Annotated in this window: 49 protein-coding genes and 4 tRNA genes (1 of these 53 running past the window's edge); 34 read left to right on the top strand and 19 right to left on the bottom strand. The window is 64.4% G+C overall.

Going from position 1 to position 56945, the window contains the following annotated elements; translation table 11 throughout:
- Positions 1-135, top strand: the end of a protein-coding gene (gene upp / locus K7I12_RS11155) for a uracil phosphoribosyltransferase (protein ID WP_031383809.1). It extends 495 nt beyond the left edge of the window; 135 of the gene's 630 nt are visible here — the last part of the coding sequence; its start codon lies off the left edge, out of view; it ends in the stop codon at positions 133-135.
- 66 nt (positions 136-201) lie between these two features.
- Here the strand turns inward: upp and K7I12_RS11150 are convergent, their stop codons facing one another.
- Positions 202-780: a cupin domain-containing protein gene (locus K7I12_RS11150; protein WP_031383808.1), complete on the bottom strand. Its 579-nt coding sequence runs from the start codon at positions 778-780 to the stop codon at positions 202-204.
- 181 nt (positions 781-961) lie between these two features.
- On the opposite strand from K7I12_RS11150, the gene mobA reads away from it, so the two are divergent.
- The 7 genes from mobA to K7I12_RS11115 all read left to right on the top strand — a co-directional run bounded on the left by mobA (position 962) and on the right by K7I12_RS11115 (position 6294).
- Complete coding sequence (mobA, locus tag K7I12_RS11145) at positions 962-1537, top strand: molybdenum cofactor guanylyltransferase MobA (protein ID WP_031383807.1); 576 nt, start codon at positions 962-964, stop codon at positions 1535-1537.
- 69 nt (positions 1538-1606) lie between these two features.
- The gene (gene mobB, locus K7I12_RS11140; RefSeq protein ID WP_231664149.1) at positions 1607-2293 is read left to right on the top strand and encodes a molybdopterin-guanine dinucleotide biosynthesis protein B; all 687 of its coding nucleotides are present in this window, start codon (positions 1607-1609) and stop codon (positions 2291-2293) included.
- Complete coding sequence (moeA, locus tag K7I12_RS11135; protein ID WP_231664147.1) at positions 2290-3537, top strand: molybdopterin molybdotransferase MoeA; 1248 nt, start codon at positions 2290-2292, stop codon at positions 3535-3537. The genes mobB and moeA overlap by 4 nt, the downstream gene beginning before the upstream one ends.
- Entirely contained in the window at positions 3534-4385 is an 852-nt protein-coding gene (gene moaC / locus K7I12_RS11130) for a cyclic pyranopterin monophosphate synthase MoaC (protein ID WP_231664145.1), read from the top strand. The genes moeA and moaC overlap by 4 nt, the downstream gene beginning before the upstream one ends.
- A gap of 1 nt (position 4386) precedes the next feature.
- A complete protein-coding gene (gene moaE / locus K7I12_RS11125) occupies positions 4387-4833 on the top strand; it encodes a molybdopterin synthase catalytic subunit MoaE (protein WP_031383803.1) in 447 nt (148 codons plus the stop codon).
- Positions 4833-5825 (top strand): GTP 3',8-cyclase MoaA, encoded by a 993-nt coding sequence (moaA, locus tag K7I12_RS11120; protein WP_031383802.1) that lies wholly within the window; start codon positions 4833-4835, stop codon positions 5823-5825. Before moaE ends, moaA begins: the two co-directional genes overlap by 1 nt.
- A gap of 175 nt (positions 5826-6000) precedes the next feature.
- Positions 6001-6294, top strand: a complete 294-nt coding sequence (locus K7I12_RS11115) for an H-NS family histone-like protein (RefSeq protein WP_031383801.1) — start codon at positions 6001-6003, stop codon at positions 6292-6294.
- 128 nt (positions 6295-6422) lie between these two features.
- Here K7I12_RS11115 and K7I12_RS11110 read toward each other — a convergent pair whose 3' ends face one another.
- Positions 6423-8009, bottom strand: a complete 1587-nt coding sequence (locus tag K7I12_RS11110; RefSeq protein WP_231664144.1) for a ribonuclease J — start codon at positions 8007-8009, stop codon at positions 6423-6425.
- A 218-nt stretch (positions 8010-8227) separates the two neighbouring features.
- Between K7I12_RS11110 and purU the strand changes: the two genes are divergently transcribed.
- Complete coding sequence (gene purU, locus K7I12_RS11105) at positions 8228-9082, top strand: formyltetrahydrofolate deformylase (protein WP_031383799.1); 855 nt, start codon at positions 8228-8230, stop codon at positions 9080-9082.
- 12 nt (positions 9083-9094) lie between these two features.
- On the opposite strand, the gene dinB is transcribed toward purU, so the two are convergent.
- Positions 9095-10144 carry a DNA polymerase IV gene (gene dinB, locus K7I12_RS11100; RefSeq protein WP_231664143.1) on the bottom strand — a complete coding sequence of 350 codons (1050 nt, stop codon included), beginning with the start codon at positions 10142-10144 and terminating at the stop codon, positions 9095-9097.
- Between the two features lie 40 nt (positions 10145-10184).
- Positions 10185-10847 carry a transcriptional repressor LexA gene (lexA, locus tag K7I12_RS11095; RefSeq protein WP_231664142.1) on the bottom strand — a complete coding sequence of 221 codons (663 nt, stop codon included), beginning with the start codon at positions 10845-10847 and terminating at the stop codon, positions 10185-10187.
- Positions 10848-11045: 198 nt separating this feature from the next.
- On the opposite strand from lexA, the gene K7I12_RS11090 reads away from it, so the two are divergent.
- The 4 genes from K7I12_RS11090 (at position 11046) to K7I12_RS11075 (ending at position 14064) form a co-directional block, all read left to right on the top strand.
- Entirely contained in the window at positions 11046-11705 is a 660-nt protein-coding gene (locus K7I12_RS11090; RefSeq protein ID WP_231664141.1) for a TetR/AcrR family transcriptional regulator, read from the top strand.
- 2 nt (positions 11706-11707) lie between these two features.
- Complete coding sequence (locus K7I12_RS11085) at positions 11708-12226, top strand: L,D-transpeptidase (RefSeq protein ID WP_231664140.1); 519 nt, start codon at positions 11708-11710, stop codon at positions 12224-12226.
- Between the two features lie 69 nt (positions 12227-12295).
- The gene (nagZ, locus tag K7I12_RS11080; protein WP_231664139.1) at positions 12296-13333 is read left to right on the top strand and encodes a beta-N-acetylhexosaminidase; all 1038 of its coding nucleotides are present in this window, start codon (positions 12296-12298) and stop codon (positions 13331-13333) included.
- A gap of 152 nt (positions 13334-13485) precedes the next feature.
- On the top strand, positions 13486-14064 hold the full coding sequence (locus K7I12_RS11075; RefSeq protein WP_031383793.1) for a hypoxanthine-guanine phosphoribosyltransferase: 579 nt from the start codon (positions 13486-13488) through the stop codon (positions 14062-14064).
- A gap of 102 nt (positions 14065-14166) precedes the next feature.
- Here K7I12_RS11075 and K7I12_RS11070 read toward each other — a convergent pair whose 3' ends face one another.
- Both K7I12_RS11070 and K7I12_RS11065 read right to left on the bottom strand, forming a co-directional pair.
- On the bottom strand, positions 14167-15894 hold the full coding sequence (locus tag K7I12_RS11070) for an AMP-binding protein (RefSeq protein ID WP_031383792.1): 1728 nt from the start codon (positions 15892-15894) through the stop codon (positions 14167-14169).
- Between the two features lie 67 nt (positions 15895-15961).
- Complete coding sequence (locus K7I12_RS11065; protein ID WP_051907448.1) at positions 15962-16402, bottom strand: MerR family transcriptional regulator; 441 nt, start codon at positions 16400-16402, stop codon at positions 15962-15964.
- Positions 16403-16571: 169 nt separating this feature from the next.
- Between K7I12_RS11065 and K7I12_RS11060 the strand changes: the two genes are divergently transcribed.
- The 5 genes from K7I12_RS11060 (at position 16572) to K7I12_RS11040 (ending at position 21786) form a co-directional block, all read left to right on the top strand.
- On the top strand, positions 16572-17738 hold the full coding sequence (locus K7I12_RS11060) for an acyl-CoA dehydrogenase family protein (RefSeq protein WP_031383790.1): 1167 nt from the start codon (positions 16572-16574) through the stop codon (positions 17736-17738).
- Positions 17739-17790: 52 nt separating this feature from the next.
- The gene (locus K7I12_RS11055) at positions 17791-18894 is read left to right on the top strand and encodes an enoyl-CoA hydratase/isomerase family protein (protein WP_031383789.1); all 1104 of its coding nucleotides are present in this window, start codon (positions 17791-17793) and stop codon (positions 18892-18894) included.
- A gap of 6 nt (positions 18895-18900) precedes the next feature.
- Positions 18901-19881 (top strand): 3-hydroxyisobutyrate dehydrogenase, encoded by a 981-nt coding sequence (gene mmsB, locus K7I12_RS11050; protein ID WP_328286639.1) that lies wholly within the window; start codon positions 18901-18903, stop codon positions 19879-19881.
- Positions 19882-19990: 109 nt separating this feature from the next.
- Positions 19991-20578, top strand: a complete 588-nt coding sequence (locus K7I12_RS11045) for a DJ-1 family glyoxalase III (protein ID WP_031383787.1) — start codon at positions 19991-19993, stop codon at positions 20576-20578.
- A gap of 23 nt (positions 20579-20601) precedes the next feature.
- On the top strand, positions 20602-21786 hold the full coding sequence (locus tag K7I12_RS11040; RefSeq protein ID WP_031383786.1) for an acyl-CoA dehydrogenase: 1185 nt from the start codon (positions 20602-20604) through the stop codon (positions 21784-21786).
- Here K7I12_RS11040 and ppsR read toward each other — a convergent pair.
- A complete protein-coding gene (gene ppsR, locus K7I12_RS11035; RefSeq protein WP_031383785.1) occupies positions 21773-22606 on the bottom strand; it encodes a posphoenolpyruvate synthetase regulatory kinase/phosphorylase PpsR in 834 nt (277 codons plus the stop codon). The genes K7I12_RS11040 and ppsR overlap by 14 nt on opposite strands.
- 240 nt (positions 22607-22846) lie before the next feature.
- Here ppsR and ppsA point away from each other — a divergent pair, with 240 nt between their 5' ends.
- Complete coding sequence (gene ppsA, locus K7I12_RS11030) at positions 22847-25219, top strand: phosphoenolpyruvate synthase (RefSeq protein ID WP_031383784.1); 2373 nt, start codon at positions 22847-22849, stop codon at positions 25217-25219.
- Between the two features lie 116 nt (positions 25220-25335).
- On the opposite strand, the gene K7I12_RS11025 is transcribed toward ppsA, so the two are convergent.
- The 3 genes from K7I12_RS11025 to acnB form a co-directional block, all read right to left on the bottom strand.
- Complete coding sequence (locus K7I12_RS11025) at positions 25336-27165, bottom strand: glycerophosphodiester phosphodiesterase (RefSeq protein WP_051907446.1); 1830 nt, start codon at positions 27163-27165, stop codon at positions 25336-25338.
- Between the two features lie 99 nt (positions 27166-27264).
- Positions 27265-27867, bottom strand: coding sequence for a porin family protein (locus K7I12_RS11020; protein ID WP_150113099.1), 603 nt, complete (start codon positions 27865-27867; stop codon positions 27265-27267).
- Positions 27868-28168: 301 nt separating this feature from the next.
- Positions 28169-30772 (bottom strand): bifunctional aconitate hydratase 2/2-methylisocitrate dehydratase, encoded by a 2604-nt coding sequence (acnB, locus tag K7I12_RS11015; protein WP_231664138.1) that lies wholly within the window; start codon positions 30770-30772, stop codon positions 28169-28171.
- Positions 30773-31034: 262 nt separating this feature from the next.
- Between acnB and K7I12_RS11010 the strand changes: the two genes are divergently transcribed.
- Genes K7I12_RS11010 through K7I12_RS11000 form a run of 3 tightly spaced genes read left to right on the top strand, consistent with a single transcriptional unit; the run spans position 31035 to position 36093 of the window.
- Positions 31035-31496: a DUF1289 domain-containing protein gene (locus tag K7I12_RS11010; RefSeq protein ID WP_231664137.1), complete on the top strand. Its 462-nt coding sequence runs from the start codon at positions 31035-31037 to the stop codon at positions 31494-31496.
- Complete coding sequence (locus tag K7I12_RS11005) at positions 31493-32131, top strand: tRNA-(ms[2]io[6]A)-hydroxylase (RefSeq protein WP_031383779.1); 639 nt, start codon at positions 31493-31495, stop codon at positions 32129-32131. Before K7I12_RS11010 ends, K7I12_RS11005 begins: the two co-directional genes overlap by 4 nt.
- 59 nt (positions 32132-32190) lie before the next feature.
- Entirely contained in the window at positions 32191-36093 is a 3903-nt protein-coding gene (locus K7I12_RS11000; RefSeq protein WP_031383778.1) for an AAA family ATPase, read from the top strand.
- A gap of 29 nt (positions 36094-36122) precedes the next feature.
- Here the strand turns inward: K7I12_RS11000 and K7I12_RS10995 are convergent, their stop codons facing one another.
- Complete coding sequence (locus K7I12_RS10995; RefSeq protein ID WP_031383777.1) at positions 36123-36863, bottom strand: UDP-2,3-diacylglucosamine diphosphatase; 741 nt, start codon at positions 36861-36863, stop codon at positions 36123-36125.
- Between the two features lie 73 nt (positions 36864-36936).
- Positions 36937-37431, bottom strand: coding sequence for a peptidylprolyl isomerase (locus tag K7I12_RS10990; protein WP_231664136.1), 495 nt, complete (start codon positions 37429-37431; stop codon positions 36937-36939).
- A 172-nt stretch (positions 37432-37603) separates the two neighbouring features.
- Between K7I12_RS10990 and K7I12_RS10985 the strand changes: the two genes are divergently transcribed.
- Complete coding sequence (locus K7I12_RS10985; RefSeq protein WP_031383775.1) at positions 37604-39298, top strand: glutamine--tRNA ligase/YqeY domain fusion protein; 1695 nt, start codon at positions 37604-37606, stop codon at positions 39296-39298.
- Positions 39299-39302: 4 nt separating this feature from the next.
- Positions 39303-40694: a cysteine--tRNA ligase gene (cysS, locus tag K7I12_RS10980; RefSeq protein ID WP_031383774.1), complete on the top strand. Its 1392-nt coding sequence runs from the start codon at positions 39303-39305 to the stop codon at positions 40692-40694.
- A gap of 120 nt (positions 40695-40814) precedes the next feature.
- Here cysS and adhP read toward each other — a convergent pair whose 3' ends face one another.
- Together adhP and exaC are read right to left on the bottom strand one after the other, a co-directional pair.
- Complete coding sequence (gene adhP / locus K7I12_RS10975) at positions 40815-41843, bottom strand: alcohol dehydrogenase AdhP (protein ID WP_031383773.1); 1029 nt, start codon at positions 41841-41843, stop codon at positions 40815-40817.
- 92 nt (positions 41844-41935) lie between these two features.
- Complete coding sequence (exaC, locus tag K7I12_RS10970) at positions 41936-43456, bottom strand: acetaldehyde dehydrogenase ExaC (protein ID WP_031383772.1); 1521 nt, start codon at positions 43454-43456, stop codon at positions 41936-41938.
- A gap of 136 nt (positions 43457-43592) precedes the next feature.
- Here exaC and K7I12_RS10965 point away from each other — a divergent pair, with 136 nt between their 5' ends.
- Entirely contained in the window at positions 43593-44282 is a 690-nt protein-coding gene (locus K7I12_RS10965) for a response regulator (protein WP_035575251.1), read from the top strand.
- On the opposite strand, the gene K7I12_RS10960 is transcribed toward K7I12_RS10965, so the two are convergent.
- The 5 genes from K7I12_RS10960 to folD form a co-directional block, all read right to left on the bottom strand.
- Positions 44256-45707 (bottom strand): ATP-binding response regulator, encoded by a 1452-nt coding sequence (locus K7I12_RS10960; protein WP_035575249.1) that lies wholly within the window; start codon positions 45705-45707, stop codon positions 44256-44258. The genes K7I12_RS10965 and K7I12_RS10960 overlap by 27 nt on opposite strands.
- Positions 45619-46836, bottom strand: coding sequence for a nitric oxide-sensing protein NosP (gene nosP, locus K7I12_RS10955; RefSeq protein WP_051907443.1), 1218 nt, complete (start codon positions 46834-46836; stop codon positions 45619-45621). The genes K7I12_RS10960 and nosP overlap by 89 nt, the downstream gene beginning before the upstream one ends.
- A gap of 246 nt (positions 46837-47082) precedes the next feature.
- Positions 47083-47808 carry a 5'-methylthioadenosine/S-adenosylhomocysteine nucleosidase gene (mtnN, locus tag K7I12_RS10950; RefSeq protein ID WP_031383768.1) on the bottom strand — a complete coding sequence of 242 codons (726 nt, stop codon included), beginning with the start codon at positions 47806-47808 and terminating at the stop codon, positions 47083-47085.
- A gap of 33 nt (positions 47809-47841) precedes the next feature.
- Positions 47842-48309, bottom strand: coding sequence for an S-ribosylhomocysteine lyase (locus K7I12_RS10945; protein WP_031383767.1), 468 nt, complete (start codon positions 48307-48309; stop codon positions 47842-47844).
- 61 nt (positions 48310-48370) lie between these two features.
- Positions 48371-49234 carry a bifunctional methylenetetrahydrofolate dehydrogenase/methenyltetrahydrofolate cyclohydrolase FolD gene (folD, locus tag K7I12_RS10940; protein WP_031383766.1) on the bottom strand — a complete coding sequence of 288 codons (864 nt, stop codon included), beginning with the start codon at positions 49232-49234 and terminating at the stop codon, positions 48371-48373.
- A gap of 220 nt (positions 49235-49454) precedes the next feature.
- Between folD and K7I12_RS10935 the strand changes: the two genes are divergently transcribed.
- From K7I12_RS10935 to K7I12_RS10895, 9 genes are all read left to right on the top strand, one after another.
- Positions 49455-49531: transfer RNA gene (locus tag K7I12_RS10935), tRNA-Pro, on the top strand.
- A 57-nt stretch (positions 49532-49588) separates the two neighbouring features.
- Positions 49589-49665, top strand: a tRNA-Arg gene (locus tag K7I12_RS10930).
- A gap of 72 nt (positions 49666-49737) precedes the next feature.
- Positions 49738-49812, top strand: a tRNA-His gene (locus K7I12_RS10925).
- 30 nt (positions 49813-49842) lie between these two features.
- Positions 49843-49917, top strand: a tRNA-His gene (locus tag K7I12_RS10920).
- Positions 49918-50199: 282 nt separating this feature from the next.
- The gene (gene tig / locus K7I12_RS10915; protein WP_231664134.1) at positions 50200-51561 is read left to right on the top strand and encodes a trigger factor; all 1362 of its coding nucleotides are present in this window, start codon (positions 50200-50202) and stop codon (positions 51559-51561) included.
- Between the two features lie 109 nt (positions 51562-51670).
- The gene (clpP, locus tag K7I12_RS10910) at positions 51671-52291 is read left to right on the top strand and encodes an ATP-dependent Clp endopeptidase proteolytic subunit ClpP (RefSeq protein WP_031383764.1); all 621 of its coding nucleotides are present in this window, start codon (positions 51671-51673) and stop codon (positions 52289-52291) included.
- A 69-nt stretch (positions 52292-52360) separates the two neighbouring features.
- Positions 52361-53638, top strand: coding sequence for an ATP-dependent Clp protease ATP-binding subunit ClpX (gene clpX, locus K7I12_RS10905; RefSeq protein ID WP_031383763.1), 1278 nt, complete (start codon positions 52361-52363; stop codon positions 53636-53638).
- Between the two features lie 154 nt (positions 53639-53792).
- Positions 53793-56201 carry an endopeptidase La gene (gene lon, locus K7I12_RS10900; RefSeq protein WP_031383762.1) on the top strand — a complete coding sequence of 803 codons (2409 nt, stop codon included), beginning with the start codon at positions 53793-53795 and terminating at the stop codon, positions 56199-56201.
- A gap of 178 nt (positions 56202-56379) precedes the next feature.
- Complete coding sequence (locus K7I12_RS10895; RefSeq protein WP_031383761.1) at positions 56380-56652, top strand: HU family DNA-binding protein; 273 nt, start codon at positions 56380-56382, stop codon at positions 56650-56652.
- Positions 56653-56945: the final 293 nt, after the last annotated feature.

Below are 56945 nucleotides of genomic sequence, written 5' to 3'. Positions count from 1 at the left end.
GGCCTGAAGCGGGTCCAGGAGGCCTACCCGGAGATTGACATCTACACCGCGTCGATCGACGAACGTCTCGACGAGAATGGCTACATCGTTCCCGGTCTGGGCGACGCCGGCGACAAGATATTCGGTACCCGCTGAGGCATGATTGCTTCAAAGATGATTGCTTCAAAGCCGGTACGCACCAGCTCGATGAGCTGCTAGCGCTCAGCCATGGTGGCTGTCGCCGCCGTCGGCGAAGCTCGGCGGGTTGTTGGCGCTGACGATCACGCAGTCGCTGTCGCCGACGTTGCGAAAGCGATGCGGCAGCCGCGAATCGAAATAATAGCCGTCGCCGGCGTTGAGTCGACGGACGTCGCCGTTGACCCACAGCTCGATGGTTCCGGCGACGATGATACCGCCTTCCTCGCCTTCGTGTTCGAGCATGTCGGCGCCGGTGTCCGAGCCCGGCGGGTAATGTTCGTGAATGATCGACATGCGCCGATTGGGACGCCGGGCACCGACCAGACGCCAGGAAAGGGTGCCGTCGCCGATCTCGGTGAGCTCCTCGGCGCGATAGAAGATCTGCTCCTGGGCCAGCTCCTCGCCGGCGAAGAATTCGCTGATCGAGATCGGGATGGCATCGAGGATCTTTTTCAATGAGCTTACCGATGGACTGACATGGTTCTGCTCGACGAGCGAAATGGTGCTGTTGGTCACCCCCGCGCGCTTGGCCAGCTCACGTTGCGAGAGCCCATTGTGCTGACGGAGTTGCTTGAGGCGTGTGCCGACGTCGAAACCGCTCATCGAGAATCCTTGTTGAACAAGCTGGCCGCGATGATAGCGTGTTAGACGTTTGAGGATAAGCATCGCCGGTGCCTGGCCTGGCGGGGCGAATGATGGCCCGCCATGGCCGGTCGGTGCTAGGCTGAATCATGGAAGCCGGCCGCCGCCGCGGATCGCCCGGCGGCATCGCGAGGCATGCAGAATGGACGAAGCGATCACCGCACTAGTGCTCGCCGGAGGGCGGGGGCGCCGGATGGGCGGCATCGACAAGGGCTGGGCGAGCTATCGGCAGCGCTCGCTGATCGAGTGGGTGCTGTCGCGGCTGGCGCGGCAAGTGGATCATGTGCTGATCAACGCCAACCGCTCCCGGACGGCCTACGAGGCGCTGGGCTGGCCGGTCATCGGCGATCGCTCGGGGGGGTATCAGGGCCCGTTGATGGGAATCTGGAGCGGGCTGTGTGCGGCCGAGACGCCTCTGGTGCTGGTAGTGCCCTGCGACACACCCTGTCTGCCGCTGGATCTCGTCGAACGCTTGTACGCGTCGCTCGGTGCCCACGATATCGCCGTGGCCCACGATGGCGAGCGCAGCCAGCCGGTGGTCGCGCTGCTGCGTCGCGGCTTGGCGGCGGATCTCGAACGGGCCCTGGCGGCCGGTGAGCGCAAGGTCGAGCGCTGGTATGCCCGGCATGCCTGGGTGAGCGTCGATTTCAGCGACTGCCCCGAGGCATTCGCCAATATCAATTCACCGCACGATGTCGTCAGCCTGACGGCCTCGTAAGCCGGGTACCTGGCTACGGGGATGCGCGCCATGGCGATGGCGACGGAAAGCTCTTATTAGCGGAGTCCGATGAAACTCGATCTGGACAGACAGCCCGTGCCCTTGCTGGGAATCGCCGCCTGGAGCGGGGTGGGCAAGACCACCCTGCTGGAAGCCTTGCTGCCTCGGCTGCGCCAAGCGGGCCTCAGGGTGGCGGTGATCAAGCATGCCCATCATCGCTTCGACATCGACAGGCCCGGCAAGGACAGTTATCGCCTGCGCCAGGCCGGGGCCACGCCGATGCTGGTCGCCTCGCGCGAGCGCTTCGCGCTGATGATGGAGACGCCATGTAATGAGACGCCATGTAATGAGACGCCATGTAATGAGACGCCATGTAATGAGACGCCATGTAATGAGACGCCATGTAATGAGACGCCCGGCGAGGAAGTGCAAGCATCGCCCGAAGACGATGGACCGGACCTGGCGGCACTGCTAGCGCATGTCCAACTGATGCGCCCGGATCTGATCCTGATCGAAGGTTTCAAGAATTGGCCACTGCCCAAGCTCGAACTGCACCGGCCGTCGCTCGGCAAGCCATTGCTGGCCGGCGACGATCCCTGGGTCCAGGCCGTGGCCAGCGATGATCTGCTGAAGCTGCCCGCTGGGGTAGCGGCGCTGGATCTCAACGATCTGACGACATTGACGGCCTTCGTGAGTGCTTGGCCAGCCACCTGGTCGGCCCGTCGCGACCCGCGTCGCGCGGATGACTCGCCATGACGCTGTCCTGCTTTGCACTCGGCGAGCAGATGCTCTCCGTCGACGAGGCGCTGGCGGCGCTGGATGAACGGGGCGTGAACCGCTTGTCTGCCGAACGCCTGCCATTGGCGGCCGCGGCACGGCGGGTATTGGCCGAGGAGTGCATCTCGCCGATCGATGTCCCGCCGAACACCAACGCGGCGATGGATGGCATCGCGCTGGCCTGGCCCGCGCCGACGCAGCTGAGCCTGGTCGGCGAGGTACTGGCCGGGCATCGCTTCGAGCACTCGCTCAAGCCCGGCGAGGCCGTCACCATCACCACCGGCGCGCCGCTGCCTGGCGGGGCGGATACCGTGATCATGAAGGAGCAGCTCGACGTCGATGCCCGGTCGCGGCTGGCGACGATCCATCAGCCGCAGCGGGTCAGCCGTGGTCAGAACGTGCGCCACGCCGGCGAAGACATCGCCCGTGGCAGTTGCGCCGTGGCTGCAGGCACGCGGCTGCGGCCCCAGCACCTGGGCCTGCTCGCCTCGCTGGGTGTCGACAGCATCGAGGTGGTGCGTCGGCCGCGGGTGGCGATCTTTTCCACCGGCGACGAAGTCACCTCGCCGGGTGAAGCGCTCGGTGCGGCGGGCGTTTACGATGCCAATCGTTATTCATTGCGTGGGTTGCTCGAGGCGCTGGGCTGCGAAGTCGACGATCTGGGCATTCTCGCCGACCGGCCCGAGGCGATTCGCGACGCGCTGACAGGTGCCGCCACGCGGGCCGACATGGTCATCACCAGCGGTGGCGTCTCGAGTGGCCAGGCCGATTGGATCAAACCGGCGCTGTCGAGCATTGGCCGTCTGGGATTCTGGCGAATCGCCATGCGTCCCGGGCGGCCGTTGGCCTTCGGGGTGCTGGGCGAGAACGAAGTGCCGTTCTTCGGCCTGCCGGGTAATCCGGTGGCGGTCATGGTGACCTTCCTGCAGTTCGTCCAGCCATTGCTGCGCAGGCTCCAGGGGGAATACGCCTGGCAGCCGACGCGCTGGAGCGCAATCGCCGATGAAGCGATGCGCAGTCGCAGCGGTCGCGTCGACTTCCATCGTGGCATCTATAGAATCGACGCGACCGGACAACTGCATGTGCGTACGACGGGGCATCAGGGCTCGGGGATTCTATCCTCGATGGCAGCGGCCAATTGCCTGATCGAGATCGAGGCGTCCCGTGGCGACATCGGCGAGGGCGAAACCGTATTACTGCAACCCTTTGGTGAGCTGACATGAGCCTGACCCACATCAATGCACGCGGCGAGGCCCACATGGTCGACGTCGGCGACAAGCAGACGACTCGCCGCGAGGCACTGGCGAGTGGTCGCATTCGGATGCAACCCGCGACGCTAGCGCTGCTCGCCGAGGGTGGCCTGCCCAAGGGCGATGTGTTGGCGACGGCGCGTATCGCCGGCATTCAGGCCGCCAAGCGTACCCACGAGCTGATTCCGTTATGCCATCTGCTGGCACTGTCGAAGGTGACGGTCGATTTCGAACTCGACGAGGCTGGACGTTGCGTCAACGTCACCGCGCTGTGCCGGCTTTCCGGCCAGACCGGGGTTGAAATGGAGGCATTGACCGCGGTCTCGGTGGCGTGCCTGACTCTCTATGACATGTGCAAGGCGGTCGACAAGACGCTGGAAATCGGCGAAATACGCCTGCAGGCCAAGAGCGGCGGGCGCTCCGGCGACTATCGCTACGACGCCGGGGCGGCGTCAGGCGAAATGGCTGCGGTCCAACCGGGTGCGGTCCAACCGGGTGCGGTCCAACCGATAGTGACCGGCGAATGCCAGGAGGGCTGTGTCGGTATCGCACCGCGTGCCGAAGCGCCCTGCATCCATGTCAAATGTCTCGCCGAATTACGCGAACGCCTGGGGGTCAGCGATCTGGAGATCCCCTTCGAGACACTGCCGACCCCGGATATCGCGGGCCTCAAGTCGGCCCTGGTGGCACGCGACGAGCGATTCTCGATGCTCTCGGAAAGCCGGGTGCTGTGCGCGATCAACCAGGTCATGAGTGGCGAGGACAACCATCTGACCGATGGCGACGAGGTCGCTTTCTTCCCACCGGTCACCGGAGGCTGAGATGATCCGTGTGCAGCATGAGTGCTTCGATGTTGGCGCCGAGCAGGCGACTCTCGTTGCTCAGCGAAACGATATCGGTGCGGTGGTCTGCTTTACGGGACTGGTGCGCGATTTCAACGAGCGGCCCGACGTCACGGCATTGTCGTTGGAACACTATCCGGGCATGACCGAGTCGGCTTTGGGCGAGATCGTCGCCGAGGCCGGACGCCGCTGGTCGCTCAATGGCGTACGGCTCATACACCGTGTCGGCCGATTGGAACCGGGCGACCCGATCGTGCTGGTTGCGGTTGCCAGCGCCCATCGACAGGCGGCATTCGATGCCTGTCTATTCATAATGGATTATCTTAAGACCCGCGCCCCTTTCTGGAAAAAGGAACACACCGCCCACGGCGATTACTGGGTCGCCGAGCGGGACACGGACAGGCAGGCAGCCGAGCGCTGGAGGTGATGATGACCCAGTTGATCGACAACTATCAGCGTAGCGTTCGCTATGTGCGGATATCGGTGACGGATCGCTGCGATTTTCGCTGTGTCTATTGCATGAGCGAGGAGATGACCTTTCTGCCTCGCGCACAGGTCTTGACCCTTGAAGAGTTGGCGCAAGTTGCCCGGGCTTTCATCGAATTGGGTGTCGAGAAGATTCGTCTGACCGGCGGCGAGCCCCTGGTCAGGCGGGGCATCGAGGATCTGGTGAGCGATATCGGCGCTCTCGATGGCCTCAAGGATTTCGCCATGACCACCAACGGCGCGGGTCTGGGCAAGCATGCCAAGGCGCTTCGCCAGGGCGGGCTTAAGCGCCTCAACATCAGTCTCGATTCACTGGACCCGGTGCGCTTCAAGCGCTTGACGCGCACCGGCGACCTGCACCGGGTCATCGATGGCATTCATGCCGCCCAGGATGCCGGCTTCGAGGGAATCAAGCTAAACGCGGTGATTCTGCGGGGACGCAATGACGACGAGGTTACCGAACTGGTCGATTTCGCCCGCGACGAGGGCATCGACATCAGTTTCATCGAGGAAATGCCGCTGGGCGATGTCTCGGATCATTCTCGCGCTGAAACCTACTGTTCCAGCGACGAGGTACAGCGCTTGATCGAGGCGCGGCATACCTTGCTGCCGACCACCGAGACGACACTGGGTCCCTCACGCTATTACCGCATGCCGGACAGTGCGTCTCGCATCGGCTTCATTTCTCCGCACAGCCATAACTTCTGCGCCAGCTGCAACCGCGTCCGGGTTACCGTGGAAGGGCGTTTGCTGTTGTGCCTGGGCAATGAGCATTCGGTGGACCTGCGCGAGGTTCTGCGGCGCTATCCGGGCGACATCGGTGCCCTCAAGGAGCGCATCGTCGGTGCCATGCCGCTCAAGCCCGAGCGCCATCATTTCTCGACCGACGGTGACGTTCAGGTGGTGCGTTTCATGAACATGACGGGTGGTTGAGTACAGCCTGGCTTTCTCTCTTTCAGCGCTTCCCCCCGGCCTTTTTTACGAGACTCCTGGTGAATATCGGGCGGCCATTATTGCGTAACTTTGCTTGCCAATCGGCCTTCAGGGCATATACTTTTTACATTCACACACCGTTTGCAGTAATTGACGCTTTGAATGGAGGAGGCCGATGTCTACCGAGTCCCTGGAAAAAATCGCTCGCAACAAGAATGTGGCGCGGGCAGCCGCTCGACAATTGAGCATGGAGCAGCTCCATAAGCTCGCTGAAGTGATTAACGAGGTGATCGAGCAAAAGCAGGATGAAGAACGTCGCCGGCAGGAAGAGGAAACGGTCAAGGCGCGCAAGCTCGAGGAGATTCGTGAAGCGATCAATGACGCCGGGCTTTCTCTCGACGACCTGGTTGGCGAACAACCCAAGCGTCGCGGTCGCCCGCCCAAGAAGGACACGCTCGAAAAGGCCTGAATGGCTTCGATCCTCTTCAGAAGATCGCTCGGGTGGCCTCGTTCCAGAAAGCGGATGCATTGCGTCCGCTTTTTTTCCGGCTCTATTTGCTGGCGATTGTTGCTTAATCGACAGGCAAGTAAAGGCCGTCAAGAAGCCGTTTCGGCGGCGCTGATCTGCAGGTGCACGACCGGCGGACGGCGCAGGTGATCGTTCATCCATTGTACCAGGCGTGGCTGAAGCTGGTTGCGTAACTGCACTAGAGTTTCGGCGTCGAGTTGTTTGAGTGTGTCGTCCAGCCAGTCGGCGAAGGCCGTTTCGTCGAGCGAGGAAGCACCGGAATAATCGATCAGCAAGCGTCCCACACGATGCCAGCCATCACTCATCGCCAACACCGGCAAGACCAGATAGAAGCGACCCTCGCGGGGTTGTCTTGATTGCACCGCAGAATCCTCGAATCCTTTCAGAGCGTGCACTTGATCCTGGTGAACGATATGCGGGGTCTGTTCAATGTGTCGTTCGACGCTCAGCGTCGTGCGCTCGACACGGATCAGATCGCCATTATCGGGCGCGAGTGGCGCGTCGATGCCGCACGACTCGGCCAGGTGCTGGTGGGCCTCCTGATGGCGGCGTTCACCATGCACCGGAAGCAACCGCCGCGGTTTGGTCCAGCCATAGAAGGTCCGCAGTTCGTCCTGAGCCGGGTGACCCGAGGCATGCAACTCGGGGTGCCGGGTTTCCTCGAGTACCCCGACGTCCAGGCGTTTGAGCGCCAATTGAAGGCGCTCGATCAATCGCTCGTTACCGGGTATCGCCTTGGCCGAGAAAATGACCGTGTCGCCGGCCTGCAATTCCAGGTCGGGATGCCGGCCCTGGGCGAGGCGTGACAGCGCGGCCCGCGGCTCACCCTGGCTGCCGGTGGCGATGATCAGCACCTCTTCGGCAGGCAGGTAACCCAGGTCGCGCACCGGCACCAGTTGCGGTAAGTCCTCCAGGTAGCCCAGGTCGCGTGCCGTACGCACCATGCGTTCCATCGAGCGCCCCATCAGGCTGATACGGCGTCCGCAACGCGCGGCGGCACGCCCCACGGCCAGCACACGCGCCAGGTTGCTGGCGAAGCAGGAAACGATCACACGGCCCGTGCAGGCGCCGATGGCGCGTTCCAGGGCCCGCGCGACGTCGCCTTCGCTACGCGACCAGCCGGGCAGGGTGGCGTTGGTGGAATCGCCGACCAGCAGGTCGACCGGGGCCAGCGAGGCATAGAGCCGCTGGTCGACCGGGCTGCCGATCAGCGGCTCGGGGTCGAGTTTCCAGTCGCCGGTGTGCAGCACCCGGTGGTGGGGCGTGGTGAGCAGCAATGCGCAGCTTTCGGGAATCGAGTGGGTCAACGGCAGGTAGCGCAGCGCGAACGGCCCGCTCTCCAGCGCGTCGCCGGGCGCGACGATGCGGATCGCATCGACGGCCAGGCCGCGCTCCAGAAACTTGGCCCGCAGCAGGCCGGCGGCCAGCGGCGTGGCGTAGATGGGGCAGCCCCAATGGGGCCAGAGCCAGGCGGCGGCACCGATATGATCCTCGTGACCGTGGGTGAGGATCAGCGCGCGCGGCTGAATGCCCAGCGGCGTCAGACAGCCCACGTCAGGCACCTGGAGCGGCGAATCGGGCAGATCCTGACGCAGCATCATTCCGCAATCGATGGCGATCCATTCATCGCCGTAGCCATAGAGGCTGAGGTTCATGCCGATCTCGCCGCAGCCTCCCAGTGGCAGGAAGTGGAGAGGCGGACGTTTTCGGGGGCCGATCTGGACGCGGGATTGCAACATCAGTGACACGAGCTTGTGAGCAAGCCCCCACTATACGAGATGCGTCGCCTGGCTCACAACGAACATTAGCCAAGTCGGGGCAATTGGTTACAATGTGCGACCGTTCACGGTTTACCGAGAGTTCCCAGCCTTTCATGTCGCATTCTTACCGTCTTATCGTGTCCTGTCCCGACCGGGTCGGCATCGTCGCCCGGGTGTCCAATTTCATTGCCGATCAGCGTGGCTCGATCACCGAAGCCAACCAGCATTCGGACCTGGTTACCGGGCGCTTCTTCATGCGCTATGAAATTCGCTTCGATGTGGATGCACCGCCGATCGAGCAGTTCCGCGACACGTTTCAGCCGATCGCCGAGACGTTCGGCATGGACTGGTCGCTCCATGACAGCGCGCAGCGCAAGCGAATCGTGTTGATGGTTTCCAGGGCCTCGCATTGCCTGGTGGATCTGCTGCATCGCTGGAATATCGGCGAACTGGATTGCGAGATCCCCTGCGTGATTTCCAATCATGACGCGCTGCGTTCGCTGGTCGAGTGGCACGGCATTCCCTTCCACCATGTGCCGGTCGCGCCCGACACCAAGGCGGCCGCCTTCGACGAAACCGAGCGGCTGATCGGAGAAGTCCAGGCCGATGGCGTGGTGCTGGCGCGCTACATGCAGATTCTGCCGCCGGGGTTGTGCCGGCGCTATGCCGGTCGGGTGATCAATATCCATCACAGCTTCCTGCCGTCATTCGCCGGCGCCAAGCCCTATCACCAGGCCTATGACCGGGGCGTCAAGCTGATCGGGGCGACCTGTCATTACGTGACCGAAGAGCTGGATGCCGGGCCGATCATCGAGCAGGACGTGCACCGCATCACGCATTGCCACACCACCGAGGACCTGGTGCGCTTCGGTCGCGATATCGAGCGTGCGGTACTCGCCCGGGGGCTGCGCTGGCATCTGCAGGATCGTGTGTTGATTCACGGCAGCAAGACCGTGGTCTTTGCCTGAGAGGGGCGGCGCTCAATCAGCGAACAGCGACAACTGACGCGCGTCGCCGGACGGCGCAAGGCGCACGCCGACCCCGAGCAGGCGCACCGGTCGGCTACCGCGCGCCCAGGCCTCGTCGAGCAGGGCAAGGCAATGAGCGAGTTCGGGCCGCCGGCCGCCTCCCTCGAGCGTGGTCAACGTGAAATCGTTGAAGCGCACCTTGACGAACACGCCCTTGGTCGCCGGGTTGCCGTGCCGCGCCAGGCGTTCGTGAAGGCGCTCGATCAGCGCCGGCAGCTGTTCGCGGCAGGTGGCGAGATCGGGCAGGTCGCGATGAAAGGTGTTCTCGGCGCTCACCGACTTGCGTTCGCGCTCGGTTCGCACCGGGCGGTCGTCGATGCCGCGGGCGAGTTCATGAAGCCGTCGGCCGAACTTGCCGAAACGTTCGCTCAGCGCTTCCAGTGACCAATCCTGCAGATCGGCGCAGGTGACGATATGCAGCGCAGCCAGCTTGGCGGCGGTCGCCGGACCCACCCCATGCAGCTTGTCGACGGCCAACGTGCTGATGAAGGCGTCGACCTGATCGGGTGCGATGACCGTCAGCCCGTCGGGCTTTTCCCAGTCGCTGGCGATCTTGGCGAGAAACTTGCTCGGCGCCACGCCCACCGAAACGCCGATGCCGGTACGCCGCATCGCCTCGCGCTTGATCCAGCCGGCCATCCAGGTTGCGCTGCCACGGAAGCGGCGCACTTCGCTGACGTCGAGAAACGCTTCGTCGAGCGAGAGCGGCTCGACCAGCGGGGTCAGTTCGTGAAAGATCGCCTGGATGCGCTCGGAAACCGCCCGATAGCGGGGGAAGTCCGGCGGCAGCAAGGTCAGTTCGGGGCACAGGCGCAGGGCCTGGCCGGTGGGCATGGCGGAATGCACCCCGTAGCGCCGCGCCGGATAATTGCAGGTGGCGATCACGCCGCGCTGCGCGGCGCTGCCGCCGATAGCCAGCGGCACGTCGCGCAGGGCCGGGTTGTCGCGCATCTCCACCGCGGCATAGAAACAGTCGCAGTCGGCATGCAGGATCTTGCGCATGAATCACCCACTGGGCGGTGCCGCCGAGCGCCACCGCATGCTAACCCAGCGCCTGGCCGTTGCCACCGCGGATCACGCCGACGCCGACGCCCTCGATGTCCAGATGCTCATGGCGCAGATCGACCTGGATCGGTTCGAACTCGGGGTTCTCGGCGAGCAGCCATACGCGATGGCCGTCACGCTTGAAGCGCTTGACGGTCACGTCGTCCTCCAGGCGAGCCACCACGATCTGCCCGTCGCGGACCCGGTCGGTGCGGTGCACGGCGAGCAGGTCGCCCTCGAGGATGCCGACGTCGCGCATCGATAGCCCGCGCACACGCAGCAGGTAATCGGCGCGTGGCGAAAAGAAGTCGGCCGATAACGGGCAGTAGCGATCGATATGCTCGGCGGCCAGCATCGGGCTACCGGCAGCGACCTCACCGATGATCGGCAGGCCGCTCTCGCTGTCGGTGAGACCCGCTTCACTCTGGGGATAGGCCTGAGCGGCCTGGCTGGGCAGGCGGATGCCTCGCGAGGTGCCGGGAATCATGCGGATCACGCCCTTGCGGCTAAGCGCGCGCAAGTGCTCCTCGGCGGCGTTGGGCGAGCGGAAGCCCAGTGCACGGGCAATCTCGGCCCGGGTCGGCGGATAGCCCAGTTCGTTCATGGTCTTGACAATGAAGTCGTAGACGTTCTGCTGGCGCGGGGTAAGAGTGTGGGTCATGCGGCCTCCGCTGGTCGCTTAACGGGTTCGTGGTTAAGTATACAGCATGGAATTGCATCCAGTAATCGGCAAGTCGGCGCTCGGCTCGAATAGTGCAGCTGAACCCAACGTTTGAAACGGACCGGTTTGTTGAAGAAACGTTAACGAGGTAGAATCCTGGCCACGTTTAAAACAATCGTTTTTCAGCAGGGATATGTCATGGCTCAGACCGACACAGTGACGCGGATACTCAATACCGCCGAAGTGCTGTTTGCCGAGCGCGGTTTTGCCGAGACGTCGTTGCGTAACATCACCAGCAAGGCCAAGGTCAACCTGGCGGCGGTGAACTATCATTTCGGCTCCAAGAAGGCGCTGATTCAGGCGGTCTTCGCGCGCTACCTGGACCCGTTCACGGAGCGCTTCCACGCCAGGCTCGACGAACTCGAGGCCGACTATGCAGGCCAGCCCATCCCCCTGGAAGTCCTGTTGGAAAGCATGGCGCGCACCGTGCTCGAGGTGCCGGCCGAGCGCAACAGCCTCAAGGTGTTCATGCGCCTGCTGGGGCTGGCCTACACTCAGGCCCAGGGCCACCTGCGCAGGTATATCCAGCAGCAGTACGGCAGCGTCTTCACGCGCTTTGCCGAACTGGTGCGCAAGGCCACGCCGCAACTGCCCGACAGCGAACGCTTCTGGAGGCTGCACTTCATGCTGGGTACGGTGATCTTCACGTTGTCCGGGCTCGATGCATTGCGCGACATCGCCGAGCAGGATTATGGCGAGCACGTCAGCGTTCGTGAGCTGATCCGGCGCTTGCGGCCGGTGGTGGTCGCCGGCATGAACGCGCCGCTGCCCGAGGACCCACAGGCATTGGCGGGGTAGGCATGCGCACACCGCGACTCCATGAACTGCCGCCGGCGGATGCGCTATGGCTCGAGATCGATCTGGCGCGTCAGTCGCTGACCGTGTGGCAGGGCCGTGACGCGCTACAGCGTCATGCCATCTCGTCGGGTGCCGCGGGCAACGGGCAACACACTGGCAGTGGCCAGACACCGCTGGGCTGGCATTACGTGCGCGCGGCGATCGGCGGGGGCGAGCCGCCGGGCACGGTATTTCGCGGCCGTCGATCCACCGGGGAGGTGTATGGCCCCGCGCTGGCGGCGGCCCACCCACAGCGCGACTGGATCCTCACGCGCATCCTCTGGCTGTGCGGGCTGGAGCGGGGTTTCAATCGCGGGGGTGCCGTCGATTCCCAGCGCCGCTATATTTACCTGCACGGCACGCCTGCCTCGGAGCCGATGGGCCAACCCGCCTCGCACGGTTGCATACGGCTACGCGACGAGGTGCTGCTCAGCCTGTTCGAGCGGGCCGTGCCGGGTACCCCGGTGTGGTTGCATGACTGACCGCCAACGCCTGTTGTCGGGGCCGTCATTGGTCTAGAATCGGCCCCCTCAAAGCCAAGGACTCCGACCATGACCCAACCGCTCGGCCCGGTGATGCTGGATCTCGAAGGGACTACTGTGAGTCGCGCTGAGCGCGAACTGCTGATGCGGCCCGAAGTCGGCGGGGTGATTCTGTTCGCGCGCAACATCGCCGATGCGGCCCAGGTCGGCGAGCTGTGCGCCAGCCTGCGCCAGATTCGCCCGGATCTGCTGCTGGGGATCGACCAGGAGGGTGGCCGGGTTCAGCGGCTGCGCGAGGGCGTGACGCGGTTGCCGTCGATGGCCCGGCTGGGGCGCTGCTACGTGAGCGACCCGCAGCGCTGTCTGCATCTGTGCCGGGAAGCCGGGTGGCTGCTGGGCATGGAGATGGCGGCCTGCGGGCTCGACCTGAGCTTCGCCCCGGTGCTTGACGTCGACGCCGGACTTTCCAGCGTGATCGGCGACCGCAGCTTCTCGGCGGATCCGCACGCCGTGGCGACGATGGGAAGGGCGTTCATCGACGGCCTCCACGAGGCCGGCATGGTCGCCGTGGGCAAGCACTTCCCGGGCCATGGTGGTACCGCCGCCGACTCGCATACCCACGAGGTCGTCGATGAGCGCCCGCTGCAGGCGCTGCGGGCCCATGACCTGATTCCCTTCGCCGAGCTGGCCGGGCGTCTCGACGGCATCATGCCGGGACACGTGGTCTATCCGGCGTTCGATGCGCGGCCGGCCGGTTACTCGCCGAGCTGGCTGGGGCTGCTGCGCGAGGAGCTGGGCTTCAAGGGCACGATCTTCTCCGACGATCTGTCGATGGCGGCCGCGCATACCGCGGGCGATCCTGCCGCGCGCGCCCTGCAGGCGCTCGATGCCGGCTGTGACATGGTCCTGGTATGCAACGACCGCGACGCCGCCCGGGCGGTCATCGAGGCCTGTGCCGGGCGCGCTTCCAAGCGCCCGGCCAAGCTGCGTTACGGCCGCGCCCGGCCGGGACTCGACACGCTGACGGCGCTGAGCCGCTGGCGCAAGGCCCACGCGCAGCTCGAGGCGCTGGTCGACGAGCCTGCGGATCCCGCACCGCAGAATTGAGCGTGCTGTGACACTCAATGCCCACGAGAAGACGCCAAAGCGTCGCGATACAGCGGCGAACGGCCGCCTTCACCTTTGGATTCATCGTGCCACGCCGCTTCCATCGGAAGCGGACGTGGACCTTCCGCAAGCGACAGTGACACCAATTTCCGATGTCTGAACACGAAAGCACGCATCACGATTCTCTCACCTTCATGCGTGAGCTCATGGACAATGCCGATTGTCTGATCACCCAGTCCCAGGTCGAGCGCGCCCTCGATCGCATGGCCGAGGCGATCACCGACAAGCTGGGCGACAAGCTGCCGGTCTTCTACTGCGTGATGAATGGCGGACTGATCACCACCGGCCACCTGCTGACGCGGCTCGGCTTCCCGCTGGAAGTCGATTACCTGCACGCGACCCGCTATCGGGGCGGCATACGCGGCGGCGAGCTGTTCTGGCGGGTCTCGCCGGAAGTGCCGATGGCCGGCCGGCACGTGGTGATCGTCGACGATATTCTCGACGAGGGCGCTACGCTGGCGGCGATTCTGGCCTACTGCCGCGCAGCCGGCGCTGCCAGCATCTCGACCGCGGTACTCGTCGACAAGCGCCACGAGCGCAAGGCGGCACCGGATCTCAAGGCCGATTACTGCGGTCTCGAAGTCGAGGATCGCTACGTGTTCGGCTTCGGCATGGACTACAAGGGCTACTGGCGCAATGCGCCGGGAATCTTCGCGCCGAAGGGCATGTGACCGCCCCTTCGGGGCGAGCGGTAAGCCTTAAGCCGGAAGCTATAAGAAAACCCCACGGGCCTGACGCTCGCGGGGTTTTGCTTACCGCTTAAAGCTTACAGCTCAGGCCAGCCCCAACTCCTGGGTGGCGGTCTCGCGCATCTTGAACTTCTGGATCTTGCCGGTGACGGTCATCGGAAAGTCGTCGACGAACTTGACGTAGCGCGGCACCTTGTAGTGCGCGATGCGCCCCTGGCAGAACGCCCGGAGTGCCTCCTCGTCGAGTTGCTGGCCGTCGACCAGCTTGACCCACGCCATCACCTCTTCGCCGTACTTGCCGTCGGGGACGCCGATCACCTGAACATCCGAAATCGCCGGGTGGGTATACAGGAAGTCCTCGATCTCGCGCGGATAGATGTTCTCGCCGCCGCGGATGATCATGTCCTTGATGCGCCCGGTGATCGCCACATAACCCTCGGCGTCCATCTGCGCCAGGTCGCCGGTGTGCATCCAGCCGGCATCGTCGATCGCCTTGTCGGTGGCCTCGGGGTTCTGCCAGTAGCCGAGCATCACGCTATAGCCGCGGGTGCACAGTTCGCCGCGCTCGCCGTGCGCCACGATGCGCCCCGTCGATGGGTCCACCAGCTTGACCTCCTGATGGGGGTGGATGGTGCCCACGGTGGTCACGCGCTTGTCGAGCGGGGCGTCGGTCTGGGTCTGCAAGCTCACCGGGCTGGTTTCGGTCATGCCGTAGCAGATGCTGACCTCCTGCATGTGCAGCTTGTCGATTACCTGGCGCATTACCTCGATGGGGCAGATCGAGCCGGCCATGATCCCGGTGCGCAGCGACGACAGGTCGAAGCGGGCGAACTCGGGATGCTCGAGCTCGGCGATGAACATCGTCGGCACCCCGTAGAGGGCGGTGGCGCGCTCCTCGGCCACCGCCGTGAGGGTGGCCAGCGCATCGAAGCCCTCGCCGGGATAGATCATCGCCGCGCCGTGGGTCATGCAGCCCAGGTTGCCCATCACCATGCCGAAGCAATGATACAGCGGGACTGGAATCACCATGCGGTCTTCGGCGGTGAGCGCGATGCGTTCGGCGACGAAGAAGCCGTTGTTGAGGATATTGTGATGCGACAGCGTGGCGCCCTTGGGCGCGCCGGTGGTTCCCGAGGTGTACTGGATATTGATCGGATCGTCGAACTGCAGGCTGGCCTGCAGGGTGGCGAGCTGCTCGGCGCTCGTCTCGTCGGCGCGCTCGAGCAGCGCACGCCAGGTGAGCATGCCGGGCAGCGCCCAGTCGTCGTCGAGACACACCACGCGCTTGAGCTCGGGCAGCCGTTCGCCGGCGCGCGTGGCACCGGCGAGCGTCGCACCGGCCGTTTCATTGAGCGCGGGCACCAACTCGGCGATCATGTCGGCGTAGCGCGAAGTCTTGAAGGCGCCCTGCAGAATCAGCGTCGACGTGCCTGACTGGCGCAGCGCGTAATCGAGTTCGTGGCTGCGATAGCTGGGATTGATGTTGACCAGGATGGCGCCGATCTTGGCGGTGGCGAACTGGGTGATCGCCCATTCGGCGCGATTGGTTGCCCAGATTCCGACCCGCTCGCCGCTCGCCACGCCCACGGCGAGCAGGGCGCGTGCGGCGCGATCGACTTCGGCCTGAAGGCGGGTCCAGCTATAGCGCAATCCCTGATGACGGCTGATCAGCGCGTCGCGGTCCGGATAGCGAGCGACGGTGGCATCGAAACAGTCGCCGATGGTTTCGCCCTTGAGCGGCCGTTCAGCGACGCCGCTGACGTAGCTGGGGCGATTTTTCGGGACGGTGCGGGGGGTGGCTTGGCTTGTCATCGCTGATTCCTGCTTGTTTTTGTCGGCTCGGGCAAGGCTTTGAAAGCGGCGTGTCTGGAAAACGGGTTCAGGAACTCGCGCGTTGTCGCGACAGCGCGGCCAGCGAGTCGCGGCAGCGCGCCTCGACGTCGTCGAGCTCGCGCTGCAGGGCCTGGATATCCTGCCGTTGCCGGGTGAGCGCGGCGCGCTTCTCGTCGAGGATGTCCAGCATGCGTCGCAGCTGGCGCTCATCGCCGTCGGGCGCATGATCGTAAAGATGGATGACCTCGCGGATCTCGGCCAGCGAAAAGCCCAGGCGCTTGCCGCGCAGGGTCAACTTGAGGCGCACCCGGTCCTTGTCATGGTAGATGCGCGTCTGACCGCGACGCTCGGGCTCGAGCAGGCCTTCCTGCTCATAGAAGCGGATGGTGCGCGGGGTGACCTCGTAGCGCCGTGCCAGCTCGCCGATGGTATAGGTGCGACGATGGGTGTCGCGCGCGCCGACGGTGGCGGGGGTCGTCTCTAGCATGCGGCTGATCCTCGCAATCGGTGGGGATGACGCCGATGTCATCGTGCCCGTCGCCCTAGGCTAGAGGAGGCTTACGTTTACGTAAAGTAGACTAACGGCCGTCTTGTCCGCTCGCTGCGCGCTGCTAGGTTAGAGTCACGAGCCACCGAAAAGCCGAGGAATACCGCTCATGGACTTCGCCCTGAGTGACGACCAACGTGCCCTGCAGCAGGCCGCTGCCGACTTCGCCCAGGCCGAGCTCGCTGCGCACGCCGCCGAGTGGGACGCCACCGCGCACTTTCCCGTGGAGGTCATCCGCCGCGCCGGCGAGGCCGGCTTTCTGGCCATCTACATCGACGAGGCGCGTGGCGGGCTGGGGCTGTCGCGCCTCGACGCCGCGCTGATCTTCGAGCAGCTCGCCCAGGGGTGCGTGTCGACCACCGCCTACCTGACGATTCACAACATGGCGACCTGGATGATCGCCAGCTGGGGCAACGAGGCGCTGCGCGAGAGCTGGATCGAGCGCCTGGTCAGCGGCGAGCGGCTGGCCTCCTACTGCCTGACTGAACCCGGCGCCGGCTCCGATGCCGCCAGCCTGACGACCCGGGCGGTACGCGACGGCGACGAATACCGACTGACCGGCAGCAAGATGTTCATCTCCGGCGCCGGCGCCACCGACGTGCTGGTAGTGATGGCGCGTACCGGGGCGGCGGATTCCGGCGCGGCGGGCATCTCGACCTTCCTGGTGCCCGCCGACAGCGCGGGGATCGAGTACGGCAAGAACGAGGAGAAGATGGGCTGGAAGAGCCAGCCGACCCGGCTGGTCAGTTTCGACGACGTACGGGTGCCCGCCGGCAACCGGCTGGGCGAGGAGGGCGAGGGCTTCAAGCTGGCGATGAAGGGGCTCGATGGCGGGCGTCTGAATATCGCCAGCTGCTCGCTGGGCGCGGCCCAGCAGGCGCTGACGCTGTCCCGCGACTATCTTCAGCAGCGTAAGCAGTTCGGCCGCGAACTGGCGACGTTCCAGGCTCTGCAGTTCAAGTTCGCCGACATGGCCAGCGAGCTGCTCAGCGCCCGGCTGATGGTGCGCCATGCCGCCTGGCAACTCGATCGCGGCGATCCCCAGGCGCCGGCCCACTGCGCGATGGCCAAGCGCCTGGCTACCGACATCGGTTTCCAGGTCTGCAACGACGCCCTGCAGCTGCACGGCGGTTATGGCTACATCCGGGAATACCCGCTCGAGCGGCTGGTGCGCGACACCCGCGTTCACCAGATCCTCGAGGGAACCAACGAGATCATGCGCCTGATCGCCGCGCGCCGGCTGTTCGAGCCGGGCGTCGTCGAGCTGCTGCAATGAGCGCTGACGCGCTCGCTTCGCCGAGATTACAACCAACCGGAGACGCCGGATCATGACCGAGGATGCCGTGCTTTTCGACACGTGGCCGACCCGCGACGAGCGGCGCATCGGGGTGGCCACGCTCAATGCGCCGCGCTCGCTCAACGCCTTGTCGCTGGCGATGATCGAGGGGTTGCTGGCGCGTCTGGAACAATGGGCCGACGACCCATCGGTCGCCGCGGTATGGCTCGAGGGCGCGGGCGACAAGGCGTTCTGCGCCGGCGGCGATGTTGTCGCGCTGTACCGCGCCATGCGCGATACCGCCGGTGCGCGCGATGCGGATTTCGCCACGCGCTACTTCAGTGCCGAGTACCGCCTCGACTACCGTATCCACCGCTATCCCAAGCCGCTGATCGTATGGGGCGACGGCATCATCCTGGGCGGTGGCCTGGGGCTGATGGCTGGTGGCAGCGAGCGGGTGGTCACCGAAACCTCGCGCATCGCCATGCCCGAGATCACCATCGGGCTGTATCCCGATATCGGCGCCAGCTGGTTTCTGAGCCGCATGCCCAGTGGGCTGGGCGCCTACCTGGGACTGACCGGCGCCCAGTTGAACGCCCGCGATGCCTTGCTGGCGGGGCTGGCCGACCGCTTCATTCCCCGCGAGCGACGTGAAGCGCTGATCGCCGCCCTGCAGCAGGGCGAACTTGCCCGCCCGAACGCCGTGGGCGAGATACTGGCGGATTTCGAGGCGCGCAGTCAGGCGCCCGAAAGTCCACTGCTAAGGCAGTTCGATGTCATCCAGAACCTGGTCGGGGTGCCCCACGTCGCCGGCGCGGTGCGGCGCATCCTCGACGACGGACGCGACGATCCCTGGCTGGCCGCCAATCGCCGGCGTCTGGCGGAGGGCTGCCCGATCACCGCCCATCTGATCTGGCGCATGCGCGAACGCCACCGTCACTCGAGCCTTGCCGATACCTTCCGCGACGAGCTCAACCTGTCGGTGCAATGCACGCGGCATGCCGATCTCGCCGAGGGCGTGCGGGCGCTGCTGATCGACAAGGACAAGACGCCGCGCTGGTCGTATCCCGACGTGGCCAGCGTCCCGTCGTCGGCTGTCGACGACTTTCTGGCGCCGCTCTGGTCGCCCGCGGAGCATCCGCTGCGCGATCTTTGAGGCCGGATCAACACGGCCGTCGTTAACAACAACAAACACAGGAGCACAGTTATGACGAGCATGAAAGTCGCCTTTATCGGGCTGGGCAACATGGGCGCGCCGATGGCCGAGAACCTGATCAAGGCCGGCTTCGAGGTGACGGTCTACGACCTGGTCGAATCCGCCATGCAGACTTTGGAGCAGGCCGGTGCGCGTCGCGCCTCCTCGGCCAGCGAGGCCGCCCGCGGCGTCGAGGTGGTGATCTCGATGCTGCCGGCCGGCGCCCATGTGCGCAGCCTCTACCTGGGTGGCGACGCGCCGGGTCTGCTCGATGCGCTCGATGGCAAACCGCTGCTGATCGATGCCTCGACCATCGCGCCCGACGATGCGCGAACCGTCGCCGAGGCCGCCGCGGCACGCGGCCTGAGCTATCTCGACGCGCCGGTGTCGGGGGGCGTCGGCGGCGCCCGGGCCGGCACCCTGACCTTCATCGTCGGCGGCAGCGCCGAGGCTTACGTCCAGGCCCGACCACTGCTCGAGGCGATGGGCAAGAACATCTTCCACGCCGGCGCCAGCGGCGCCGGACAGGTCGCCAAGCTGTGCAACAACATGCTGCTGGGCATCCTGATGAGCGGCACCGCCGAGGCGCTGGCGCTGGGGGTCGGCAATGGCCTCGATCCAGCGGTGCTCTCGGAGATCATGAAGCAGAGCTCGGGCGGCAACTGGGCGCTCAACGTCTACAATCCCTGGCCGGGGGTGATGGAACAGACGCCGGCTTCCAACGGCTATCAGGGCGGGTTCCTGGTCGACCTGATGGGCAAGGACCTGGGGCTGGCGACGACGCTGGCGCTGGAATCCCGCGCGGCGATTCCGATGGGTGCCCAGGCCCGCAACCTGTATGCGTTGCACGCATCGCAGGGCAACGGGCGGCTCGACTTCTCGAGCATCCAGCGCTTCTATCGTGCCGGCGATAGCGACGCTGACCGGGAAGGGGACGACAAGGGGTGATGGCATAAATGGCTGCGGGAGCGATGCGCATTGATAGGCGCTGATGGGCTTCTATGCTAAGGGGAGGCCGCCGGCCGACAAACCACCCTGAAGCCGAGGAGGTAGCGTGATGCCCCTGGTACTGCTCGCGGTCGCCGATGGCAGCGAAGATATCGAGACCGTGACCCTGATCGATGTATTGCGGCGCGCCGACATCACGGTCAGCGTGGCCTCGGTGATGAGCGATGTCAGCGTGACGCTGGCGCGCGGCACCCGATTGGTCGCCGACAAGTGTCTATCCGCGATCGACCCCGAGAGCGAATTCGATGCCATCGTGTTGCCGGGCGGCATGCCCGGCGCCGAGCGTCTGCGCGACAGCGAGGCGCTGACGGCGCTGCTTAAGCGCCAACGCCGGCGCGACGCCTGGATCGCCGCCATCTGTGCCGCTCCCGGGGTGGCGCTGGCTGCCCACGACCTGGTGCGCGGCTACATGGTCACCGGCTTCCCGGCCTTTCAAGGGTCGCTGGTCGATGCCGGAGGCCATCTCTCGCAGCACCCGGTGGTCGAGGACGGTCGGCTGTTGACCAGCCAGGGCCCGGCAACGGCAATGGGCTTTGCGCTGCACCTGGTGGGCCTGTTGGTCGACGAAGCGACCGAGCGGCGCATCGCCGAGGGCTTGCTGGCCGCCAGCCAGGAATCGGCCCTGCAAAGACACTGAAGCCGGCTTCAAAGGAGACTCCGATGGCCGCTACGACCCCCGTCGATTGGCGCGATCCGCTGTGCCTGTCGGCGCAGCTGAGCGATGCGCAGCGCCAGGTCCAGCGCACCGCCCACGATTACTGCCAGCAGCGCTTGATGCCGCGAATACTCGAGGCCAATCGCCACGAGCGTTTCGACCCTTCGATCATGACCGAGATGGGTGCCCTGGGACTGCTCGGCGCGACACTCGAGGGCCATGGCGCGGCGGGGCTCGATTACGTCAGCTATGGCCTGATCGCCCGCGAGGTGGAGCGCGTCGATTCCGGTTATCGCAGCGCATTGAGCGTGCAGTCGAGCCTGGTGATCTATCCGATTCACGCCTTCGGCAGCGAGGCCCAGCGCGAGCGTTATCTGCCGCGGCTGGTCAGCGGCGAGTGGATCGGCTGTTTCGGGCTCACCGAGCCCGATCACGGGTCCGACCCCAACGGCATGGCGACTCGCGCCCGGCGGATCGAGGGCGGCTGGCGTCTCGATGGCAGCAAGACCTGGATTACCAACGCCCCGGTCGCCGACGTGTTCGTGGTGTGGGCCAAGGACGACGACGGCCGGCTGCGCGGCTTCGTGCTCGAACGCGGCACGCCGGGGCTGTCGACGCCGGCGATCGAGGGCAAGTTCAGTCTGCGTGCCTCGAGCACCGGCCAGATCGTGCTGCAGGACGTGCAGGTCGACGACGGCGCCTGCCTGGCGAACGTCAGTGGGCTCAAGGGGCCGTTCTCATGCCTCAATCGGGCGCGTTTCGGCATCGCCTGGGGCAGTATGGGCGCCGCCGAGTTCTGCTGGCAGGCGGCGCGCGACTATACCTTGGCGCGTCATCAGTTCGGCCGGCCGCTGGCCGCCAACCAGTTGATCCAGAAGAAGCTTGCCGACATGCAGACCGAGATCACGCTGGGCCTGCAGGCGGCGCTGCGGGTCGGCCAACTGATCGACGCGGGCCAGTTGATCCCCGAGGCGATCTCGCTTATCAAGCGCAACAATGCCGGCAAGGCGCTGGACATCGCCCGCCAGGCCCGCGACATGCACGGCGGCAACGGAGTCAGCGACGAGTACCACGTGATTCGCCATCTGATGAACCTGGAGGCGGTCAACACCTACGAGGGCACCCACGACATCCACGCGCTGATCCTGGGGCGCTGCCAGACCGGCATCCAGGCCTTCAGCGCGGACTGAAGCGCCGCTGCAGACCGGTCTCGGCGATCAGCTGGGTGGAAATCTCCTCGATCGAGAAGCGCGTGGTGTCGATGTAGGGGATGTGATAGCGGCGATACAGCGCCTCGGCCTGCTGGATTTCCTGCAGGCACTGATCGATCGAGCAGTAGCGGCTGTTGGGCCGGCGCTCGCTGCGGATCGCCGCCAGCCGGCGCGGGTCGATGGTCAGGCCGAACAACTTGTGGCGATAGGGCGCCAGGGCGGCCGGCATCTTGAGATTGCCGTCCTCGTCCTGGTCGTCCTCGGTCAGCGGGTAGTTGGCCGCGCGGATGCCGAACTGCAGCGCCAGATAGAGCGAGGTCGGCGTCTTGCCGCAGCGCGATACGCCGGTCAGGATCACGTCGGCGCTGTCGTAGTGCTGGGTGCGCGCGCCATCGTCGTTGTCCAGCGCGAAGTGCACCGAGTCGATGCGATGCATGTAGATGTCGTCGCGACCGATGGCGTGGGTGCGTCCCACCGAGTAGGAGGAGTGGACCTTGAGCTCCGCCTCGAGCGGCGCCAGGAAGGTGGTGAAGACGTCGACCTTGAAGCCCGGCACGCGGCTGATGATGTCGCGGATGGTCTGATCGACGATGGTATCGATGATGATCGGCGTCTCGCCATCGCGCGCCGCAGTGGCGGCGATCACCTCGGCGAGCTTGTGGGCCTTCTCGGTGCTGTCGATGTACGGCTTGGTGATCATCTTGATTTCGAGGCTCTCGAACTGGGCCAGCAGGCTGCGGCCCAGGGTCTCGGCGGTGATGCCGGTGCCGTCGGAGATGAAGAAGGCGGTGCGGGACATGCCGGTTTTCTCGCGGGTAGTGGACTATGACGGTTCGCTGCATTGTCGATGCTCGACGTCGGCGCGACAAGCCGCCGACTACAGGAAGGAGGGTGAAAAGCGGCAATGTTGTAAAAATACTCCAGTGACTTCGCTATTAGACTAATGGCGAATACGACCTTCGCTTGGTAGGGTGCTGACATCTGCCAGGATGGCGCATTCGGCGCCCAGGCGCCATGGACCGAAACGAGGGGACCTCTCTTGGAACACTATATCGAATGGTTCGATAGTCTCGGTATGGACGATGTCGAGCGGGTGGGCGGCAAGAACGCTTCGCTGGGCGAAATGATTTCCAACCTGGCCGGCGCTGGCGTCACGGTGCCCGGCGGCTTCGCCACCACCGCATTCGCCTATCGCCAGTTCCTGGCCCATGAGGGGCTCAACGAGCGTATCAATCAAGCGCTGGTGCGTCTCGACGTCGACGATGTCAACGAACTGGTGCGCGTGGGCGGCGAGATACGCCAGTGGGTGATCGATACGCCGCTGCCGCCGGAATTCGAGGCGGCGCTGCGTGACGCCTATCGCGAACTCGAGTCGCGTCACAGCAACTTGAAGGTCGCGGTGCGCTCGTCGGCGACCGCCGAGGACCTGCCCGACGCCTCGTTCGCCGGCCAGCAGGAGACCTTTCTCAATATCGAGGGCTTCGACAACGTCAAGCGGGCGGTTCACGAGGTGTTCGCCTCGCTGTTCAACGACCGCGCGATTTCCTATCGCGTGCATCGCGGCTTCGATCACGACCAGGTCGCGCTATCGGCGGGCATCCAGAAGATGGTGCGTTCCGAGACTGGCGCCAGCGGCGTGATGTTCACCCTGGATACCGAATCCGGCTACCGCGATGCGGTGTTCATCACCGGCTCCTGGGGGCTGGGCGAGACCGTGGTGCAGGGCGCGGTCAATCCCGACGAGTTCTACGTCCACAAGTCGACGCTGGCCGCAGGCCGGCCTGCGGTGCTGCGCCGCACGCTGGGCTCCAAGCTGATCAAGATGACCTACACCGAGGACGCCTCGGCGGGCAAGTCGGTGCAGACCGTCGACGTCGCTCCCGCCGATCGGGCACGTTTCTGCATCGACGACGAGGCGGTGATGGCGTTGGCGCGCCAGGCGGTGACCATCGAGCAGCACTACGGCCGGCCGATGGATATCGAATGGGCCCGCGACGGCGACGACGGCAAGCTGTACATCGTCCAGGCGCGCCCGGAAACCGTGGTTTCCAACCAGCAGGGCGGCAAGCTCGAGCGCTTCCAGCTCAAGGAGAAGGGCCGGCTGCTGATCTCCGGCCGGGCGATCGGCCAGCGTATCGGCCGCGGGGCGATCAAGGTCATCGAGACCTCGGCGCAGATGGACAAGGTCAATAACGGCGACATCCTGGTCACCGACATGACCGATCCCGACTGGGAGCCGGTAATGAAGCGCGCCTCGGCGATCGTCACCAACCGCGGCGGGCGTACCTGTCACGCGGCGATCATCGCCCGCGAACTGGGCATCCCGGCGGTAGTCGGCTGCGGCGATGCCACCGACGTGCTCGAGGACGGCCGCGAGGTCACCGTGTCGTGCGCCGAGGGCGATACCGGGCACGTCTACGACGGGTTGCTCGACTACGACTGCACGACCACCAGCGTCGACAGCATGCCCGATCTGCCGTTCAAGATCATGATGAACGTCGGCAACCCCGACCGCGCCTTCAACTTCGCCAGCCTGCCCAATGCCGGCGTCGGCCTGGCGCGGCTCGAATTCATCATCAATCGCATGATCGGCGTGCATCCCAAGGCGCTGATGGAGTACGACCGGCTGCCTGCCGATCTGCAGCAGATCATCGACGTGCGCACTGCCGGCTATCGCGATCCAGTGACCTTTTACGTCGACAAGCTGGTCGAGGGCATCTCGACGCTGGCGGCGTCGTTCTATCCCAAGCCGGTGATCGTGCGGCTGTCGGACTTCAAGTCCAACGAATACGAGAATCTGATCGGCGGCAAGCTCTACGAGCCTGGCGAGGAAAATCCGATGCTCGGCTTCCGCGGCGCGTCGCGCTACATCTCCGAGACGTTCCGGCCATGTTTCGAGCTCGAATGCCAGGCGCTCAAGCGGGTGCGCGACGAGATGGGCCTCGACAATGTCGAGATCATGGTGCCGTTCGTGCGCACCCCGGACGAAGGCCGCCAGGTGGTCGAGCTGCTCGAGGCCAACGGCCTGAAGCGCGGCGATCGCGGGCTGCGCATCATCATGATGTGCGAGCTGCCGACCAATGCCTTGCTGGCCGAGGATTTTCTTCAGTACTTCGATGGCTTCTCGATCGGCTCAAACGACCTGACTCAGCTGACGCTGGGCCTGGATCGGGACTCGGGGATCGTCGCCCATCTGTTCGAGGAGCGCGATCCGGCGGTCAAGAAGCTGCTGGCGATGGCTATCGCCGCCTGCCGCGAGCAGGGCAAGTACGTGGGAATCTGCGGCCAGGGGCCGTCGGATCATCCCGACCTGGCCAAGTGGCTGATGGAGCAGGGTATCGATTCGGTATCGCTGAACCCGGACGCGGTGCTCGAGACCTGGTTCATGCTGGCCGGCGAGACGCTGGCCTGAGCGACCGCTCCAGCGCTGACGCCGCCCGGCACGTCACGCAACGTGCCGGGCGGCGTCGGTTGCGGCTGACGTTTCCAGGTCCTGTATCGCACTCAGACTAAGATTTGCGTTGGGGCTCAGAAGTGCAGCCAGTTGCGCAGCTTGAGCAGCAGCAGTTCGCCATCGCTGAGCTCGTGGCGCTCGGCCAGCACCTCGGCGAGCAGCGCCGGACGGTCGGTGATGATGTTATCGACGCCGAGATCGATCAGCCGCGACATCTGCGCCCGGCCGTTGACCGTCCAGGCGTGCAATGCGTAGCCGCGGCGATGGATGGCATCGGCGAGATCCTCGCTGATGCGGTTGTAGCGCAAGCCCAGCGCATCGATGTCGCCCAGATTCAGGCCGCCACGGACCACGAACTGGGCGAACAGCGTGGTGCGCAGCGTCGGCTCGCGGCGTTCGACCGCGCGGATCGCCGCGGGCGACAGCGAAGCCAGCACGAACTGATCGTAGCGCTGACGCGGGAGCTGAGCGAGTACCGCGTCCGCCAGCCGCTCGGCGTTGTCGCCGAGCGGCTTGAGCTCGATATAGAGCTTGATGCGACCGCGTGACAGTTGCAGGACCTCCGCCAGGGTGGGGATGCCCTGACCGACGAAACCATCGCCGAACCAGCTGCCCACATCGACCGCGCGGATCGCCTCGAGCGTCATCTCGCTGAGCCGTTCATCGAGTCCGACCAGCCGCTGAAGACTGTCGTCGTGAGCCACCACCACCTGGCCGTCGGCGCTCAGTCGGACGTCGAGCTCGATATAGTCGGCGCCGTCGTCGATCGCCTGCTCGAAGGCCGCCAGCGTATTCTCGGGGGCGACGGTCGAGCTGCCGCGATGGGCGGTGATGGTCACGTCGTCGCGCAGTGTGAAGCTGTTGAGCACGAAAAAAGCCTGGCTGGCGGCGAACGCCAGCACCAGCAATTCGGCACCCCAGGCGACCCAGGCCGGGTGATCGTGCGGCGTGGGCGCCGGCGGACGCGGCCGGCGATGCGCCAGGCGTAGATAGATGCAGCCGATCACCAGGCTATTGACGGCGACGCCGATGAATGTCACCGCCAGGGTCAGCAGCGCGTACAGGGTCAGGTAGCCGAGCATCGCCGGCAGCAGCACGGCGACCCGCTCGGGCAGCCACAGCAGTAACGGAGTCGCCAGCGTGTCGAACAGCGCCGAGGCGAGCACCGGCAGGGTGAGAATCAGCAACAGCGGCAAGCCGACCGGCAGCGCCAGCCGCCGCAGCCGGCGGTAGGTCAGGGCCCGGCTGCGACGCAGGGCGGCAAGTGGGCCCAGGTCCTCGAGGATCAGGCTCGGCAGTGCCAGTGACCAGCGCAGGTAGGCGTGCAGTGCACTGAACAACCAGATCAGCGCCGGTAGGCTGGCCGCAGCCAGAAATTGCCACAGCGCCGGTGGCTTGACCTGCGTGATGTAGTAACTCTCCATGTCGCCGAGCAACCATTGATAGAGCGCGCTCAGCAGCAACAGGAGCGGCAGGGCGATCGCCAACTGGATACCCACCTGGATCAGCGTCAGCGCGACGATCCCGGGTAGCCGGCGGAACACGCTCCACAAGGCATCCAGGGCCAGGCGATAGCGATAGCCCGAAGGGCGCGCCGCGACCAGCAGCATGCCGGCCTGCTGCAGGCTGAGCAGCAGCGTGGTGAAACCGATTGCGCCCAGCAGCCAGACCAGGCCGGAGGCGGACAGGACGGTGTCGAGCAGTTGCGAGCCGGTCAGCACCGGGCGACCGACCTGGCCGAGCAGGGCGGTCAGTGTCGAGGCCCCGGCCGGGAGCAACAGGGTAGTGGCGAGTAGCGTGAAGAACAGATGAAAGGCGACCAGTGGCCGCCAATGCTCGCGCAATGAGAGCCCCGCCGCGGTGATCAGCCCGCGCGGTGTCAGTGTCGAATCGTTGTCAGGCATGCGGCAAGGATGGCATCGCCGATACCGGCTGGCAATCAAGCCGATCTCCAACGAGAAACGCCGGGAACGAATCCCGGCGTTATGTCTGGCAGACCGTGGTCAGAAGCGCCAGCCCACGGAAGCGGTGAGGGTGTCGATCTTGTAATCGCTGTCGAAGTCGTAGCGTTCGTACTCGGTCCTCACCAGGAACGGATCGAAGTTGAGCTGCGCGCCGACGCCGTAGACTGGATCGGTGCCATCCTGGTCCTCGAGATCGGCGCTCAGTCCACCGAGGTTGCCGTCGACGTCGGTCTCCCACTTGGCGATCCCGGCCTTGGCGAAGGCGGTGAACCAGGAGGTGATCGGCAACTGGCCGACGGCACTCACCCCGTAGGCGTTGGATTCGAGATCGGTGTTGGCGCCGTCGTTGCCTTCGAGCCGGGTCTTGCCCAGATCCGAATAGAAGACTTCGGTGGCGAAGTAGGGATTGAACTCGTAGCCGACGAAGCCCTTGAAGACGGTGTCGTCGTCGTCGATATCGAAATCCTCGACGCCTGACTCGATGAAGTTGTCGACGTCGTCGTTGTCGTTCTTAAGCGAGCTGAAGCCGGTACCTATGCCCAGGTAGAGCCCTTCCCCGGCGTCGGCTGCCAGGACGGAGGGGGCGGCGGCGACCAGGGCCGAGGTTGTCAATGAGGCGGTAAGCAGCGGTCTGATTTTCACGAGTGTTCTCCTTGATCAATGCTCACGTTCAAGCAACTGACGAGACGGCGACCCGGTGCCTTTTCAGGGCACCTTGACGGGGGCGGTCGTCTCGCGGGAATGGCGTCCTGCCGGGTTCACGCGCGAGGTGACATACGCTCGATCGAGACCTCGTAAGGTTATGCCGAACACTGTTCGATGGCAAGCCGATGATGGTTACCGAAGGTAATGGCGGGCTCACGACAGATCATAAAAAACGCCCCGCGACAGCGGGGCGTTTCGGTCATCGATTGACGATGTTGCGAGCATCGGAATCGAAAGGTCAGGCTTGTTCGGCGAGCGGAATCACGTTGGATGCCGCTCTCTGGAACTCCTCGATTTCGTGGAAGTTCATGTAACGGTAGATTTCGCCGGCCATGGCGTTGAACTCGCCCATGTAGCCGCGGTATTCCTCGACACTCGGCAAACGTCCGACCACTGCGGCGACCGCCGCCAGTTCGGCCGAGGCGAGATAGACGTTCGCCCCGTCGCCCAGGCGATTGGGAAAGTTGCGAGTCGAGGTCGAAACCACCGTCGATTTAGGCGCGACGCGCGCCTGGTTGCCCATGCACAGCGAACAACCGGGCATCTCCATGCGCGCACCGGCACGCCCGTAAATGCCGTAGTACCCTTCCTCCGTCAACTGATGCTGGTCCATCTTGGTCGGCGGTGCAAGCCACAGGCGCGTCTTGAGACTGCCGGCTGGCAGTTTCTCGAGCAGCTTGCCGGCGGCGCGGAAGTGGCCGATGTTGGTCATGCACGAGCCGATGAACACTTCGTCAATGGTCTCGCCGGCGACCTCGGAGAGCAGCCGGGCGTCGTCGGGGTCGTTGGGCGCGCAGAGCACCGGTTCGGTGATCTCGGCAAGATCGATCTCGATCACCTCGGCGTACTCGGCGTCGGCGTCGGCACGCATCAGGCTGGGAGAGTCGAGCCATTCCTGCATCCCGGCGATGCGCCGCTCGATGGTCCGGCGATCGCCGTAGCCCTGATCGATCATCCACTTGAGCAGGGTGATGTTGGATCTCAGGTACTCCGCCACGCTGTCCTCGGCAAGCGTGATGGTGCAACCGGCCGCGCTGCGCTCGGCGGAGGCGTCGGAGAGCTCGAAGGCCTGCTCGGCGGTAAGGTCCTCGAGCCCTTCGATTTCCAGGATACGACCGGAGAAGGCGTTCTTCTTGCCGGATTTCTCGACGGTCAGCAGGCCCTGCTGGATGGCGTAGTAGGGGATTGCATGGACCAGATCGCGCAGGGTGATGCCCGGCTGGCGTTCGCCCTTGAAGCGCACCAGCACCGATTCCGGCATGTCCAGCGGCATCACGCCGGTGGCGGCGGCGAAAGCCACCAGCCCCGAGCCGGCGGGGAACGAGATGCCCAGCGGGAAGCGGGTGTGCGAATCGCCGCCGGTGCCGACGGTGTCGGGCAGCAGCATGCGGTTGAGCCAGGAGTGGATGATGCCGTCGCCCGGACGCAGCGAGACGCCGCCTCGGTTCATGATGAAGTCGGGCAGGGTGTGGTGGGTCTCCACGTCGACCGGCTTGGGGTAGGCGCTGGTATGGCAGAACGACTGCATCACCAGGTCGGCCTGGAAGCCCAGGCAGGCCAGGTCCTTGAGCTCGTCGCGGGTCATCGGCCCGGTGGTATCCTGCGAGCCCACGGTGGTCATTTTCGGCTCGCAGTACATGCCCGGACGTACGCCATTCACGCCGCAGGCCTTGCCGACCATCTTCTGCGCCAGGGTGAACCCCTTGTCGCTGTCGGCGGGCTGCTCGGGCGTCTTGAAGACATCGGAGGGGCCCAGGCCGAGTTCGTTGCGCGCCTTGTCGGTAAGGCCGCGGCCGATGATCAGCGGGATACGGCCGCCGGCCCGCACTTCGTCGAGAATCACCCGGGTCTTGAGTTCGAAGGTCGAGATCACTTCGTCGCTGTCGTGTCGACAGACCTTGCCCGCGTAGGGATAGACGTCGATGACGTCCCCCATCTCGAGCCTGGAGACGTCCATCTCGACGGGCAGGGCGCCGGCATCCTCCATGGTGTTGAAGAAGATCGGCGCGATCTTGCTGCCGAAGCAGAAGCCGCCGGCACGCTTGTTGGGCACGTGCGGAATGTCGTCGCCGAAGAACCACAGCACGGAGTTGGTGGCGGACTTGCGCGACGAGCCGGTGCCGACCACGTCGCCGACGTAGGCAACCGGGAAGCCCTTGGCCTTGACCGCATCGATCTGTTCCAGCGGCCCCTTGACGCCGGGCTCGAGGGGCTCGATGCCGTCGCGCGGATTCTTGAGCATGGCGTTGGCGTGCAGCGGGATGTCCGGGCGCGACCAGGCATCCGGCGCCGGTGACAGGTCGTCGGTGTTGGTCTCGCCGGGCACCTTGAAGACCGCCAGGCTGACCTTCTCGGCCAGCGCCGGCTTGGCCAGGTACCATTCGGCGTCGGCCCACGATTGCAGCACGTCTTGGGCGACGGGGTTGCCGTTTCTGGCACGCTCGGCGACGTCGTGGAAGGCATCGAACATCAGCAGGGTGTGCTTGAGCTGTTCGCCCGCCTCGTTGGCCAGCGCGGCGTCGTCCAGCAACGCCACCAGGGTGGCGATGTTGTAGCCGCCCTGCATGGTCCCCAGCAGCCTGACCGCATGGGTCTTGTCGATCAGCGGCGAGTCGGCCTCGCCCTTGGCGATGGCGGTCAGGAAGCCGGCCTTGACGTAGGCGGCCTCGTCGACGCCCGGCGGAACGCGATCGGTGATCAGCTCGAGCAGGAACTGTTCTTCGCCGGCCGGCGGGTTCTTGAGAAGTTCGATCAGCGCGGCGGTTTGCTCGGCATTCAGCGGCTTGGGCGGTACGCCCTGGGCAGCGCGCTCCTCGACATGGTGGCGGTAGGCTTCAAGCACGTGTGGGGACCCTCATCAATTATCGGAATCCAGCGGGGCAGAAAAGAGGGACCAGATAGTGACGCATGTCGCTTAAATGGCTTTTTTCTGTTTCCTCTGGCCCTATTTGAGCCGAGCGCATTCTACGGGAAACTGTCGACAATGTTAAGCGAGGCGGTTCCGGCCGTCTGCGCCGCGGCCTCTTTGCCGTATTCCGACCAGGCCGGCCGGTCGCTGGTCCTGGCCTGGCGCGTTATGATGGAGGCTCTTTCGGGAGGGCTTGATGTCGCAACGTATTGTTTCGCCCTGCGTAGGGCTTTGTTCGACCACCGTGGGCGATTCGGTCTGCCGTGGCTGCCAGCGCCACGAAAGCGAGATCCGCGACTGGTTCGTCTACAGCGACGCAACGCGGCGCGAGGTGATGCAACGGCTGGATGCCTGGCGGGCCCGGGTCGCCGGCGAGTACCTGTCGGTCAGCGATGAGGCGCAGCTCGAGGCGCAACTGGTGCGTCATCGCATACGCCATCGCCCCGACCAGCCGGCGCTATCGCGTGCCGTGGAGCTGTTGCGGGTCGGCCGGGGGCGGATGCGCGACATCACGCGTTACGGACTGCAAGCCCACGGTAAAGGTTTGCATCTGTCGGCCGATGAACTCCACAAGGCGATCGCGACGGCGCTGATGGCTCACGTCGAGGCTCGGCGGCATCATTCCGGCTTCACTCATTCGACGGGATCTTCCCCATGATTGCGATGCAAGACGGTTCCATGGAAGCCCTGTTGCCCGCCGAACTGCTGGCCTTTCTACCCTGTGCCACGCCGATGGGCTGGATCGAGGCGGCGTTGGCCAATCAGACGCTGCTGCTGATCGACCATGCGCAGTGCGAAAAGAAAGCGGCGTCCACGGCGATGAGCTTGATGTACCGATATGTCGATCGGCCGCTGCTGCTGATTAAGATGTCGCAGCTGGCCCGGGAGGAATTGCTGCATTTCGAACAGGTCGTCAAGTTGATGGAGGAACGCGGCATCCCCTATCGTCACCTCAGCGCGTCGCGCTATGCCGATGGCCTGCGGCAACACGTAAAGCGCGATGACCCTCAGCGGCTGGTCGATATGCTGATCGTCGGCGCGTTCATCGAGGCACGCAGCTGCGAGCGCTTCGCTCGGCTGATTCCGCATCTGGATATCGAGCTTGCCAAGTTCTATCGCTCTCTGGTTAAGTCGGAAGGGCGACATTATGAGGATTACTTGATGTTGGCCCAGCGCTTCGCGGACGGTCCCATCGAATCCCGTATCGCTTTCTTCGCCGATCGCGAGCGCGAGCTGATCGAAACGCCTGACGAGACGTTCCGTTTCCACAGCGGCCTACCCGCCGTGGCTTGAGTCAACGAACGCTGTCAGGGCTCGCTGTCGTCGACAGAGCAACGCAGGAACCTATAACAATGCTACGGACCCCTTCCGTCAATGCGCAGTTAACGCTGTTCGGTCATTTCTCCCTTTCGCTGGGTGACGACACCCTCACCCAATTCAGTTACGACAAGGTCAAGGCCCTGCTGGTCCATCTGCTGTTGCAGTGCCAGCCCGTCAACCGTGCTGCGCTGGCCGAGCTGCTGTGGCCCGATCAGGGACTGTCTTCGGGGCGCACCAACCTGCGCCACGCGCTGCACTGTCTGCGTCAGAGTCTCGGCGACGAGGCCGACCGGGTATTGGCGGTGTCGCGCCAGACCATAGCCTTCCAGCTTCCCGCCGACTGGCAGTTCGACCTGCACAGCATCGAGCGGTTGCTTGCCGAAACGCCGGATGTCGCGCGTCTCGAACGCCTGTTGACGCTCTACCGCGGCGATCTCGCCGAAGAGCTGCAGCTTGCCCAGTGCGCCGAATACCAGCGCTGGCTGGTGCGCATCCGTGGTGAATGGCGTCAGCGCGTGCTGGCCTATGCCGAGCAGGTTCTGCAGGAGCTCGACGAGCTGCCCGATCCGTTGCTGCGTACATTGGTCAGTCGCTTTTCCGGCTATGGGCCGTTCCACGAGGGTCTGATTCGCCAGTTGATCGAGCAGGGCCAACCGGCGGCGGCCCACGAGGAATATAACGCTTACCTGCAATTACTGGCGTTGTCGGGCCAGCAACCCGAACCGAACATACTGCAGTTGGCGCGCTACTGGTCGGATGCCAGCACCAGCGAGCTGCAGCCGATGTCGCCGCAGGGCGCTTTCTCGCGGGTGCTGGCCGCCGACAGCCAGCCGGTGCGCGACGACGAGATCGAGCATCGGCAGTTGTCGGTGATGGCCATTCGCCTGCGGCTGCACGGCGAATGGGAGGAGCGCGGCGAGGTGCGCGCCTGCCTTTCCCTGCAGATCGAGCTGCTGCGCTGGCTGGAACGTCAGTGCAACCACTTGGGCGGGTTCTGGTTGCCGGGTGCCACGGGCGGGCTGGGGCTGGCCTGTTTCGGTACCCATGGCCCGGCTCACCAGCTTGCCGAGCTGGTCGCGCTCTACGAGCATTGCCGTCGCGTGCTGCCCGAGGAGATCGCCCGGCAGTGGAGTGGCGAGGGCAAACTGCCGCAATTCGAACTGGCAGCGGGGTTGGATAGCGGGCGGGTGATCTATCTGCCCGAGCGGCAGCTGGTCGACCCGCTGGGACAGGTCACCCAGCGTTCGCTCGATCTGATGAGCCTCGCCGAAGGCAGCGAGCTGGTCATCTCCCAGGAAGCGAGCCAGCACATGCCGCCGGCGCTCGATCTGCAACCGCGCCTGTCGTCGCGGCTGATGGCGAGCGACGGCAAGGTGCGCCTGCGGGCATTGGTGCTGGGCATCAACGAGGGCGGGCGCAATGCCACCCCGCCCGATCTGGTGGGCCGCGAAAGTGCGCTGCGCAAGCTGCGCGATGCGCTGGCGCGCGCCGGGCTCGGGTTGCGTCAGAGCATACTCGTCCAGGGCGCTTCGGGCATGGGCAAGTCGGCGCTGCTGGTCAGCTTCCGACAGCTGGTGCAGAGCGAGGATATATCGCTGTGCTGGCAGTCGACTACCCGCATGTCGATGCTCGAGCCGTTCAGCGTCGCTCGCATGCTGCTGCGTTGGCATTGTCAGGACAAGCTGGATGTCGACACCTTCGATCAGGTATTGGTGAATCAAGGCCATGCCGGGCTCGTCGACGCCACCGAGCCCTGCAAGCTGCTGCATCAGGCATTGGGTCTGGAAAGCGACGGCGACAGTCTGGGGCTGGCGCAAAGCGGCGAGGCGGTGGATCTACTGGTGGGTGTGCTGCGCCGGCTGATCGAGCGGGTTACCGTGGACAAGCCGCTGGTGATGATGGTCGACGACCTGCAATGGGTCGACGAGCCTTCGCTCAAGCTGCTCGCTGGCCTGCAGGCGCGTCTGCCGATCAACAGCGCCTTTTTGATGGTGGCCAGCCATCACGGCCGCGAGCCGCTGTCGGTCAAGCTGCACTGGGATCAGCAGCTCTCGCTCGACAGGCTCGATGCCATGCAGTCTTCGCGGCTGCTTTCACAGCTGGCGCGACGTTACCGGCTGCATCTCAGTCCGCGCTTGCGCGGCCAACTGATCGAGCGCTGCGATGGGGTGCCGCTGTATCTCCAGGAGATCTGCCGGCGCCTGGACATGGATCGCCGCGAAGGGCGCAGCGTGCAGGTCGACGAGCTGCCCCGCGGCTTGTTCGGGCTATTGGCCGGCCGCATCGACCAACTCGAGGGCGATCGTCACATCGCCCATGTCGCCGCGGTGCTGGGGCGCCAGTTCCGCCTCGACTTTCTTCAGGAATGCAGTGGCCTCGACGAGCAGCGCCTGCGTCAGGGGCTCGAGCACATGCGTCGACTGGAGATCGTCGAGGCCGGCGAGCCGCATGGCGAATACCAGTATCAGTTCACTCATCCGTTGCTGCAGGAAGCCGCCTACCTGTCCTGTCCGCGCGATGTGCGCACGCGCATTCATCAGCAGGTGGTGGGGCTGATCGAGGAGCGTTTCCCGATGTGGATCAGTCGTCATCCAGGAGACTTCGCGACACACCTGCGGCGCAGCGGGCACTTCTCCCGGGGAGCGCGCTATTTCGAGCTGGCTGCCCGCGAGGCACTCAAGGTCAGCGCCAATCGCACGGCCTTGCGCATGGCCGACGCCGGGCTGGCCAGCCTGCGTCAGGTAGAAGGGCATGCCGAGCGCGAGATCAGCCTGCTCACGGTCAAGGGCCAGGCGGCCTTCGCCCTGGAGGGCCATGGCTCGCCGATCGCTCACGAAAGCTTCGTCAAGGCGCGTGAACTGATCGAGGGCAGCCGCTGCGCCGACGAGGAAACCGAACTTGAGCAGCGTTTTCTGGTCAAGTGGGGGCTGTGGGTGGGCTGCAGCCAGCGCTTCGCGCATGCCGATGCCTTCTCGCTGGCCTCGAAGATGGCGGCGATCGCCGAGCAGTTGCCGGACCCGCGTTATCGCCGCCTGGCCGACTACGCCCGGGCGCACTGCGAATACTGGGCCGGGCGCGTCCGCGAAGCCAACGAGCATCTCGAGGAGATCGATCCGCTGCATCAGCCGATGATGCTCGAATGGCTGCCGTTCTCCGACCACCCGCAGGTCGCCGCGGCCTGCTATCAAGGATGGTCGTTGTGCCTGCGGGGCGATTATCGTCGCGCCGAGCGGCAGGTCGAGGCCGCCATTCGGCTCGCCGAGACCTACAATCATCCCGGTTCGCTGGCGCTGGCGTTGCTCTTTGCCGCGGCGATGTATCGCCAGCTGGGGCACGTGCACCTGGCCGGCGCGCGCGCCGAGCGCGCCTTCGAGGTCACGCGCACGCCGGATTTGCACATCTGGCACATGACGGCGCAGTGCGCGCTGGGTTGGCACAAGGCGCTCTCGGGCGATCGGGCGGGGCTTGCGATGATCGAGGCGAGCCTCGAGGAACTGGCCGAGCTGTCCGGGCAGGATCGCTACCAGCGGCCGATGCTGTGGTACACCGATGCCTGTTTCGCGCTGGGCGAGCTGGCGCTGGCCGAGGATTATCTGGATCAGTGCCTGATGATCGCCCGCGAGCGCAGCTCGCTGTTCGTGCCGGAACTTTCGATCCATCTGGCGCGTGTCTATCAACGCCAGGGGCGCTCCGCCGATACGGTCCGTCAATTGACCGAGCAGGCCCTCGAACAGGCCCGCGAGCACGACGACCTGCATCATCAGCTGTGCGCGCTGGAGTTGTGGCTGGACGTCGTCGACTCCAGTGACAGCCATGCCAGCGACGAGCTGCGGCGCCTGCTCAAGGAGGTCACCCAGAGTGATGCCCCGGTATTGCTGCGCTGGCGCACGCTGCTTGACAAGCAGCTGTCGCGCCCGGCCGCCTTCGAGTCGTGAGCCCGGCGGCGGTCGGCATGCCGGCGGGATTATAGCGGGAACGATTCCAGCAGCGGGGCTGTCCGGTCGTCGACACGCACCTGCCAGCCCCGGTCGCTGTGCCAGTCGCCGAGCACGATGCGCTGGGCGGACTGTCCGTCGACTTCCAGGCGATGCACGTCGGGGCGGTGGGTATGGCCGTGAATCAGCGTGCGTACGCCGCATTCGGCCATTCTTCGCACCACTTCGGCGGGCGTGACATCCATGATGTCTTCGGCCTTGTTGGAGTTGGCCTCCCCGGATTGCTGGCGGATCTGCTTGGCCAGTGTCAGACGCTGTTCGACCGGCAGTGCGAGGATCTGCGTCTGCCACTGCGGATCGCGTGCCTTGGCGCGAAACGCCATGTAGGCTTCATCGCGGGTACACAGGCTGTCGCCGTGCATCAACAGCGTTCGTTCACCCCCTGGTTCGCCGCCCAGCGCCACCACGCTGGGGTCGGGCAGCAGGGTGGCGCCGGTGGCCGCGGCGAAACCGTCGCCGATCAGGAAGTCGCGGTTGCCGTGCATGAAATAGAGCCGGGTACCGGCGTCGCTCAGGCGCTTGAGCGCCTCGAGGATGCGGGTCTCGAATTCCCCTTGATAGTCGTCGCCGATCCAGGCTTCGAACAAGTCACCCAGGATGTACAGCGCCTCGGCGTGGCGCGCCTCGCGCTGCAGGTACGCCAGGAAGCCCTGTGCGATGGCGGGCTCGTCGGGATGCAGATGCAGATCGGAAATCAGCAGGGTCGTCATGACAACGGCCTTCGATGCGGGCGGGTGGACAGGCATTGGCCCGTCGCGTGACGGGCCGCAGGAGTGAGATGCCTCAGTCGCGGATTTCGGCACGCTCGAGGATAACGTCCTCGGCGGGCACGTCGGCATGCATGCCGCGCCGCGTGGTGGGCACGGCCTTGATCTTCTCGACCACGTCCATGCCGGCGACGACTTCGCCGAACACGCAATAACCCCAGCCTTGCAGGTTCTTGCCGCGATGATCGAGGAAGTCGTTGTCGGCGATGTTGATGAAGAACTGGGCGGTGGCCGAGTGCGGGTCCTGGGTGCGCGCCATGGCCACGCTACCCTTGCGATTCTTCAGCCCGTTGTCGGCTTCATTGTCGATCGGTTCGCGGGTGGGCTTTTGTTCGAAATCGGTATCGAAGCCGCCGCCCTGAACCATGAAGCCGTTGATCACGCGGTGAAACAGGGTGTCGTCGTAATGCCCGTCACGAACGTATTGTTCGAAGTTGGCCGCGCTCTTGGGCGCCTTGTCATGGTCGAGTTGCAGATGAATCTCGCCATAATTGGTATGCAATACAATCATTGGGATCTCGAACTGGCTGGGTGGAGCGAAACAGTCTGGCGGCGCCTTGGCGAAGCGCGCGAGCGTCACGCTATAATAGCGGCTTTCGAGCGATGCGCGAAGCCGCTCCGGGAAACCGTCCCGGCGTTCGCGACATGGCCACACGCGTAGACAAGAGGTTCCTTGACGTCCCATGACCATTGAGAGCACCAGCGCCCCGAACTTCATCCGCAACCAGATCCGCGAGGAAGTCGACGCGGGCACGGTCGACAAGGTCGTTACCCGCTTTCCCCCCGAGCCCAACGGCTTTCTGCACATCGGCCATGCCAAGTCGATCTGCCTGAATTTCGGGATCGCCGAGCAATTCGGCGGGGACTGCCACCTACGCTTCGACGATACCAACCCGGCCAAGGAAGAACAGGTCTACATCGACGCGATCAAGGCCGATGTGGAATGGCTGGGCTTTGAATGGGCCGGCCCGGTGCGCTTCGCCTCGGATTATTTCGATCAACTGTATGCCTGGGCGCAGCATCTGGTGCGCGAGGACAAGGCCTACGTCGACGACCTGTCACCGGACGAAATTCGCGACTACCGCGGCACGCTGACCGAGCCGGGCCGGCCGAGCCCCTATCGTGATCGCTCTGCCGACGAGAACCTCGATCTGCTCGAGCGCATGCGCAAGGGCGAGTTCGCCGAGGGCGAGAAGGTGCTGCGGGCCAAGATCGACATGGCCTCGCCCAATATCAACCTGCGTGATCCGATCCTCTATCGCATCCGTCATGCCAGCCATCATCAGACCGGCGACAAGTGGAAGATCTACCCGTCATACGACTTTACGCATGGCCAGTCGGATGCCATCGAGGGCGTGACCCATTCGATCTGCACGCTGGAGTTCGAGGATCACCGGCCGCTCTACGACTGGTTCCTGGCCAACCTGCCCGTACCCGGCACGCCGCGCCAGATCGAGTTCGCGCGCTTGAATCTCGACTACACGGTGACCTCCAAGCGTAAGCTCAAGCTGCTCGTCGACCAGGGCTTCGTCGATGGCTGGGACGATCCGCGCATGCCGACCATCTCGGGAATGCGCCGGCGGGGCTACACGCCGGGCTCGATCCGCAAGTTCTGCGAGATGATCGGCGTCACCCGCGCCGAGGGCGGGGTGGTCGACATCGCCATGCTCTACCATGCCATTCGTGCGGATCTCGAGGACAACGCGCCGCGGGCGATGTGCGTGCTCAAGCCGCTCAAGGTCGTGCTGACCAATGTGCCGGCGGGGCATGACGAGGTCTTCGAGGTCGCCGGCCACCCGGCCCGCGACGACATGGGCACGCGGCGCCTGCCGCTGACTCGCGAGATCTGGATCGATGCCGACGACTTCATGGAGGCGCCGCCGAAGAAGTTCTTCCGCCTGGCGCCGGGCAAGGAGGTTCGCCTGCGCAACGCCTACGTGATTCGGTGCGACGAGGTGATCAAGGACGCGGCCGGGGAGGTCAGCGAGCTGCGCTGCTCGGTCGATTTCGACACGCTCGGCCAGAACCCCGAAGGCCGCAAGGTCAAGGGCGTGATCCACTGGGTGAGCGCCGAGCAGGCGGTGCCCGTGGAAGTGCGTCTCTACGACAACCTGTTCCAGGTCGAGGCGCCGGATCGCGATCGCGACGTCGATTTCCTCGAGCACCTCAACCGCGACTCGCTGAGCGTCGTCGAGGGCTACGCCGAACCCAGCCTGGCCGAGGTCGCGCCGGAAAGCCGCTATCAGTTCGAGCGGATCGGCTATTTCTGCGCCGATCGCCACGCGGCGGCCGAGGGCAAGCGGGTGTTCAATCGCATCGTCGGGCTCAAGGACAGCTGGGCGCGGATCCAGAAACAACAGGCGCAGAAGAAGGGCTGAGCGCATGCAGATCTACAACACCCTGACCCGGCGCAAGGAGCCGTTCACGCCGATCGAGGCCGGCAAGGTGCGCATGTACGTGTGCGGCATCACCGTCTATGACTACTGCCATATCGGCCATGCCCGGGTGATGGTGGCGTTCGACGTGATCACCCGCTACCTGCGCAGTCGCGGGTACGATGTCAACTACGTGCGCAACATCACCGACATCGACGACAAGATCCTCAAGCGGGCCATTGATAACGGCGAGACCATCAGCGCGTTGACCGAACGCATGATCGTCGCCATGCACGAGGACGAGGATCGCCTGGGGGTGTTGCGCCCCGACCACGAGCCGCGCGCCACGGCACACATCGACGACATCGTGGCGATGATCGAGACGCTGATCGGCAAGGGTTACGCCTACGCGGCGGCCAACGGCGACGTCTATTACCGGGTTCGCCAGTTCGCCGATTACGGCAAGCTCAATAACCGCGACCTGGATGAGATGCGCTCCGGGGCCCGGGTCGAAGTCGACGTGCACAAGGAGGATCCGCTGGATTTCGTGCTCTGGAAGGCCGCCAAGCCCGGTGAGGCGAGTTGGCCGTCGCCCTGGGGCGCAGGGCGCCCGGGCTGGCATATCGAATGCTCGGCGATGTCGACCTGCTGCCTGGGGGACACCTTCGACATCCACGGCGGCGGCCCCGATCTGACCTTTCCGCACCACGAGAACGAGATCGCCCAGAGCGAGGCGGCGACCGGCAAGCGCTACGTCAATACCTGGATGCATGCCGGTGCGGTACGCGTCGATCAGCAGAAGATGTCCAAGTCGCTGGGCAACTTCTTCACCATCCGCGATGTGCTGGAAGTGCACGATCCCGAGGTGGTGCGCTACCTGCTGGTGGCCAGCCACTATCGAAGCCCGATCAACTATGCGCCGGACGCGCTCGGCGATGCCCGTCGCTCGCTGGAGCGCTTCTATAATGCGCTGCAGGACGTGACGCCGGAGCAGGGTGAGCTCGACGGCCGTTTCGCCGCACGCTTCACGGCGGCGATGGACGACGATTTCAACACCGCCGAGGCGCTGGCCGTGCTCTTCGAACTGGCCCGCGAGCTCAATCGCGCCAAGCAGGACGATGCCGCGCGGGCCCCGGCGCTGGCCTTCGAGCTCAGGCGCCTGGGCGGGTTGCTGGGGCTGTTCGAACAGGAGCCTGCGGTATTCCTCAAGGGGGGGAGCGATACGCTGCCGCTGCCCGAGGCCGATATAGAGGCGCGTATCGCGGCCCGGGCCGAGGCCAAGCGGGCGCGTGACTTCGTCGAGGCCGATCGCATCCGCGATGAGCTGGCGGCGCTTGGCATCGTGCTCAAGGACTCCCGGGAAGGAACGTCCTGGGTGCTGGAGCGGGGCCAGGCGTAGCCTGCCTGTAAAAACTGCCAGTCCGATCGTTGTCGCCGTGGCGGCGCTACGGACCGGCAACAGCAATGGACGGGGCGCGACCGATGTCGCGCCCCGCGAGGATCAACCGGGCAGTTGCCGTCAGTCGGTCATGTCGATGACGACCCGCCCCTCGATGCTGCCGGCGAGCATGCGCGCGAAGATATCGTTGATGTTTTCCAGCCGGTCGGCATGCACCGTGGCCTTGACCTTGCCCTCACCCGCGAAGTCCAGTGCCTCCTGCATGTCGAGGCGGGTACCGACGATCGACCCCCGCACGGTGATGCCGTTGAGTACCATGTCGAAGATGGGCAGCGGAAAATCCCCTGGCGGCAGGCCGTTCAGGGCCACTGTTCCGCCGCGACGTATCATGCCCAGCGCCTGCTCGAAGGCCACCGGCGATACCGCCGTCACCAGCGCGCCGTGGGCGCCGCCGATCGCCTGCTTGAGGTAGGCGGCGGGATCCTGCTGCCTGGCATTGACGGTGACCGTGGCACCGAGCCGTTCGGCAAGCGCCAGCTTGCTGTCGTCGATATCCACGGCGGCAACGTTCATTCCCATTGCCTTGGCATACTGCACCGCCATGTGGCCCAGGCCGCCGATACCGGAAATGACCACCCACTGGCCGGGGCGGGTGTCGGTCATCTTCAGGCCCTTGTAGACCGTCACGCCGGCGCACAGGACCGGGGCGATCTCCAGGAAGTCGACATTGTCCGGCAGCCGCCCGACATAGTCGGCCTGGGCCAGCGTGTAGCCGGCGAAACCGCCATTGACCGAGTAGCCGGTATTCTGCTGGGACTCGCACAGCGTCTCCCAGCCGCCCAGGCAGTGCTCGCAATGCCCGCAGGTGGAGTACAGCCAGGGGATGCCGACCCGGTCGCCCTCCTTGACATGCTTGACGCCATCGCCCACCGCGACCACGTGACCAACACCTTCGTGGCCGGGGATGAACGGTGGCTCCGGCTTGACCGGCCAGTCGCCGTGGGCGGCATGCAGGTCGGTGTGACAGACGCCGGAGGCGGCGATCTTGACCAGCAGTTCGCCGGGGCCCGGCCGGGGGACCGGCGCTTCCTCGATGACCAACGGTTCGCCGAAGGTACGAACCACTGCGGCTTGCATGGTGGAATCCATGGCATGCTCCTTTGTTTTTTGCTTGGGACGGCACCTGGCGTAATCGCCGTGGCCGCTGGAACGCTGCGGGCGCAAGGCCCGCGGCGGCAGGCTCAGAAGAAGCCCAGCGGGTTGGTGTCGTAGCTGACCAGCAGGTTCTTGGTCTGCTGATAGTGCTCCAGCGCCATCTTGTGGGTCTCGCGACCCACGCCGGACTTCTTGTAGCCGCCGAAGGCGGCATGCGCCGGGTACTGGTGGTAGCAGTTGGTCCACACCCGGCCCGCCTGGATGCCGCGCCCCATGCGGAAGGCGACGTTCATGTCGCGGGTCCAGACCCCGGCGCCCAGGCCGAACTCGGTGTCGTTGGCGATCGCCAGCGCCTCCGCCTCGTCCTTGAAGGTGGTCACCGCCACCACCGGGCCGAAGATCTCCTCCTGGAACACGCGCATGCTGTTGTCACCCTTGAGCAGCGTCGGCTGGATGTAGTAGCCCTTGTCGTAGGCCGGATCGAAGCTCTCCTTGCCGCCGCCGGTGAGGAATTCGGCACCCTCCTCGCGGGCCACGTCCATGTAGCTCATGATCTTGTCGTACTGCTCCTGGCTGGCCTGGGCGCCCACCTGGACCTCGGTGTCCAGCGGATTGCCGCGCTTGATCGCCCGGGTGCGCTCCATCACCTTGGCCATGAAGGGCTCGTACATGGCTTCCTGGATCAGCGCCCGCGACGGGCAGGTGCAGACCTCGCCCTGATTGAAGAACGCCAGCACCAGCCCTTCCACCGCCTTGTCGATGAATTCCGGCTCGGCGTTCATGATGTCGGCGAAATAGACGTTGGGCGACTTGCCGCCCAGTTCCACCGTCGAGGGGATGATGTTGTCGGCGGCGCACTTGAGGATGTGCGCACCGACCGGCGTCGAGCCGGTGAAGGCGATCTTGGCGATGCGCTTGCTGCTCGCCAGCGCCTGGCCGGCTTCCTCGCCGAGGCCGTTGACGATGTTGACCACCCCCGCCGGCAGCAGGTCGCCGATCAGCTCCATCAGCTTGAGGATCGACGCCGGGGTCTGTTCGGCGGGCTTGAGCACCACGCAGTTGCCCGCCGCCAGTGCCGGGGCCAGTTTCCACACCGCCATCAGGATCGGGAAGTTCCAGGGGATGATCTGGCCGACCACGCCCAGCGGCTCATGGAAGTGATAGGACACGGTATTGGCGTCGATGTCCGCCGCGGTGCCCTCCTGGGCGCGGATGCAGCCGGCGAAGTAGCGGAAATGATCCACCGCCAGCGGCATGTCGGCGTTGAGCGTCTCGCGCACCGCCTTGCCGTTGTCCCAGCTCTCGGCGACGGCGAGCGTCTCCAGGTTCTGCTCGATGCGATCGGCGATCTTCAGCAGGAGGTTGCCACGCTCGGTGGCCGAGGTCCTGCCCCAGGCCGGGGCGGCCGCGTGGGCGGCGTCGAGGGCCTTGTCTATGTCCTCGGCGCTCGAGCGCGGGATCTCGCAGAACACCTCGCCGGTGATCGGCGTGACGTTATCGAAGTACTGGCCCTTGACCGGGGCGACGAACTCGCCGCCGATGTAATTGCCATAGCGTTTTTCGAAGCCGACGACGCTGCCGTCGCTTCCGGGGTTGGCGTAGATCATGGCGCGTGCTCCTGTTGCGGATGTTATCGTTATGGGTGACTCTGTGTCAGTCTTGGTCAGATGCCCGAGGCGGGACATCCTTCCGAGGCAGGAGAGCGCCTCCTCCGTTGGGAGGAGGCGAAACGGAGCGAGCGCCATGCATACCCTGCTGATCGCCGACGATCACCCCATGTTCCGCGAAGCGATGGTCGACGCCATTGCCGCTGCCTTGCCCGACACCACCATCCTCCAGGCCGCGACCCTGGCCCAGACGCTACGCGATGCCGCCGCGCACGAAGAGATCGACCTGCTGTTGTTCGACTTGAGCTTGCCCGACAGCGAGGGGCTCGATGGCCTGGTCCGGCTGCGCGAGCAGTTGCCCTGGCTGCCGGTCGCGATCATTTCCGCCGAGCAGGGCCGCGAGACGGTACTGGAAGCGCTCAACCTCGGTGCGGTCGGCTATATTCCCAAGTCGACACCCCGTCAGGAATTGCTGGCGGCGCTGCGACAGGTCCTGGAAGGGCGGGTTTATCTACCGGCCGATCTGCTGCGCCGGCCATCGTCGGCTCCGCGGCCGGAGGCGACGAAAGCGCTTGGCCTGACGCCATTGACCGCCAAGCAGCGCGAGGTTCTGGCGCGGATGTCGCAGGGAAAATCCAACAAGCATATTGCCCGCGAGTTGATGATTGCCGAAACCACGGTCAAGACGCATGTTTCCGCGATCCTTGGCAAGCTCGGGGTGAGCAGTCGGGTCCAGGCGATTCTGACCGCCCACGAGCAGCACCTTGCCCCTGTGGACGAGGCGTCGGCAGGGCTCGGTTCACGTCCTCTCGAGCAGGCTGAGTAGCTGCATCTTCAGGCGCAGCGGTTTGACCGGCTTGAGCAGCCAGCCGAATCCCCGCATGCGGGCGCTGTGCTTGAGCGCGGCATCATGATTGGCCGTGATCACCAGTACCGGCAGGCCGGGCCAGCGCTCGTGCAGCCGGCTCGCCGTCTCCAGTCCGTCCGGATCGCCATCGTCGAGATGATAGTCGACGATCAGTACGTCCGGTGATGCGGTCTCGCCTTCCAGTACCCCGGGACCGCGCGCCGCCATGACCCGGCATCCCCAGCTTCCCAGCAGCGCCTGCATGCCCTCGCGAATGGCCAGGTCGTCATCGATGACCCATATCGTTCGGCCGGATAGCGGTTCGTCATCCGGCATGGCTTCGGTCACTGCCTGGACACGCTTCCCTGCGGGCCGATGCGCGTAGGGGACCAGTACCGAGAACAGCGAGCCTCGACCGGGCCTGGATGCCAGCCCCACGGGGTGGTCGAGCATCGAGGTGATGCGGTCGACGATGGCCAGGCCGAGCCCCAGGCCACGATCCTGGTCGACACGGCGATTTTCGGCGCGCCGGAATTCCAGGAAGATCGCTTTGCGCTGGTCTTCGGGGATGCCCGGGCCTGTATCGCCGACGCAGATTTCCAGACCTCCCGCCCGCCGGCGACAGCCCAGCAGAACATGGCCCCTGGCGGTATAGCGGATGGCATTGGTGAGAAAATTACGCACCACCCGCGCCAACAGCTGCAGGTCGGAGTCGATCACGGCTCCGCTGCGCACGTAGTGCAGGGCCAGTCCCTGCGAGGCAGCAATCTGCTGATATTCATGGGCCAGCATGTCGAGCAGGTCGGCGGCTTCGAAAGGCGCCACATCGGCCTTGAGAACCCCGGCATCCAGCCGCGAGATATCCACCAGGGTACCCAGCAGGGTCTCGACATCCTTGAGCGAGCGGCCGAGGTGCTCGACCAGATGCCGAGCGTCCTCGGGCACCCGGTGCTCGCCCAGGGCACTGGCGAACAGTCGGGCGGCGTTCAATGGCTGCAGCAGATCATGGCTGACGGCAGCGAGAAACCTGGTCTTGGACGAGTTGGCCGCCTCGGCTTCCTGCTTGGCTTCGATCAATCGCTGCTCCGCCGAGGCGCGATTGTGGATCTCCTCTCGCAACTGGGCATTCACCTGGCCGAGCTCATCGAGGGTGTGATGCAGTGTCTCGGTTCGCTCGCGTACCTGCTCTGCAAGCAGCACGGCGTGTTCGAAGGCGGCATAAGGCGCACCCTCGGCGGCGCCGCTCGACTCGACGCGTTCGATCAGCGCCGCGCACACCTTGCGCAGGCGGCGGTTCTCGTCGACCAGCGCCTGCTCACGCGCCGTGGCTGGCGCCATCTGCTGCGTCGGGTCGGGGATGGCCAATAGCGACACCGGTAAAGGTCTGGTTGATGTGCATGCCATGGTGCTGTTCCCCGTAGGTGTTGAAGCCGATCGCACGCCACCGGCGCAACAGCTCCGAGGCCGATTGCGCTTCGCCGAGCGCTTCGATGGCCAGGCGGCGCAGGAAACAGTCGCAACCGATGATCAGCGTCGGCGGCCCGAGACGTGATTCGAGCTCGGTGAGCACCTGTTCGAGGTCGGCCAGGATCGGCGTCGGTCGCATGGCGGTCAGGACGATGCCGTTCTCCACCGCACAATAGAAGGTCAGGCTGCCGTCCGCATGGATCCGCTGGATGGAACGTGCGTAGAATCGCTCGCCAATACGCACCGCCAGGGGATGTTGGGCGAAATCGGCTTCACTCAGCCGCGCTACCTCGCGCCCGACCAGCCGGGCGTATTCTCCGGCCGCCGGTGCGGCATTGAGCTCGTGTACGGTGCGTTGGTGCCGATCCGCGGCGGTGACCACCAGTTTCTCGGCGCACGGGCGCAGGTGGTGCGTGCTGAAGACTTCGAACGGCAATGGCGTGGTGATCATCACCACAACCGCCGCCTGACTGTGGAAATGCCCCCGATGATAGACGTAGGTATGAGCGAGGCGATTGTCATCGCCCGCCGACCCGCCGAAACTGGGAATGTTGCCGAGTGCGGCATCCAGCGTGGCCAATACCTGCTCCTCGCTGCTCGAAAGTCCGTCGAGCAGGGTCAGGGCGAAGCTGTGATCGGAAGCGGACACCGTCGATTGCCGCCGGCACTCGCCGAGCAGCTTGTCTACCAGGCATTGTGCCCGTAACAGATCGAAGGATTCCAGGTCGGCGATCAATGTCGGGGCAACGGTGAAGAAACGCCGGTCGAAGCCAATGGCGACCACGCATCCCCGCCCGTAGCCGGTGGGGGTGATTTCCCCCGCGGTGGTACAGCCACTCACCGGTACATGCGGGAATGTCTCATCGAGTGCATGCCCCAGCTCATCCAGCGGATATTCGGTACTGCAGAAGAACAGCACCGCGCCCAGGTGGGCATGCTGCAGTCCGTCGGCTAACTCCCGGACAGCCAGTTGCGGGTCGCGATGGAGGGACCAGGCCGTGCGCACGGGCTTCACTTCCCGGTAAGGCGAGAGGGGCGCTATGTCATTCGGGGAGGCATCGAGCATGGCGGCGGCTGTCGCATCGTTGGCGTTTTTCGGCAGTGTATGCCTGGCTCGATCCCGTCACAACGAATGCCCCGGCATGAATCATCGATTGCATGTCGGGCATCATGAACAGCCGCCTCGGAAACAGCCGGCGAGCGGTGTAGTACGATCGAAGCGCCGCTTCTTGCTTCCTGCAACCCGGTTCAGGGAGTCAAGGCGGCGTTGCCGATCCAGACCGATGAACATTTCCGCTAGTGCTGACCCTGCTCAGGCTTGCTGGGGCGCGTGGCGCGTCGTCCCCAGGCGCTTGACCATCGCTTCGACCATCTGCGCGGAGTGGGTCGCCGCCTGATCGATGAACTCCTTGAAGGAGACGTTCGACTCCTTGCCGGCGATGTCCGACAGGGCGCGAATCACCACGAACGGGCAGCCATACAGATGACATGTCTGGGCGATGGCGGCCGCTTCCATCTCGGCGGCCAGCATGGTCGGTAAACGACCGCGGGTAAGCGCGACGGCATCGGGGCAGGCCATGAAGGCGTCGCCGGTGGCGATCAGCCCTTCATGGACGCGCAGGTGGCCCAACTCCTCGACACATTCCCGGGCGACGCTGACCAGTCGCTGGTCGGGCAGGTAGGCGGCGGGCATCAACGGCACCTGACCGTGCTCGTAGCCGAACACCACGGCATCGACATCATGATGGCGAACCTCGCTGGAGATCACCACGTCGCCGACCTCGAGTTCGGCCCCGAAGCCGCCGGCCGAGCCGGTGTTGATGATCACCTCGGGCTGGTACATGTCGAGCAGCAAGGTGGTGCCGACCGCCGCGTTGACCTTGCCGATGCCGGACTGGAGGATCACCACCTCCACGCCGTGAAGCTGTCCGATATGGAAGGTCGAGCCAACGTGCTGGCGGGTCTGGCGGTTGTCGAGCAGTGAGGCCAGGCGTGCCACCTCTTCGGCCATGGCACCGATGATGCCTATCTTATGCATGTGTCGAGCAGTCCTTCTGCGGGATGGGCAGGCTCAGGCGAAAACCTGGTTCCATTCGTCGCGCTTGGCGAGGAACTCGCGCGCCAGGGTCTTGGCGCCGTTCAGGCTATGGCTGGCCGCCCAGCCGCACTGCGTCTCGTTGCAGGCCGGCACCTCGTCGGCGGCGAGAACATCCTTCAGGGTGCCTTCGATCAGGTCGAGGACATCGTCGTAGTCGTCATGGTTGATCATCGCGATGTAGAAACCGGTCTGACAGCCCATCGGGCTGATGTCGACGACCTTGTCGCTGTGATTGCGCGACAGCTCGGCCATCAAGTGCTCCAGAGAGTGCAGCGCGGGCATCTCCATGTGGCCCTGGTTGGGCTGGCAGATGCGCATGTCGTACTTGTGGATGTTGTCGCCGTGGATGCCGGTCTTGATGCCGGCCAGGCGGACATAGGGCGCTTTGACCTTGGTGTGATCCAGGTTGAAGCTTTCCACGTTCATCGGCTTGTCGCTCATCCGGGACTCCTGGTTGCTGAACTATCGCAAAGATTAGGGGGCCAATTATAACGAAGGGACATCAACCGTGCATTGCATCATGCCGCTCGGCGGCATCGAGGGTGTTCTCGAGCAACGAGGCCACGGTCATCGGTCCGACGCCGCCGGGGACCGGGGTAATGTAGCTGGCGCGGCTGGCAGCCGACTCGAATTCGACGTCGCCGATCAGGCTGCCGTCCGCTTGCCGATTGATGCCTACATCGATGACGATCGCGCCGGGCTTGACCCATTCGCCGCTGACCACGCCGGGCTTGCCGACGGCCACGACGAGTATATCGGCGCGCTGCACATGACTCTTCAAGTCGCGAGTGAAGCGATGACACACGGTGGTAGTGCTGCCGGCGAGCATCAATTCCAGCGCCATCGGCCGGCCGACGATGTTGGAAGCGCCAACGATAGTGGCGTCCAGGCCGCGCACCGCCAAGCCGCTCTCTTGCAGCAGCGTCATGATGCCCTTGGGTGTGCAGGGGCGCAGTAGCGGCAGGCGTTGTGCCAGGCGCCCGAGGTTATAGGGGTGAAAGCCATCGACGTCCTTGTCGGGTCGAATGCGTTCGAGAATCGGCCGTTCGTCGAGATGGGCCGGCAGTGGAAGCTGGACGAGGATGCCGTCGACGCTGGCATCGGCATTGAGGCGATCGACGAGCTGTTCCAGCTCCTGCTGGGAGATACCGGCGGGCAGGGCGTGCCGGAACGAGTGGATGCCGGCCTGCTCGCAGGCGCGGTGCTTGTTGCGCACGTAGACCTCCGAGGCAGGGTCTTCGCCAACCAGGACCACGGCCAGGCCGGGTACTCGATGCCCTGACTCGCGGCGAGCGGCAACCCGTCGAGCAACCTGTTGGCGAACATGCGCGGCAATGGCCTTGCCATCGATCATTTGGGCGGTCATCGAAGATTCCTTTGCACTGATGCGGGCTACGGTGCCGGCGATGAAGAGGCGGCGATGCAAGGGCGCCGATTTTCGCACGCTCCCGGCTCCAGTCAAAGCGCCGGCGACCACCGGGCTGCCTTGAAAGCAGCGCTAACGGCTTGACCTGCGGTGTGTCTTGAGTAGAATATGCAGCGCTTGACGAGGCCTATGGCGGCGTCAAGGCCGTGTTCAGCGTCGACGGGGCATAGCGCAGTCTGGTAGCGCGCCTGCTTTGGGAGCAGGATGTCGGGGGTTCAAATCCCTCTGCCCCGACCAGCCGGCGATGACCGCAAGCAGTGCCGTCAGCTTGACTGGTCAAGGCCTTAGCGATAGGCGCTCATAGCTCAACCGGATAGAGCAACGGCCTTCTAAGCCGTAGGTTGCAGGTTCGAGTCCTGCTGGGCGCGCCAGGCAGTCGCTGGTCGGCTCCGGCAAAGCGTACTGACAGGCCGAGCGGCTCGTGGGCATGACAAGCGACAATGGTGGATGTAGCTCAGTGGTAGAGCCCCGGATTGTGGCTCCGGTGGTCGTGGGTTCGATCCCCATCATCCACCCCATGTCGTCTTGCGGCCGTCTCTTTCGAAGTGGTGGGTGTAGCTCAGTGGTAGAGCCCCGGATTGTGGCTCCGGTGGTCGTGGGTTCGATCCCCATCATCCACCCCATTTCGCAAGGCGTCGTCTAGGCAAGGCGCCATCCCGTTTCTTTTTCCCCGCCCTGATTTCTCTGTATCATTCGGTTGGCAATGAGTCATCGGTTTCGATATTGCGCGCGCATTGCGCGTGATCGAGGTCATACAGCAATTAGCGCTCAGGCCTTGTAAAATGCGTCTTGTAACACCATAACCTGACACATTGGTCGTGCTTGCCAGCGCGCCCGGGGGTTCTTAGAATCCAGCTCTTTTGACATACTCCAAACGAAACGCCTTAGTCGGTAGAGGACCATCCATGCAAGTTTCCGTCGAAACGACTTCACAGATCGAACGCCGCGTCACGGTACAAATACCCGCCGGCGAGGTCGATCAGGCTGTTAGCGAGCGTCTTCGCGATACCGCCCAGCGTGTGCGCCTGAACGGCTTCCGCCAGGGCCGGGTGCCGATGGCGGTAGTCAAGCAGCGTTACGGTCGCGACGTGCGCAACGAGGTGGTCGGCGAGCTGATGCGCCAGAACTACGTCAAGGCGATCGCCGAGCAGAGCCTCAATCCGGCCGGGTATCCGGATATCGAGCCGACGGTCAACGAGGCTGGCAAGGATCTTGAGTTCGTCGCCACGCTGGAAATCTATCCGGAAATCGAGCTGGCCTCCATCGAGGGTGCCGAGATCGCGCGTCCGGTCGCCAAGGTCACCGACGCCGATATCGACCAGATGATCGAGACGCTGCGCAAGCAGAACACGGGCTGGGAGCCCGTCGAGCGTGAAGCGGCGGATGGCGATCAGGTCAAGATCGATTTCAGAGGCTATCTCGGCGACGAGCCGTTCGAAGGCGGCGAGGCCGAAGGCCATGAGTTGGTGATCGGTTCCAACAGTTTCATTCCCGGCTTCGAAGAGCAGCTGGTCGGCGCCAAGGCCGGCGACGAAAAAACCCTCAAGGTGACCTTCCCCGAGGATTACCAGGCAGAACATCTGGCCGGCCAGGAAGCGATCTTCGAGGTCAAGATTCACCGGGTCAATGCCCAGCAGTTGCCCGAGGTGGACGCTGAATTCATCCAGCGCTTCGGTGTCGAAGAAGGCGACCTGGACAAGTTCCGCAGCGAAGTGCGCAACAACATGCAGCGCGAGATCAAGCAGGCCGTCGACAATCGCGTCAAGCAGCAGGTGCTCGAGGCGCTGCAGAAGGCCAATGACGTTCCCGTGCCGGCCTCGCTGATCGAGCAGGAGACCGATACCCTCAAGCGTCAGGCGGCTCAGCAGTTCAGTCTGGGCGATGACTTCGACGTTTCCCAATTGCCCGACGAGCTGTTTGCCGATCAGGCCAAGAGCCGGGTGCAGGTGGGGCTGTTGCTCGCCAAGGTGATCGAGGCTCACGAACTCGAGGCCAGCGACGATGAGATCAAGGCCAAGGTCGAGGAACTCGCCCAGCAGTATCAGCAGCCTGAAGAGGTGATCGAGTACTACCTCAAGGACGAGCAGATGAAGAACCAGGTCAAGTCCGCCGTTCTCGAAGAGAAGGCGGTTGACACGCTTCTCGCCCAGGCACGGGTTAAGGACATCGCGATGTCCTACGAACAAGCGCTCCAGGCGGCGCAACAGCAGCAGGGCGGCGAAGAAGACGCCGAGAACGCTGGCGATACGTCGTCACAGCAGGCCTGATTCGCGACGGCTCAGCAACGCCGGCCCGGCTCCGGCCGGGTCTCTGGTCACTGCAACGCGGATAGGGCGGCGCTGGATTTTCCAATCACCGGATTAAGGAAGTCACGCAATGGGCAACGAGTTCGATATTCAAAACGCCGGTGGCTTGGTCCCCATGGTGGTCGAGCAGAGCGCGCGCGGCGAGCGTTCCTACGATATATATTCTCGCCTGCTCAAGGAGCGGGTGATCTTCCTGGTGGGGCCGGTGGAAGACTACACCGCCAACCTGGTGGTCGCGCAGTTGCTGTTCCTCGAGTCCGAGAACCCGGACAAGGATGTTCACCTGTACATCAACTCGCCGGGCGGTTCGGTGACGGCGGGCATGTCGATCTACGACACCATGCAGTTCATCAAGCCCGACGTCTCCACGGTGTGTCTGGGGCAGGCAGCCAGCATGGGCGCGCTGTTGCTGGCCGGTGGTGCCAAGGACAAGCGCTTTTGCCTGCCGAATTCACGGATGATGATTCATCAGCCGCTGGGCGGGTATCAGGGCCAGGCTTCGGATATCGAGATTCATACCAAGGAAATTCTCAGTATCCGCCATAAACTCAACCGTATCCTGGCCGATCATACAGGACAGGATATCGAAACCATCGCCAGAGATACCGACCGTGACAACTTCATGGACGGCAGCCAGGCGGTGGAATATGGTCTGATCGATGCGGTGCTGGATAAGCGCCCGGCATCCTGATAGCGTAAATTCTATCCATGCATATCATGGCGGCCCGCGGCGGGTCGCCTGCCCTAATGAGGTACGCGAATGGCCGACGGCAAAGGCAAAGACGAGGGCAAGCTGCTGTACTGCTCGTTCTGCGGCAAGAATCAGAACGAGGTGCGCAAGCTGATTGCAGGCCCTTCCGTCTACATCTGCGACGAATGTGTCGACTTGTGCAACGACATCATTCGCGAGGAAGTCCTCGAGGCCGACGCAGAGGGTGACGAGGATCGCCTGCCCGCTCCGCGCGAGCTCCGCAATACCCTCGACGATTACGTGATCGGTCAGGACCGCGCCAAGATGGTGTTGTCCGTGGCCGTCTACAATCACTACAAGCGCTTGCGCGCCGGCGTGAAGTCGGGCGAGGTCGAACTCGGCAAGTCGAACATTCTGCTGATCGGGCCGACCGGGAGCGGCAAGACGCTGCTCGCCGAGACGTTGGCGCGCTTGCTCAACGTGCCGTTCACCATCGCCGATGCAACGACGCTGACCGAAGCCGGCTACGTGGGCGAGGACGTCGAGAACATCATCCAGAAGCTGCTCCAGAAGTGCGACTACGACGTCGAGAAGGCGCAGAAGGGGATCGTCTATATCGACGAGATCGACAAGATCTCGCGCAAGTCGGACAACCCCTCGATCACTCGCGACGTCTCCGGCGAGGGCGTGCAGCAGGCACTGCTCAAGCTCATCGAGGGCACCACCGCCTCGGTGCCGCCGCAGGGCGGGCGCAAGCATCCGCAGCAGGAGTTCCTGCAGGTCGATACCGGCGATATCCTGTTCATCGTCGGCGGTGCGTTCGCTGGCCTGGACAAGGTGATCCGTGACCGCGCCGAGAAGGGGGGCATCGGCTTCAATGCCTCGGTCAAGAGCAAGGACAACGCGCAGGGCGTCGGTGACGTGCTGGCCCGGGTGGAGCCCGAGGATCTGGTCAAGTTCGGTCTTATCCCTGAGTTCGTGGGTCGTCTGCCGGTCATCGCGACGTTGACCGAGCTGACCGAGGATGCCTTGATCGAGATTCTCACCGAGCCCAAGAACTCGCTGATCAAGCAGTACGCCAAGCTCTTCGAGATGGAGAACGTCGAGCTCGACTTCCGCGAAGACGCCCTGCGTGCAGTGGCGCACAAGGCGATGGCGCGCAAGACCGGGGCGCGCGGACTGCGCTCGATTCTCGAGTCGGTACTGCTCGATACCATGTACGAAGTGCCGTCACTGGGTGGCGTGACCAAAGTGGTGATCGACGAGTCGGTGATCGCGGGAGAGAGCGAGCCGCTGCTGATCTACTCCCAGCAGGAAGAAAGCAAGGTCGCCAACAAGGGCGGTTGAACCTTTCTCGTTGCGACGGGGGCCGTTGAGGCCCCCTTTTCGTTTCTGCAGGCCCGCTGGCGCGGTTGCAAAGCGCTCTATCTGCCCCCATCACAGGTCTCAGCCGTGAGCCGCGCCAGCGGCCCAACCACCCGATTCGTGAGGACTGCCTGCAATGCAGCAGAACACCCAAGAGACATTCAGTCTGCCCCTTTTGCCGCTGCGCGATGTCGTTGTCTATCCGCAGATGGTCATTCCGCTGTTCGTCGGTCGCGAGAAGTCGATTCAGGCTCTCGAGGCGGCGATGGAAGCCGACAAGCGGGTGCTGCTCGTTGCCCAGCGGGAAGCGGGCCAGGACGATCCCGATGCCGGCGATCTGTTTTCGGTGGGGACCGTGGCCGACATCATGCAACTGCTCAAGCTCCCCGACGGCACCGTCAAGGTGCTGATCGAGGGGGCCTCCCGCGCCGATGTTCAGGATGTCACCCATAACGATGACGGTTACAGCACGGCGCGAGTGATGATGCGCGCGAGCCAGCCATTGTCCGAGCGCGAGCAGGAATCGCTGGTTCGGGTACTGCTCAACCAGTTCGAACAGTACGTCAAGCTTTCCAAGAAGGTGCCCAACGAGGTCCTCGGCTCGCTGCAGGGCATCGAGGACCCGAGTCGGCTGGTCGACACCATCTGTGCCCACCTGTCGCTGAAGATCGGCGACAAGCAGGAGCTGCTCGAGATGGATCGGGTGCGCGATCGAATCGAGCACCTGATGGCGCTGATCGAGTCCGAGATCGACCTTCTTCAGGTCGAGAAGCGGATCCGTTCCCGGGTCAAGGAACAGATGGAGAAGTCCCAGCGCGAGTACTATCTCAACGAGCAGATGAAGGCCATTCAGAAGGAGATGGGCGAGCTCGAGAACGTGCCCAACGAGGCCGAGAAGTACGAGAAGCTGATCGAGGAGTCGGGCATGCCGGCCGAGGCCGCCGACAAGGCCAACCAGGAACTGAACAAACTCAAGATGATGGCGCCGACTTCGGCCGAAGCGACCGTGGTGCGCTCCTATCTGGACTGGCTGGTTGCCGTGCCTTGGAAGAAGCGCACGCGCGTCAAGCACGATCTGGGCAACGCCGCCCGAGTGCTCGATACCGATCACTATGGCCTGGAAGAGGTCAAGGAGCGGATTCTCGAGTACCTGGCCGTGCAAAAGCGCGTCAAGAAGCTCAAGGGGCCCGTGCTCTGCCTGGTGGGCCCGCCCGGCGTCGGCAAGACCTCGCTCGGCCAATCGATCGCGCGGGCGACCAACCGCAAGTACGTGCGCCTGGCTCTGGGCGGGGTGCGCGACGAGTCCGAGATTCGTGGCCACCGGCGCACGTATATTGGCTCGTTGCCGGGCAAGGTCGTGCAGCGCATGAGCAAGGCCGGTGTCCGCAACCCGCTGTTCCTGCTCGACGAGGTCGACAAGATCGGTGCCGATTTCCGTGGCGATCCGTCATCGGCGCTGCTCGAGGTGCTCGATCCCGAACAGAACGACACCTTCAGCGATCATTATCTCGAGCTGGATTACGATCTGTCGGACGTGATGTTCATCTGTACCGCCAACTCGATGAACATTCCCCGAGCGCTGCTCGATCGCATGGAAGTGATCCGCCTGCCCGGCTATACCGAAGACGAGAAGCTGGCCATCGCCGAGCGTTACCTGGTCCCCAAGCAGCTCAAGGCCAACGGCCTCAAGGAGGGTGAGCTTGGCTTTTCCGCGGAAGCGCTGCTCGAGTTGATCCGCTATTATACGCGTGAAGCCGGGGTGCGTGAGCTCGAGCGCCAGATCGCCAAGGTCTGTCGCAAGGTGCTGCGTGAGCGTCTCGAGCAGGAGGGCAAGGAGGGAGCATTGGCACCGCAGTCGCTGGCTGGCGAAGACATGGAAGCCTACGCGGGGGTGCGGCGCTTCAGCTATGGCCTGGCCGATCAGGAGAATCAGGTCGGGCGGGTCACCGGTCTGGCCTGGACCTCGGTCGGGGGCGAGCTGCTCAACATCGAGTCAGTGGTCACGCCGGGCAAGGGGCGGGTCAACAAGACCGGCTCGCTGGGCGACGTCATGAAAGAGTCCGTGGATGCGGCGCATACCGTGGTGCGAGCTCGGGCGGTCGCCCTAGGCATCGACCCCGAGCGCTTCGAGAAGCAGGATCTGCACATCCACGTTCCCGAGGGGGCGACCCCCAAGGATGGCCCAAGCGCCGGTATCGCGATGGTGACGGCGATGGTTTCGGCCTATACCGAACGGCCCGTGCGTTGCGATGTGGCCATGACTGGCGAGGTCAATCTACGTGGCGAGGTCATGCCGATCGGCGGTCTCAAGGAGAAATTGCTGGCGGCACGGCGCGGTGGTATAAAGACGGTGCTTATTCCGGAAGAGAATAGCCGGGACCTCAAGGAGGTGCCTGACAATGTCAAGGACGTTCTGGAAATCAAGCCCGTCCGCTGGATCGACGAAGTTCTCGATGTTGCATTAATGGATCTTTCCGAAGGTGGGTGCGAGGAGAATAGACTCGAAGATACGGCCTCCTCGCATAGCATGATAAGTACGCATTAAGCATAATTTATCGTCATGTCGGGTTGAAAAACCCGTCATGACGCGGCTTGGCCCAATGGTTGGTTGACAGCGGTTTTACCGCATTGCTATAAATTGCGCATTGCTGTGATCGTATATGGCCACCGATAGATTGTGCCGATTACCAGTAATTTCCGAAGAAACAGTCAAGGGGTGAAGTGTGAACAAATCCGAGCTGATCGAAGCCATCGCCGTATCTGCCGACATTCCCAAGGCGGCAGCCAGTCGTGCGCTGGACGCGATGATCGATACTGTATCCGACACGTTGAAGAAAGGGGATTCCGTAGCCCTGGTTGGTTTTGGTACCTTCACCGTCAAGGAGCGCGCTGCACGCACGGGTCGCAACCCGCAGACCGGCCAGCCGATCAACATCGAAGCGGCCAAGGTTCCCAGTTTCAAGGCCGGCAAGGCACTCAAGGATTCGGTCAACTGAGTTTCGAGATTGAATTCTAGCAAGTTTCATCGATTTCGAGATTTATCGCGGAGCCTGGCGGCGATTCTCAGAGCGCTGATGATTGAGCCATGACACTGTGCATCCCTTCTTGCCGGATGCTGCCATAGAGGCCCCGTTGCCAGGCGCACCGCACAAGCGGTGCGCCTTTTTTCGTGTGCGCCAGGCATGGCGCGCAGCGCCTGAGTGGCGCTGTTCCCGAGGGTGGTGCCTCGGGATGACTTGGGGGTGAAAGTCCCCTGTACGCCCGGCAAGGGGAAGTACTAGCCGACGGC

Source organism: Halomonas sp. IOP_31 (assembly GCF_021151495.1).
GTDB classification, from domain to species: Bacteria; Pseudomonadota; Gammaproteobacteria; order Pseudomonadales; family Halomonadaceae; genus Modicisalibacter; species Modicisalibacter zincidurans.
Note: the sequence above shows the minus strand (reverse complement) of the source record. Positions and strands in the feature narration are given on the sequence as shown.

Coding starts and splice junctions, on each gene's coding strand:
- K7I12_RS11150 (WP_031383808.1), bottom strand. CDS start 780: ATGAGCGGTTTCGACGTCGGCACACGCCTCAAGCAACTCCGTCAGCAC.
- mobA (WP_031383807.1), top strand. CDS start 962: ATGGACGAAGCGATCACCGCACTAGTGCTCGCCGGAGGGCGGGGGCGC.
- mobB (WP_231664149.1), top strand. CDS start 1,607: ATGAAACTCGATCTGGACAGACAGCCCGTGCCCTTGCTGGGAATCGCC.
- moeA (WP_231664147.1), top strand. CDS start 2,290: ATGACGCTGTCCTGCTTTGCACTCGGCGAGCAGATGCTCTCCGTCGAC.
- moaC (WP_231664145.1), top strand. CDS start 3,534: ATGAGCCTGACCCACATCAATGCACGCGGCGAGGCCCACATGGTCGAC.
- moaE (WP_031383803.1), top strand. CDS start 4,387: ATGATCCGTGTGCAGCATGAGTGCTTCGATGTTGGCGCCGAGCAGGCG.
- moaA (WP_031383802.1), top strand. CDS start 4,833: ATGATGACCCAGTTGATCGACAACTATCAGCGTAGCGTTCGCTATGTG.
- K7I12_RS11115 (WP_031383801.1), top strand. CDS start 6,001: ATGTCTACCGAGTCCCTGGAAAAAATCGCTCGCAACAAGAATGTGGCG.
- K7I12_RS11110 (WP_231664144.1), bottom strand. CDS start 8,009: ATGAACCTCAGCCTCTATGGCTACGGCGATGAATGGATCGCCATCGAT.
- purU (WP_031383799.1), top strand. CDS start 8,228: ATGTCGCATTCTTACCGTCTTATCGTGTCCTGTCCCGACCGGGTCGGC.
- dinB (WP_231664143.1), bottom strand. CDS start 10,144: ATGCGCAAGATCCTGCATGCCGACTGCGACTGTTTCTATGCCGCGGTG.
- lexA (WP_231664142.1), bottom strand. CDS start 10,847: ATGACCCACACTCTTACCCCGCGCCAGCAGAACGTCTACGACTTCATT.
- K7I12_RS11090 (WP_231664141.1), top strand. CDS start 11,046: ATGGCTCAGACCGACACAGTGACGCGGATACTCAATACCGCCGAAGTG.
- K7I12_RS11085 (WP_231664140.1), top strand. CDS start 11,708: ATGCGCACACCGCGACTCCATGAACTGCCGCCGGCGGATGCGCTATGG.
- nagZ (WP_231664139.1), top strand. CDS start 12,296: ATGACCCAACCGCTCGGCCCGGTGATGCTGGATCTCGAAGGGACTACT.
- K7I12_RS11075 (WP_031383793.1), top strand. CDS start 13,486: ATGTCTGAACACGAAAGCACGCATCACGATTCTCTCACCTTCATGCGT.
- K7I12_RS11070 (WP_031383792.1), bottom strand. CDS start 15,894: ATGACAAGCCAAGCCACCCCCCGCACCGTCCCGAAAAATCGCCCCAGC.
- K7I12_RS11065 (WP_051907448.1), bottom strand. CDS start 16,402: ATGCTAGAGACGACCCCCGCCACCGTCGGCGCGCGCGACACCCATCGT.
- K7I12_RS11060 (WP_031383790.1), top strand. CDS start 16,572: ATGGACTTCGCCCTGAGTGACGACCAACGTGCCCTGCAGCAGGCCGCT.
- K7I12_RS11055 (WP_031383789.1), top strand. CDS start 17,791: ATGACCGAGGATGCCGTGCTTTTCGACACGTGGCCGACCCGCGACGAG.
- K7I12_RS11045 (WP_031383787.1), top strand. CDS start 19,991: ATGCCCCTGGTACTGCTCGCGGTCGCCGATGGCAGCGAAGATATCGAG.
- K7I12_RS11040 (WP_031383786.1), top strand. CDS start 20,602: ATGGCCGCTACGACCCCCGTCGATTGGCGCGATCCGCTGTGCCTGTCG.
- ppsR (WP_031383785.1), bottom strand. CDS start 22,606: ATGTCCCGCACCGCCTTCTTCATCTCCGACGGCACCGGCATCACCGCC.
- K7I12_RS11025 (WP_051907446.1), bottom strand. CDS start 27,165: ATGCCTGACAACGATTCGACACTGACACCGCGCGGGCTGATCACCGCG.
- K7I12_RS11010 (WP_231664137.1), top strand. CDS start 31,035: ATGTCGCAACGTATTGTTTCGCCCTGCGTAGGGCTTTGTTCGACCACC.
- K7I12_RS11005 (WP_031383779.1), top strand. CDS start 31,493: ATGATTGCGATGCAAGACGGTTCCATGGAAGCCCTGTTGCCCGCCGAA.
- K7I12_RS11000 (WP_031383778.1), top strand. CDS start 32,191: ATGCTACGGACCCCTTCCGTCAATGCGCAGTTAACGCTGTTCGGTCAT.
- K7I12_RS10995 (WP_031383777.1), bottom strand. CDS start 36,863: ATGACGACCCTGCTGATTTCCGATCTGCATCTGCATCCCGACGAGCCC.
- K7I12_RS10990 (WP_231664136.1), bottom strand. CDS start 37,431: ATGATTGTATTGCATACCAATTATGGCGAGATTCATCTGCAACTCGAC.
- K7I12_RS10985 (WP_031383775.1), top strand. CDS start 37,604: ATGACCATTGAGAGCACCAGCGCCCCGAACTTCATCCGCAACCAGATC.
- cysS (WP_031383774.1), top strand. CDS start 39,303: ATGCAGATCTACAACACCCTGACCCGGCGCAAGGAGCCGTTCACGCCG.
- adhP (WP_031383773.1), bottom strand. CDS start 41,843: ATGGATTCCACCATGCAAGCCGCAGTGGTTCGTACCTTCGGCGAACCG.
- exaC (WP_031383772.1), bottom strand. CDS start 43,456: ATGATCTACGCCAACCCCGGAAGCGACGGCAGCGTCGTCGGCTTCGAA.
- K7I12_RS10965 (WP_035575251.1), top strand. CDS start 43,593: ATGCATACCCTGCTGATCGCCGACGATCACCCCATGTTCCGCGAAGCG.
- K7I12_RS10960 (WP_035575249.1), bottom strand. CDS start 45,707: ATGGCATGCACATCAACCAGACCTTTACCGGTGTCGCTATTGGCCATC.
- nosP (WP_051907443.1), bottom strand. CDS start 46,836: ATGCTCGATGCCTCCCCGAATGACATAGCGCCCCTCTCGCCTTACCGG.
- mtnN (WP_031383768.1), bottom strand. CDS start 47,808: ATGCATAAGATAGGCATCATCGGTGCCATGGCCGAAGAGGTGGCACGC.
- K7I12_RS10945 (WP_031383767.1), bottom strand. CDS start 48,309: ATGAGCGACAAGCCGATGAACGTGGAAAGCTTCAACCTGGATCACACC.
- folD (WP_031383766.1), bottom strand. CDS start 49,234: ATGACCGCCCAAATGATCGATGGCAAGGCCATTGCCGCGCATGTTCGC.
- tig (WP_231664134.1), top strand. CDS start 50,200: ATGCAAGTTTCCGTCGAAACGACTTCACAGATCGAACGCCGCGTCACG.
- clpP (WP_031383764.1), top strand. CDS start 51,671: ATGGGCAACGAGTTCGATATTCAAAACGCCGGTGGCTTGGTCCCCATG.
- clpX (WP_031383763.1), top strand. CDS start 52,361: ATGGCCGACGGCAAAGGCAAAGACGAGGGCAAGCTGCTGTACTGCTCG.
- lon (WP_031383762.1), top strand. CDS start 53,793: ATGCAGCAGAACACCCAAGAGACATTCAGTCTGCCCCTTTTGCCGCTG.